Below are 57671 nucleotides of genomic sequence, written 5' to 3'. Positions count from 1 at the left end.
ATTGACTTAATGTTGTTTTCCCAGCACCTAGATCACCATTAAGCAATACAAGGTCGCCAGCTGATAAATACTTCGCTAACGTTGTAGCAAAAACCGCCATTCCATCTAAATCCTTTATCTTAATCATATTCCCCTCCCTTTTAGAGCAACTTCCCAAATTATTGGGATTAGTTGCTCTTATGCATGAGCTTTAGCTCAGGCGTTCCTTTTTTAATTGCCCAAATTATTGGGATGAGTTGCTCTTATGCAAGTGCGATTAGCACTTGTATACTTTTAACACTTCTCTTATACTCCATTATAAAAACTCAGTTCTTTCTATAGTAACTATTCGCAATTTTTATTTGAGTTAATCACAATATATTACTTCAATTTATCTGTTCTATATAAATAACTCTTATAGTTTAACAAATTTTTGCCTATTTTACTTCATAGTAAAACAAGTTCTTTCTTTTTTGTAATTGTGTGAATTTAGAGATAATTCCAAAAAGTCATTGACATGACCTCGCTGATGTAGTAAATTTAATTTATCGAATTTTTAGACAATTCAATTAAATAAAAACCATTCATTCGAGAGGAGTATAATAAAATGACCAAAAACCATATGCAATACAAACCAACAACTTCAAATAATTTAGTCATTTTATTATGCTATTAGGACTGGAACTTTAGTGAAGAATTTACTAAACGTTTAAGTCCTCTTTCTAGTTGAATGGGACTTGAAAACGTCCCAATAATTTATTGGGACGTTTTTTTTATTTTCAATTTTAAGGGGGAAATGGTATGAGAAGCGATATGATCAAAAAAGGTGATCAGCAGGCTCCAGCAAGAAGTCTTTTGCATGCTACAGGTGCATTAGAAAAACCAACAGATATGAATAAGCCTTTCGTGGCAATTTGTAATTCATATATTGACATTGTCCCAGGACATGTCCACTTAAGAGAATTAGCAGACATTGCCAAAGAAGCAATTCGTGAAGCAGGTGCTATTCCCTTTGAATTTGACACAATCGGTGTAGATGACGGTATCGCGATGGGGCATATAGGAATGAGATATTCCCTTCCCTCACGAGAAATCATTGCCGATTCTGCTGAAACCGTAATTAACGCGCATTGGTTTGACGGTGTATTCTATATTCCTAACTGTGACAAGATTACACCAGGTATGATCCTCGCATCAGTCAGAACCAATGTTCCAGCCATCTTTTGTTCTGGTGGTCCTATGAAAGCAGGATTATCTTCAGAAGGTAAAGCATTGACACTTTCTTCAATGTTTGAAGCAGTTGGTGCTTTTAAAGATGGTTCGATTTCAAAAGATGAATTTTTAGATATGGAACAAAATGCTTGTCCAACATGTGGTTCTTGTTCTGGTATGTTCACTGCGAATTCAATGAATTGTTTAATGGAAGTTTTAGGCTTATCCCTTCCATATAATGGAACAGCATTAGCAGTCAGTGATCAACGTAGAGAAATGATTAGAGAAGCCGCGTTCAAATTAGTAGATAATATTAAAAATGATATTAAACCAAGAGATATCGTAACAAGTGAAGCAATTGATGATGCTTTTGCGTTAGACATGGCAATGGGTGGTTCTACAAACACTGTGCTTCACACATTAGCAATTGCAAACGAAGCTGGCATCGATTATGACTTAACAAGAATTAACGAAATTGCTAAGAAAACACCTTACCTTTCAAAAATTGCACCTAGTTCTTCTTATTCAATGCATGATGTACATGAAGCAGGTGGTGTGCCAGCAATTATTAATGAACTGTTTAAAAGAGAAGGTACCTTACATCCAGATAGAATCACAGCGACAGGCAAGACCCTTCGTGAAAATAATGAAGGTAAAGAAATTTTAAATAGCGATGTAATTAGACATCTAGATAACCCTTACGACAAACAAGGAGGGCTTTCAATTCTATACGGTAATTTAGCTCCAAATGGTGCCGTCATTAAAGTAGGTGGTGTAGATCCTTCAATTAAAGTATTTAAAGGTAAAGCAATTTGTTTTGACTCGCATGATGAGGCAGTAGAAGCAATTGATAATCACGTTGTTCGAGAAGGCCATGTTGTCGTCATAAGATATGAAGGTCCTAAAGGTGGCCCAGGCATGCCTGAAATGTTAGCACCTACCTCTTCAATTGTAGGAAGAGGATTAGGTAAAGATGTCGCATTAATTACAGATGGCCGTTTCTCAGGTGCAACTCGAGGCATTGCTGTAGGACATATATCACCTGAAGCGGCTTCGGGTGGACCTATTGGACTAATTAAAGATGGTGATGAAATTACTATTGATTTAACTAACCGAACGTTGAATGTCGAAGTATCAAATGAAATTTTAAACGATAGAAAAGAAGATGTGAAACCATTTAAAGCAAAAGTGAAAACTGGTTATCTTGCACGTTACACCGCACTTGTTACAAGTGCTAATACTGGTGGCGTAATGCAAGTTCCCGAAAATCTCATTTAAGGAGTGAGCACAATGTCTAAACATACTGAAACACTTGAAATAGAAAAATCAGAAAATTTTGAATCTTTGGAAGCAGTAGAACCAATTGAACCTGAAGTTGAACTAGAACAAGAGACAATTGATGAAATGAGATCTGGTTCAGAATTATTAGTTGAATCATTGGCAAATGAGAGTGTTGATTTTATATTTGGTTATCCAGGAGGTGCTGTTCTCCCTCTTTATGACACACTATATGATGGAAGAATAAAGCACATCTTAGCCCGTCACGAACAAGGTGCAACGCACGCAGCTGAAGGTTATGCACGTGTATCTGGTAATACAGGCGTAGTAGTTGTTACAAGTGGTCCAGGAGCTACAAATGCGATTACCGGTATTGCTGATGCTTACAGCGACTCTTTACCTTTAGTAGTAATCACAGGCCAAGTCGCAACACCTGGTATCGGTAAGGATGCATTCCAAGAAGCAGACTTACTCTCCATGACAACACCTATTACTAAACACAACTATCAAGTCAAAAATGTACAGGATATTCCAAAAATTATTCATGAAGCTTTTCATATCGCTAATACTGGAAGAAAAGGTCCTGTGGTAATCGATTTTCCTAAAGATATGGGTGTCCTATCAACAAATGCCCAAGTTACTAATGAATTAGAGTTACCTGGTTACACAATACCTAATAAACCGAAAAAAGATGATATACAAAAATTGAGAGACTTTTTGAAAAGTGCAAAAAAACCATTAGTACTTTCAGGTGCAGGCATCAACCATGCCAAAGCAAACGATTTATTCACTGAATTTGTAAGTAGACACCAATTACCAGTAGTAAGTACATTACTTGGTCTCGGTGCAATTCCATACGAACACCCCCTATTTTTAGGTATGGGTGGTATGCACGGATCATACGCAAGTAATATGGCATTAACTGAATGTGATTTACTTATTAACTTCGGAAGTCGCTTTGACGACAGATTAGCTAGTAACCCTGATGAATTCGCACCAAATGCTAAAATCGTTCATGTTGATATCGATCCATCTGAAATCAACAAAATTATTAAAGTAGATTTGGGTATTGTTGCCGATTGTAAAGCGACATTAGAATTTCTACTCGATTTCGACAGTTATTCAATCCGACACGAAGATTGGTTAGAAACATGTAACGAAAATAAAACACAGCAACCATTTGCATACAGCGATGATGAAGATGGTGTATTTTCAAAACCACAACGCGCAATTGAATATATCGGAGAAATTACCAATGGTGATGCAATCGTAACTACAGACGTGGGACAACATCAAATGTGGGTTGCACAATACTACCCATTCAAAGATCATGGTCAACTTGTTACAAGTGGTGGTTTAGGCACAATGGGCTTTGGTATACCTGCAGCAATTGGTGCTAAATTAGCTAAACCAGACAAACCAGTCGTAGCATTTGTAGGCGATGGTGGTTTTCAAATGACAAACCAAGAAATGGGTATTTTAGAAGAATACGGCATAGATATTAAAATCGTAATCGTAAATAACGGTACACTGGGTATGGTGAAACAATGGCAAGATAAATTCTTTAATAAACGTTTTTCACATTCTGTGTTTAATGGACAGCCAGACTTTATTAAGCTATCTGAAGCATATAATGTAAAAGCCTATCTCATAGATGATCCAACACACTTAGAACAAAAATTGGATGAGGCTTTCCAACATGACGGACCAGCTTTAATTGACATTCGTATTTCACCAGTTGAAATTGTCTCTCCTATGGTACCAAGTGGTAAAGCAAACCATGAGATGGAGGGTCTATTATGAGAAGAACATTTAGAACAAAAGTGAGAGATAAAGCAGGTACATTGAATAGATTAACCAGTATTTTCGTACGAAGACAATTTAATATCGTTAACCTTTCCGCAACACCTACGCTAGAAGAAGGTATTTCTAACATTACTTTTGTAGCAGAAATACCTGATACAGACGTGTTACGCACACTACTTCAACAGCTTGAAAAGCAAATCAATATAATTGAGGTTGAAGATATAACAGATACAAATACCTACAATAGAGAGTTGGTACTTGTGAAATTACAAACACCAAACAATCACCAAGAATTACAAAATTTAATCAAACCTTATGATGCGCTAGTCTCTATATTAAAAAATGAAGAAACTTATACGTATCTTCAAGCCTCAGGTCCACAATATACGATGGATAATTTATTAGACGATCTATCATCATATAAAATCGAACAAGTCTCACGTACGGGTTCGGCAGGTATTATTTAGCTTAAGTTTTAATGTTTTAACAAAAATTCAAATCACATGGAGGATTATATTATGACAACAGTTTATTATGATGAAACAGTAAAGAAAGATGCATTACAAGGTAAAAAAGTAGCGGTTTTAGGTTATGGATCTCAAGGTCATGCTCATGCACAAAACTTAAAAGACAATGGCTATGACGTAATCATTGGTATCAGACCTGGACGTTCTTTTGATAAAGCAAAAGATGACGGCTTCGAAGTATATCCTGTAAATGAAGCAGCAAAACAAGCTGATGTCATTATGGTACTTCTACCAGATGAAGCTCAAGGTAAAATATATAAAGAAGAAATCGAACCAAATCTAGAAGCAAATAATGCATTAGTTTTTGCTCATGGTTTTAATATTCATTTTGATGTTATCAACCCACCAGAAAACGTTGACGTATTCTTAGTAGCTCCAAAAGGCCCAGGACATTTAGTTCGTCGTACTTTTGCTGAAGGTAGTGCAGTCCCTGCCCTATTCGCAGTAGAACAAGATGCAAGTGGAGAAGCTACAGACTTAGCTTTAAGCTATGCTAAAGGTATCGGTGCTACACGTGCTGGTGTATTAGAAACATCATTCAAAGAGGAAACCGAAACAGATTTATTTGGTGAACAAGCTGTCCTTTGTGGTGGTACAACTAAATTAATTCAAACTGGTTTCGAAACTTTAGTTGAAGCTGGATATCAACCAGAGATTGCCTATTTCGAAGTATTACATGAAATGAAACTTATCGTAGACCTATTATACGAAGGTGGTATGGAAAACATGCGTTATTCAATTTCAAATACAGCAGAATTTGGTGACTATGTATCTGGACCACGTATCATTACACCAGACGTTAAAGATAATATGAAAGCAGTACTAGAAGATATCCAACAAGGAAAATTCAGTGATCGTTTCATTAAAGATAATGAAAATAATTTTGAAGAGTTCCACAAACTACGCGAAGAACAACATGGACATCAAATCGAAGCGGTTGGTAAAGAGCTACGTGAAATGATGCCATTCATTAAATCTAAAAGCATTGAAAAATAATTAGATTCAACCTTTAAATTAATCGTAATTGGAGAATCACACTTAATTAGGGATATATGATTGCTTAAAAATGCAGCTACTTTTCTCATAAAAGTGTGTTTCTTCATTACTTACGGTTATATGAGTCTAAAATTCATTTATAGGAGATGTTGAAAATGAGTAGCCATATTCAAATTTTTGATACAACACTTAGAGACGGCGAACAAACACCTGGTGTAAACTTTTCATTCGATGAACGTTTGAAGATAGCAAACCAACTTGAAAAATGGGGCGTAGATATTATAGAAGCTGGCTTCCCTGCATCAAGTAATGGTAGTTTTAAATCAGTTGAAGCAATCTCAAAAGTATTAACAACAACTGCTGTATGTGGTCTAGCCCGTTGTGTGAAAAAAGATATTGATGCAGTATATGAAGCAACTAAAGAAGCAGCAAAACCAAGAATTCATGTCTTTATCGCAACAAGCCCGATTCATCGCGATTCCAAACTTATGATGTCTAAGGAAGAAGTTTTAGCATCTATAACAGAACATGTAAGCTATGCGAAAAAATATTTTGATTTAGTTCAATTCTCCCCAGAAGATGCAACAAGAACAGAACTACCATTTTTAATAGAATGTGTTCAAACAGCTGTTGATGCCGGAGCAAGTGTAATCAATGTACCTGACACTGTAGGTTTCAGTTACCCTTCTGAATATGGTCAAATTTTCAAAACACTACAAGAATCTATCAAAACAGACCATGAAGTAATTTATAGTGCGCACTGTCACGATGATCTTGGGCTTGCAGTTGCAAATAGTATGGCTGCAATTGAAAATGGAGCCAAACGAATAGAAGGTACCTTAAATGGTATTGGGGAACGTGCAGGTAATGCAGCACTTGAAGAAGTAGCACTTGGCCTTTACGTTCGACAAGATCATTACGGCAATCAATCTAGAATTAACCTTGAAGAAACAAAACAAACCTCAGATTTAATTGCTAGATTTGCAGGAATTCGAGTTCCTAGAAACAAAGCCATTGTCGGTCAAAACGCCTTTAGTCATGAATCAGGTATCCATCAAGATGGCATAATTAAAAACCCTGAAACATATGAAATTATGACACCTCAACTTGTTGGTGTTAAAACAACAGAATTACCTTTAGGTAAACTTTCAGGCAAACATGCTTTTGCTGAAAAATTAATTAATTTGGGTTACGATGTTGATCCAGAAGAACAAAAAGTATTATTTAAACAGTTTAAAACAATTGCAGATAAGAAAAAAGCAGTTACAGACCGTGATATTCATGCTTTAATTCAAGGTACAGAACACGAACAAAATGCGATATATCAAGTTGAAACTTTACAGCTACAATTTGTTTCAAATGGACTTCAAAGTGCTGTAGTCGTCATTAAAGATAAAGACGGTAATACGTATCAAGATTCAAGTATTGGCACTGGATCTATCGTTGCCGTGTACAATGCAATAGATCGTATTTTTGACCTCAACACTGAGTTAATAGAATACCGTATTGATTCTGTTACTGAAGGCACTGATGCACAAGCAGAAGTACATGTACAAATTAAAATTGATAATCAAATTGTCACAGGTGTCGGTATTGACCATGATATCTTGCTTGCGTCATGTAAATCATATGTAGAAGCACATGCTAAATATGCTGCTAATTCAGCTACGGAAGAAGGTATTCATTCATGAGTTATAAGATTGTAGCCCTACCAGGTGATGGTATTGGTCCTGAGATTATGAAAGGATCACTAGAAATATTAGCACAATTAAGCCAAGATTTTAATTTTAATTATGACTTAGAATCACATGATTTTGGTGGTGTTGCTATAGATCACCATGGTAAACCACTTCCTGAATCCACACTAAATGCATGTCAAAATGCTGATGCAATTTTATTAGGCGCTGTAGGTGGACCAAAATGGACTGATCCTAATAATAGACCAGAACAAGGTTTATTAGGCATACGTAAAGCGTTAGGCTTATTCGCTAATATACGCCCTACTACAGTAACAAATGGTACGAGCCATTTATCTCCGATTAAAGAAGAGCGTGTTGCAGGCACAGATTTCGTTTTAGTAAGAGAGCTCACTGGAGGTATCTATTTTGGTGAACCTAAAAAATTGGGTGATGACGATGCACTTGATTCTCTTACTTATACCAGATTAGAAATTGAACGCATTGCTAGAGTTGGATTTGATTTAGCTCAAAAAAGAAATAAAAAATTAACATCTGTTGATAAAGAAAATGTGCTTTCTTCTAGTAAATTATGGCGTAGAGTAATAAATGAAGTTTCACAAGATTATCCTGAAGTAGAAGTTAACCATTTGCTTGTAGATGCTTGTGCAATGCATTTAATTACTAACCCATCGCAATTTGATGTCATTGTTACGGAAAATTTATTTGGTGATATTTTAAGTGATGAAGCATCTGTAATACCGGGTTCACTAGGTTTATCACCTTCTGCAAGTTTTAGTGAACAAGGTCCACGACTTTACGAACCGATTCATGGTTCAGCGCCAGATATTGCAAACCAAGATATCGCAAACCCTTTCGGTATGCTTTTATCAGTTGTTATGTGTCTTAGAGAAAGCTTAAATGAACCACAAGCAGCTGAAAAATTAGAAACAGTAATTTATCAACTCATTAAAGAAGGTAAAACAACCCGTGATCTCAATGGAAATTATAATACGTCAGATATTATTAATTTCGTAAAAGAAAATCTATAAAAAGGAGGAGATGTCATATGGGTAAAACACTATTTGATAAAGTTTGGAATAAACATGTCTTGACTGGTAAAGAAGGTGACCCACAGTTATTATATATAGATTTGCATCTTATACACGAAGTCACATCTCCTCAAGCATTTGAAGGTCTGAGACTCCAAAACAGACAATTGCGTAGACCAGACTTAACATATGCAACACTTGATCACAACGTACCAACCGTAGATATCTTTAATATCAAAGATGAAATCGCAAACAAGCAAATTACTACATTGCAAAATAATGCTAAAGAATTCGGTGTTCATATATTTGATATGGGTTCTGATGAACAAGGTATTGTGCATATGGTAGGTCCTGAAACAGGTTTAACCCAGCCAGGTAAAACAATTGTTTGTGGTGATTCTCATACTGCTACACATGGTGCTTTCGGAGCAATTGCTTTTGGTATTGGTACAAGTGAAGTAGAGCATGTATTTGCTACACAATCGCTGTGGCAAACTAAACCTAAAAATCTAAAAATTGATGTAACAGGTAAATTGCCGACAGGTGTATATGCCAAAGATATTATCTTACATTTAATTAGTCAGTATGGCGTTGATTTTGGGACAGGTTATGCTCTAGAATTTTCTGGAGAAGCGATTCGTAGTTTGAGTATGGAAGCTAGAATGACAATTTGTAACATGGCAATTGAAGCTGGTGCTAAATATGGCATGATGGAGCCAGATGAAACAACATTTGAATATGTTAAAGGCCGTCCATACGCAACAAACTTCGATAATTCCGTTGATGAATGGCGCGAACTCTACACAGATGACGATGCCGAATTTGATAGAGTCATTGAAATGGATGTCTCAGATTTAGAACCTCAAGTGACTTGGGGAACTAGTCCTGAAATGGGAGTGAGTTTTAGCACACCTTTCCCAGAAATAGAAGATGTTAATGACGAACGTGCATATAATTATATGGGTTTAAAACCTGGTCAAAAAGCTGAGGATATCGATTTGGGTTATGTCTTCTTAGGTTCTTGTACAAATGCTCGTCTTTCAGATTTAGTTGAAGCGAGTCATATTGTTAAAGGAAATCAAGTCCACCCTAATATTACAGCAATCGTTGTTCCAGGTTCTCGGACAGTTAAGAAAGAAGCAGAAAAAATAGGACTAGATAAAATTTTTAAAGAAGCAGGTTTTGATTGGAGAGAGCCCGGTTGCTCAATGTGTTTAGGAATGAATCCAGACCAAGTACCTAATGGTGTTCATTGTGCTTCGACAAGTAATCGTAACTTTGAAGGTCGCCAAGGTAAAGGCGCAAGAACACACCTTGTTTCTCCTGCTATGGCAGCAGCCGCAGCAATTAATGGTAAATTTGTAGATGTTAGAAAGGTGGTTGTATAATATGGAAATCAAACCAATCACTACGTATACAGGTAAAGTCGTACCATTATTTCATGACAATATCGATACCGATCAAATTATACCTAAAGTCCATTTAAAACGTATTTCAAAATCAGGATTTGGACCATTTGCTTTCGATGAATGGCGTTATTTAGATGACGGATCTGATAATCCAGACTTCAATCCAAATAAACCAGAATATAAAGATGCATCGATTTTAATTACTGGAGATAATTTCGGATGTGGCTCAAGTCGTGAACATGCTGCTTGGGCGATTAAAGACTACGGTTTTGACATAATTATTGCTGGCAGTTACAGTGATATATTCTATATGAACTGTACTAAAAATGCGATGTTACCTATTGTATTAGATGAAGAAGCGAGAAAACATTTAGCACAATCAGAATCGATCACAGTAGATTTACCAAATCAAACTGTTTCTTCTCCAGAGAAAAAATTTACTTTTGATATCGATGAAACTTGGAAAAACAAACTCGTAAAAGGACTTGATGATGTTGCAGTAACATTGCAATATGAAGATGAGATTAAATCTTACGAAAGAGCAAAAAATTTTTAAAGATACTAAACTAACAAAGGTGTGAAACATATGACTGTAAAAACAACTGTTTCTTCAAAAGATATCGATGAAGCTTACTTACAAATTAAAGATACTGTTAAAGAGACTCCATTACAAAAGGATCATTATTTATCACTTAAATATGACTGTAATGTATATTTAAAAAGAGAAGACCTACAATGGGTCAGATCTTTTAAACTTAGAGGAGCTTACAACGCAATTGTAGCCTTAAATAAAGAAGACAGAGAAATGGGCATCACATGTGCAAGTGCAGGCAACCATGCACAAGGTGTGGCTTATACTGCTAATAAATTACACTTAGATGCAGTTATCTTTATGCCTGTCACTACCCCACTTCAAAAGATTAACCAAGTTAAATTCTTTGGTGGACAAAATGTCGAAGTCATTCTTACAGGTGATACTTTTGATGATTGTTTAAAAGAAGCGCTCGGCTATACAGAAGACAACAAAATGAATTTCATTGATCCGTTTAACAATATCTATACTATTGCAGGGCAAGGTACACTTGCTAAAGAAATCATTGATCAATCTCAAGAAGAAAATATACAATTTGATTATTTATTTGCCGCAATTGGAGGCGGAGGTTTAATTTCTGGTGTTGGTACGTATTTCAAAGAAAATTCACCTCAAACATCTATTGTTGGCGTAGAACCTGCTGGCGCAAGCAGTATGTATACATCAGTTGTTTTAGAAAATCAAATCGTAACATTACCTGACATTGATAAGTTTGTTGACGGTGCTTCAGTTGCAAGAGTTGGTCAGATAACATATGACATCTCTAAAAAAGTTGTTGATGATTATGTTCAAGTACATGAAGGTGCTGTATGTTCAACCATTTTGGATATGTACTCTAAACAGGCCATTATCGCAGAACCTGCTGGTGCATTAAGTATTACCGCTTTAGATAATTATCAAGCAGAAATCAAAGGTAAAACAGTTGTTTGTGTTGTGAGTGGTGGTAACAATGATATTAACCGCATGAAAGAAATTGAAGAGCGTTCATTACTTTTCGAAGAAATGAAACATTACTTCATTTTAAACTTTCCCCAACGTCCCGGCGCTTTAAGAGAATTTGTAAATGATGTACTTGGACCTAAAGACGATATTACTAAATTCGAGTACCTAAAAAAATCATCTCAAAACACCGGTACAGTTATCATAGGCATTCAATTAAATAATCATAAAGATTTGAATAACTTGAAAAAGAATGTAAATGAGTTCGATGCTTCAAATATTTACATTAATGAAAATAAAATGCTTTATTCACTTCTTATTTAAAAGCTTAGCGCAATAGCTAAGCTTTTTTTAATGAACTACTTCCCAATCTCATTGGGATCAGTAGTTCTTACACATGAGCTTCAACTTATGTGCTCATGGCTTAAACCAGATTTTTTGGAAGTTAAGCTCCTTTTGCGCATAAAAAAGAGACCCTTTCGGGTCCCTAATTGCCTGGCAACGTCCTACTCTTGCGGAACGTAAGTCCGACTACCATCGGCGCTAAGGAGCTTAACTACTGTGTTCGGCATGGGAACAGGTGTGACCTCCTTGCCATTGTCACCAGACAATGAACTGTATAAAAAATTATACATTCAAAACTAGATAGTAAGTAAAATTTGATAATACCAAACAAAACACTTTTAAATTTGATTAAGTCTTCGATCGATTAGTATTCGTCAGCTCCACATATCGCTATGCTTCCACCTCGAACCTATTAACCTCATCATCTTTGAGGGATCTTATAACCGAAGTTGGGAAATCTCATCTTGAGGGGGGCTTCATGCTTAGATGCTTTCAGCACTTATCCCGTCCATACATAGCTACCCAGCGATGCCGTTGGCACGACAACTGGTACACCAGAGGTATGTCCATCCCGGTCCTCTCGTACTAAGGACAGCTCCTCTCAAATTTCCTGCGCCCACGACGGATAGGGACCGAACTGTCTCACGACGTTCTGAACCCAGCTCGCGTACCGCTTTAATGGGCGAACAGCCCAACCCTTGGGACCGACTACAGCCCCAGGATGCGATGAGCCGACATCGAGGTGCCAAACCTCCCCGTCGATGTGAACTCTTGGGGGAGATAAGCCTGTTATCCCCGGGGTAGCTTTTATCCGTTGAGCGATGGCCCTTCCATGCGGAACCACCGGATCACTAAGTCCGTCTTTCGACCCTGCTCGACTTGTAAGTCTCGCAGTCAAGCTTCCTTATGCCTTTACACTCTATGAATGATTTCCAACCATTCTGAGGAAACCTTTGAGCGCCTCCGTTACTCTTTAGGAGGCGACCGCCCCAGTCAAACTGTCCATCTGACACTGTCTCCCACCATGATAAATGGTGCGGGTTAGAAATCCAACACAGCAAGGGTAGTATCCCACCAACGCCTCGACGTAAGCTGGCGCTCACGTTTCAAAGGCTCCTACCTATCCTGTACAAGTTGTACCGAATTTCAATATCAGACTACAGTAAAGCTCCACGGGGTCTTTCCGTCCTGTCGCGGGTAACCTGCATCTTCACAGGTACTATGATTTCACCGAGTCTCTCGTTGAGACAGTGCCCAAATCGTTACGCCTTTCGTGCGGGTCGGAACTTACCCGACAAGGAATTTCGCTACCTTAGGACCGTTATAGTTACGGCCGCCGTTTACTGGGGCTTCGATTCGTAGCTTCGCCGAAGCTAACCACTCCTCTTAACCTTCCAGCACCGGGCAGGCGTCAGCCCCTATACATCACCTTACGGTTTAGCAGAGACCTGTGTTTTTGATAAACAGTCGCTTGGGCCTATTCACTGCGGCTCTCCTGGGCGTTAACCCTAAAGAGCACCCCTTCTCCCGAAGTTACGGGGTCATTTTGCCGAGTTCCTTAACGAGAGTTCGCTCGCTCACCTTAGAATTCTCATCTTGACTACCTGTGTCGGTTTGCGGTACGGGCACCAAAATTCTAGCTAGAGGCTTTTCTTGGCAGTGTGAAATCAACGACTCGAGGAAACAATTTCCTCTCCCCATCACAACTTGACCTTAAGAGTGCCGGATTTGCCTAACACTCAGTCTCATTGCTTGGACGTACAATCCAATAGTACGCTTCGCCTATCCTACTGCGTCCCCCCATCGCTTAAAACGAAATTTGGTGGTACAGGAATATCAACCTGTTATCCATCGCCTACGCCTATCGGCCTCAGCTTAGGACCCGACTAACCCAGAGCGGACGAGCCTTCCTCTGGAAACCTTAGTCAATCGGTGGACGGGATTCTCACCCGTCTTTCGCTACTCACACCGGCATTCTCACTTCTAAGCGCTCCACATGTCCTTGCGATCATGCTTCAACGCCCTTAGAACGCTCTCCTACCACTGTCCTTACGGACAATCCACAGCTTCGGTAATATGTTTAGCCCCGGTACATTTTCGGCGCAGTGTCACTCGACTAGTGAGCTATTACGCACTCTTTAAATGATGGCTGCTTCTAAGCCAACATACTAGTTGTCTGGGCAACGCCACATCCTTTTCCACTTAACATATATTTTGGGACCTTAGCTGGTGGTCTGGGCTGTTTCCCTTTCGAACACGGACCTTATCACCCGCGTTCTAACTCCTAAGATAAAATTGATTGGCATTCGGAGTTTGTCTGAATTCGGTAACCCGATAAGGGCCCCTCGTCCAAACAGTGCTCTACCTCCAATAATCATTACTTAAGGCTAGCCCTAAAGCTATTTCGGAGAGAACCAGCTATCTCCAGGTTCGATTGGAATTTCTCCGCTACCCACAACTCATCCGCTCACTTTTCAACGTAAGTCGGTTCGGCCCTCCATTCAGTGTTACCTGAACTTCAGCCTGGTCATGGGTAGATCACCTGGTTTCGGGTCTACGACCAAATACTCAACGCCCTATTCAGACTCGCTTTCGCTACGGCTCCACATTAACTGCTTAACCTTGCATCAAATCGTAACTCGCCGGTTCATTCTACAAAAGGCACGCCATCACCCATTAACGGGCTCTGACTACTTGTAAGCACACGGTTTCAAGTTCTATTTCACTCCCCTTCCGGGGTACTTTTCACCTTTCCCTCACGGTACTGGTTCACTATCGGTCACTAGAGAGTATTTAGCCTTGGGAGATGGTCCTCCCGGATTCCGACGGAATTTCTCGTGTTCCGTCGTACTCAGGATCCACTCAAGAGTGAACAAACTTTCGACTACAGGATTATTACCTTCTTTGATTCATCTTTCCAGATGATTCGTCTAATTTGTTCTTTTGTAACTCCGTATAGAGTGTCCTACAACCCCAACAAGCAAGCTCGTTGGTTTGGGCTCTTCCCGTTTCGCTCGCCGCTACTCAGGGAATCGATTTTTCTTTCTCTTCCTGCGGGTACTAAGATGTTTCAGTTCCCCGCGTCTGCCTTCAGATATGCTATGTATTCACATATCGATAACACGACATAACTCGTGTTGGGTTTCCCCATTCGGAAATCTCTGGATCAAAGCTTACTTACAGCTCCCCAAAGCATATCGTCGTTAGTAACGTCCTTCGTAGGCTTCTAGTGCCAAGGCATCCACCGTGCGCCCTTAATAACTTAATCTTTTCGACCTTCAACACGATAAAATCGGTTGAAAACCTAAAATGTTATTAATCTGTGAGTGTTCTTTCGAACACTAGCGATTATTTCTATTTTTTTGAATTCAAGCTTTTTAAAACTCTAATTCACTCGGTTTTGCTTGGTAAAATCATAAATTTTACTTACATATCTAGTTTTCAATGTACAAAATAACGCAATGAATACTCGTAATGAGCATTCAAAACTGAATGCAATATGTCAATGTCATTCCTCTTCATCTTCTCAAGGAAGATGTTCCGAATATATCCTTAGAAAGGAGGTGATCCAGCCGCACCTTCCGATACGGCTACCTTGTTACGACTTCACCCCAATCATTTGTCCCACCTTCGACGGCTAGCTCCATAAATGGTTACTCCACCGGCTTCGGGTGTTACAAACTCTCGTGGTGTGACGGGCGGTGTGTACAAGACCCGGGAACGTATTCACCGTAGCATGCTGATCTACGATTACTAGCGATTCCAGCTTCATGTAGTCGAGTTGCAGACTACAATCCGAACTGAGAACAACTTTATGGGATTTGCATGACCTCGCGGTTTAGCTGCCCTTTGTATTGTCCATTGTAGCACGTGTGTAGCCCAAATCATAAGGGGCATGATGATTTGACGTCATCCCCACCTTCCTCCGGTTTGTCACCGGCAGTCAACCTAGAGTGCCCAACTAAATGCTGGCAACTAAGTTTAAGGGTTGCGCTCGTTGCGGGACTTAACCCAACATCTCACGACACGAGCTGACGACAACCATGCACCACCTGTCACTTTGTCCCCCGAAGGGGAAGGCTCTATCTCTAGAGTTTTCAAAGGATGTCAAGATTTGGTAAGGTTCTTCGCGTTGCTTCGAATTAAACCACATGCTCCACCGCTTGTGCGGGTCCCCGTCAATTCCTTTGAGTTTCAACCTTGCGGTCGTACTCCCCAGGCGGAGTGCTTAATGCGTTAGCTGCAGCACTAAGGGGCGGAAACCCCCTAACACTTAGCACTCATCGTTTACGGCGTGGACTACCAGGGTATCTAATCCTGTTTGATCCCCACGCTTTCGCACATCAGCGTCAGTTACAGACCAGAAAGTCGCCTTCGCCACTGGTGTTCCTCCATATCTCTGCGCATTTCACCGCTACACATGGAATTCCACTTTCCTCTTCTGTACTCAAGTTTCCCAGTTTCCAATGACCCTCCACGGTTGAGCCGTGGGCTTTCACATCAGACTTAAGAAACCGCCTACGCGCGCTTTACGCCCAATAATTCCGGATAACGCTTGCCACCTACGTATTACCGCGGCTGCTGGCACGTAGTTAGCCGTGGCTTTCTGATTAGGTACCGTCAAGATGTGCACAGTTACTTACACATTTGTTCTTCCCTAATAACAGAGTTTTACGATCCGAAAACCTTCATCACTCACGCGGCGTTGCTCCGTCAGACTTTCGTCCATTGCGGAAGATTCCCTACTGCTGCCTCCCGTAGGAGTCTGGACCGTGTCTCAGTTCCAGTGTGGCCGATCACCCTCTCAGGTCGGCTACGTATCGTTGCCTTGGTAAGCCGTTACCTTACCAACTAGCTAATACGGCGCGGGTCCATCTATAAGTGATAGCAAAACCATCTTTTACTTTAGAACCATGCGGTTCCAAATGTTATCCGGCATTAGCTCCGGTTTCCCGAAGTTATTCCAGTCTTATAGGTAGGTTACCCACGTGTTACTCACCCGTCCGCCGCTAACTTCAAAGGAGCAAGCTCCTTATCCGTTCGCTCGACTTGCATGTATTAGGCACGCCGCCAGCGTTCATCCTGAGCCAGGATCAAACTCTCCATAAATGAATTATGATGTTTGATTAGCTCATAAAATACTAATTTGTGTGTTATCTCTAACACGTTTGAACCAACAATTTAATGTTGTGTTCGGAATTAACGTTGACATATTGCAATTCAGTTTTCAATGTTCATTAATGTTTCTATTGGAGCGGGTGATGGGAATCGAACCCACAACATCAGCTTGGAAGGCTGAGGTTTTACCATTAAACTACACCCGCGTATTATTTATATGTAATATTTTTGGTGCGGCCAAGAGGATTTGAACCTCCACGGGATTTCTCCCACTAGGCCCTCAACCTAGCGCGTCTGCCGTTCCGCCACGGCCGCTCGCAAAACGGTTTGTTTATCAAGTTAACATTATATATTGTAATATATCTTTAATGTTTTGTCAACACGTTTTTAAAGTTAATTTAATAAAATTAATACTTGCTTAACTCAATTGCCTATTAATTTCGCAACGTTTATTATCTTATAATATAATCGACTCATCGTCAACAGAAAAAGCAAACAAAAATGAGTAAAATGATCTAGTTATAAGTTGGATTTAACTATTGATGTTAAAATACACATTAAAATCACCTAAATAGACCTTTATTACTTAAATTCTACCTATATTTTACTTCAAAATAAAAAGGCGAGCTAAAACTAATCGTTTTAGCTCGCCTTTTTATAACAACTACTATGATTGCACAATGTCATGTTGAACCAATTTACCTTTACAATGTCCACACATCATTTTTGTCGTGTTAACTTTTCGTATCCTCGGAAATTGAGCACCGCATGTATTACATTGATAAATATACTTTGCTCGGTCTTCATATTTTTCTACAGCTGAACAGAACCTTGGAGCACCTGTTAACTTACTCAACGCTTTAAAATCCTTATCCTTATGTTGATATCCCTTTCCTTGTATGTGCAAATGATAATGACATAATTCATGTTTAATAATATCTTGAACTGCTTTTTCACCAAATTTAGTATACTGCTTATCATTGATTTCAATATTATGAGTTTGTAATAAGTAGCGACCGCCTGTTGTTTTTAAGCGTTTATTAAAATAAGCTTTATGCTTAAATGAGCGTTTAAAGTGCGTTTCAGATATAGTTTCTGTCAATCTTTGAAGGGTTTCATTATCCATGTGGATCAATCATAGTTAATGATACCTTACCTTTTTTATCATCAATATCAAGTATCCAAACATCTACTATATCTCCAACGCTAACAATATCCATTGGATTCTTCACAAACTTCTTAGATAGTTTAGATACATGTACAAGTCCATCTTGTTTAACTCCGATGTCTACAAAAGCACCAAAATCTACAACATTTCTAACTGTACCACTTAACTTCATATTTTTTGCTAAGTCTTCGATTGATAAAACATCTGATTTTAGAATAGGTGTTTCAAATTCATCACGAGGATCTCTATTTGGAGCGATCAACGATTTTAAAATATCTTCTAATGTCGGTTGACCTATATTCAATTTCTCAGCCATTTCCGCAATGTTTAAGTGATTTAATGCTGATTTCAAATCTTCTGTGCCAAGATCTTCAGCTTTCATATTGATTTCATTTAATAATTGATACGTTGCTCTGTAGCTCTCAGGGTGAATCGAAGTATTATCTAATGGTTCGCTACCATCGACAATTCTTAAAAACCCAATACTTTGCTCAAATGTTTTAGCGCCTAAACGCTTAACTTTCGCAATATCTTTATTATGTTTGATTGCTCCGTTTTCTTCACGATAGTTGATTATGTTTTGTGCAATCGTTGGTGATAGACCAGAAACATATTGTAGTAGTGAGCGTGAAGCAGTATTAACATCCACACCTACTTGGTTTACTGCTGTTTCAACCACAAATGTTAACGCCGCTTCAAGTGCTTTCTGATTAACATCATGCTGATATTGACCTACACCTATTGATTTAGGGTCGATTTTAACAAGTTCACTCAATGGATCTTGCACTCTTCTACCAATTGAAACTGCACTACGTTCTTCAACTTGGAAATCTGGGAATTCTGTTCTAGCGACTTCTGATGCAGAATATACTGACGCGCCCGCTTCATTCACAATAATGAATTGCACCTTCAAATGATGTTCTTGAATCATAGATGCTACAAATTGTTCAGTTTCGCGACTAGCTGTCCCGTTACCTATTGCTATAAGTTCTACGTCATAATCTTTTACAAATTTAACGAATATTTTCTCAGCATCTGCTTTTTTATTAATTGGAGGGTGCGGATACATCACGCCTTTTGCAACAAATGTACCGAAAGGATTAATAACTGCAAGTTTGCAACCTGTTCTAAATGCTGGATCTACCCCAAGTATTTGTTTACCTTTCAATGGTGGTTGTAACAATAAATTCCTTAAATTTTCACTAAAGACATCAATAGCATGGTTTTCAGCTTTTTCTGTTAGATCTCCTCTTATTTCTCTTTCGATAGAAGGCATAATTAATCTTTTTAAGCTATCTTTAATGGCATCTTCAATTATATAATTACCCTCATGATTTGTAGTTATTTCATTTTTGCGAATGAAGTTTTCAATGCCTTGTGTATCCATTTCTAATTTTACTGATAATACTTTTTCTTTTTCTCCACGGTTCACAGCTAAGACTCTATGATTAGCAATTTTTTTCACTGGTTCGCTGTAATCATAATACATTGAAAATATTTCTTTTTCGTCTTCAGCATTCTTTTTCTTTTGTGTAATGATATTGCCATGTTGAAAAGTATCTTTAAGGATTTTAGTTCTATATTTAGGTGCATCCGAAACTAATTCTGCAATGATATCTTGTGCACCTTTTATAGCAGCTTCAATAGTTTCTATTTCTTCGTTTAAAAATTGTTGCGCTTTGTTTTCGATTGTTGTGTCTAAGTTAGATTGCTTTAGCCATTTTGCAAATGGTTCTAAGCCTTTTCTCTTTGCTTCCGTTGCTCTCGTTTTCTTTTTTTGTTTAAATGGTCTATATAAATCTTCAACACGTTGGAGTTTTGTTTGTTTTAAAATATCACTTTTTAAGTCTGTTGTTAATAAACCTTGTTCTTCTATATTATGTATAACTTCTTCTTTTCTTTTTTGAAGGTTAACCATATATTGATATTCATCATCTATTTGTTTAATTTCTACTTCATCTAATCCACCTGTTTGCTCTTTTCTATAGCGCGCTATAAAAGGTACTGTGTTTTTATCCTCTAGGAGTGATAACACTGAATTAATTTGTTTTGTTGTGAAATTGTATTTCTCTCTTATAGATTGTATTAGATTACTATCCATAGAATCCTCCGCTCATTTATTTCTTTTTTATTTTACTTCCTTTAATATTTTAACATATTTAATAGTAACCACTGTTCAAAACATCATGCTTTAATTAAAGTGATGCAACTAGTATAAAAATTAAAATAAGGCAGCTCCCTAATTTATAGGAATGCTGCCTTATATTTTATTCAATCATTGATTAGCGGCTTCTTGTAATTTCTTGATTGCTGTTCTTTGCAATCTTGAAACATGCATTTGGCTTAACCCAATTCTTTCTCCAGTTTCTTTTTGGCTTAAACCTTCAATAAATGTACATTGAATAATCTGTCTTTCTCTTTCATTTAATATTGGTAAAATTCTTTCTAATATCATACGTTTTTCAGTTAAATCATAATTGTCATCTTGTTGACCCATAATATCTAATAAAGTAACTGTAGAACCATCTTTGTCTGCTTCAATCGAATGGTCAACGCTTAACGCATTGTAACTTTGGCCCATTTCCATTGCTTCTAACACATCTTCTTCGTTTACTTCAAGACGATCCGCTATTTCTGCAATCGAAGGAGAACGTTCTAACTCATTCGTTAATTCATCAGTCACTTTTTTGATACGAGGTCCAATCTCTTTGATTCTTCTTGGTACATGGACACTCCATGTTTTATCACGTAAATAACGTTTAATCTCACCAATGACCGTTGGTACTAAAAAGGCTTCGAACTTTCTATCAAAGGATAAGTCAAATCGGTTTATTGCACCAATCAAACCAACCATACCAACCTGAACGAGGTCTTCGTGATGAGATTGACCTTTTGAATATTTATATGCCAATGATTCGATTAACTTTCTATAATGTCTTACGAGTTTATCTTGAGCATCTTTATTTTCGTCATTTTGATGCTGCGTTATCCATTGGTTAATTTGTTCAGGTGATACATCATTAACTGATTTCGACTCTTTCGCCATTATTTCGCACCTGCTCTTTTTTAATATACTTTATCATACTGATTGTTACGCCTGATTGTTTATCAACTGTAACTTCATCCATTAAAGATTCAATTAAAAACAGACCAAGACCGCCTTCTCTTAGGAAATCTATGTTTTCGTTTTCTTTATATGGCCCTAATTGTGCTTTTGTCTCTTCATAATCGAAACTTTCACCTTGATCTGAAATTACAATCTTGATTTTATCATCGAAAATTTCAAAGCATAGATTAATCATTCCCACATCTTCTGGGTCATCTTTATATGCATGTTTTACTGCATTCGTTACTGCTTCGCTCACTGCAATCTTCGCATCTTCAATGTCGTCATATGAAGCACCTGCACGTGAAAAAACGCCTGACAGTGTTAAACGTATCAAACTCACATACTCTGCAGATGCTGGCAAACGCATTTCTATATAATCTTGTTTAAGTTGCATGTTATTCGACCTCCGTTCCTTCATTAACATGCATCAAATCTTTTAATCCTGTTATATCAAATAGTCGACTTATTCGATCTGAAACACCTAATATATATAATTCTTTATCGTGTTGGTTTAACGCTTTTAATGTACCTACGAATACGCCTAATCCCGTTGAATCCATGTAACTTACATTTTCTAAATTTACATGTAAATCATGAGTTCCTTCTTGTCTCATCGGCACTAAAACTTCTTCTAATTCTGGAACAGTATATACGTCCAGTTCTCCGCCAACTTTAACCTCGTAATGAGTATCATGTGTTACCGTTTCGATATTAAGATTCATAACATTACACTCCTAATTATAGTCTCATAATAACTTTCATACCCTTAATTTAAATAACTTAATCTTAATTATGCTAAAACTAATTAACTCTTTTTATAATTAGAATTGTTAAATCATCTCTTTTGTCAGGATTTTGTATTTTCAAAATCGCTTCATATAGAAGTTGAACGATATCTTGTGGATGCATGTGCTTATACTTGTGAATCATCGTTAAAAGATGGTTTTTGTCTAAGAAATCTCCTGCTTCATTCCTAACTTCTGTAACCCCATCTGTAAATATAATAACTAAGTCATCTAAATATACAGGGATTTCTTGTTGTTTATATCTCGTTTGCTCACTGACACCTAACACTCTGCCTCTAACGCTGATTTCTTCAAATTCTTCAGTTTCTGCTCTATATACGTATCCTGGTTCGTGTCCAGCAGAGCTACAATATAACAAATGGTTTAACTCTTCATATAGTCCGTAAAACATTGTTACAAACATATTCTGATTGACGTTTTTTTCTACTACTCGATTGAGACGCTTTAAACCGTCACTCGGAAGTTGAGAATGACCATAAGAGTCCATACCAAATTTTATCATACTCATTGCAAGCGCAGCTGGTATACCTTTACCTATAACGTCTGCCACTGCAAAACTCATCGTGCCATCTTTATGATCTATTAAGTTAAAATAGTCACCACTTACTTTTTGCGCTGCTACTGATATAACACCGATTTGTATGCTATCAAATTGAGGAATATCCGTTTTAAGCATTGTTTGCTGTAAACGAGAGGCTAAATCAATCTCTTTATCATGATATTGTAGACGATTTACTAATTGTTGATAATCTCTATAGCTATACCCAAACCCTCTTACTACTTCTTTAAGCACATTAAAAGTTTCTAAAATTTGAGTTTCATTTAAATTTAAAACTCTGACATAATCTCTATGAATTTCAACTATATCTTCTGGTAATAAATCTCTTTTTATCACTTCATCGGTAAAGCTTTCACACTTTTTCTTTAGATCCGTAGCATCTAAAGTGTGTAAACTTTCGTCAATTAGCGCTTTATATTGATTTTTGAATTCTTCCATGTAGTAATTCCTCCTAAAAATACAAATATAAACCGCATACATCGGTTATAACAGATTTAAACGTACTATGTATGTAAGTAAAAATATCTTTTATAATGAACGAGCCTATCCTAACTTTGTACTTGCTTGTATTGGCTACTCGCTATATATGATAAACACGCTCCAAATACCTAAAAAAGCTTTAGGATAACCTAAAGCTTTTCAAATTAAAACATCCCACTCAAAGGTATTAAACCACAAAACTAAAATTCTTAATTTTCCAATCACAATTAAATTACTAATTAAGTGGTAATTACATGTTATAGGGAATCGATATATAATTCACTATTTTATTAACTGTTTCTTAAACCTTTGAAAATCATGATTTACTATTTCTAACATTATGTAATCCTAAGCTTATATCTATGGCAACATTAACTTCTTTCATTTTACTTTCAGAAAGGTATGTTAATTTTTCTTTCAGCCTATTTTTATCTAAAGTTCTAATCTGCTCAAGCAGTATTACAGAATCTTTATCAAGCTTATATTTACTTTTTTCTATTTCTACATGTGTAGGTATTTTAGCTTTATTTATCCTACCAGTAATTGCAGCTACAATTACGGTAGGACTATATTTATTTCCAGTATCATTCTGTATGATAACGACAGGTCTTATTCCCCCTTGTTCAGACCCTTGAACTGGTGATAAATCAGCTAAATAAACGTCTCCTCTTCTCATCATTCATTGTTATTCTTAGAGCTGAGGTAAACTTCATTGCAATCACAAGCTTCACATTCAAATGGAAATGCTTCTGCTGCAAGGGAGAGATTTAAATCGGCCATTTGTGAATAGCCTTCTTTTAATAGTTGTTCAATACTATGGTTTCTGCTTTGATTAAAACTTGCCATGAATAAAGACCTCCATGTTACTAAAATAGAATATATTGAGATTCGTTGTTAGACTTATAATAACAAATTTTACATTAAGTGACTATACTATTTTAGTAATTCATTGCGAATTTCTAAGTCTTGCGTCCCATGATAAATTCTAGGAAGCCTTCTATTTAGTCTACATAACACTTCATAATTAATGGTCTGTTGCTGTCGTCCCAGAGCTTCTGCTGATTGTCGACTATCACTATGGTGATCCATTAAAATGACTTTATCACCTGTATTAACTTCTTCAGGAATTTTAATTATTGTTTGATCCATGCACACTTTTCCAATTACTTCACATTGGTACCCATTCACATTCACACTAAATCCTGTCATCATTCTTGGATAACCATCTGCATATCCTACTGGAATGATTCCAATTTTTGTAGGTTCTTTTGCTGTATATATACTTCCATAACTCACAGATTCTCCAGTTTGCAATACTTTAGTTTGAACGACTTCACTAATCCATTGTGCACTTGGTTTTAAATGTATCTTCACTTTTGATTTAACGTACTCTGAAGGATAGTAGCCATATAATGATATGCCTATTCTAACCGTATTACAAAACTGACTGTCTTTCATTAATGCGCCTGCAGAATTCTGAGAATGTATATAATTGGGCTTTTCTACCTGCTCAACAATTCCTTCAAAATAGGCTTGCTGTTTATTCATCGAATCACCCGGTTCATCAGCACATGCGAAATGTGTAAACACGCCCTCAAAAACTAAATGGTCATGTGATTGAATCAAATCAATAACTTCTTTGTACTCATCCACATCTTTTATTCCTAACCTACCCATGCCAGTATCTAATTTAGCGTGAAGCCACAAATCTTTTTTATTATCGGTTGGAATTTCTTCGATAGCCTCAGTGAGCCATACTTTAGACGGCACCGTAATTGCTACTCGATGTTGTATTGCTTTGTTTATGTTATATGTTGGAATAACTCCAAGTACAAGTATTTTTGCATTAATTCCATGCATACGAAGTTCAATTGCTTCATCTAATGTTGCAACGGCGAAAAACTCAGCTCCATTTTCCATTAATTGACGTGCAATTTTAATGCTACCAAGTCCATAACCATTCGCCTTAACTACTGGCATAACTGTTTTGTTTGGATGTAATGTTTGAAACACTTGAAAATTCGAAACAATAGCATTTAAATCTACATTCAAGTACGTCGATCTATAATACTTATCAGACATTAAGCATGTACCTCCTATTTCATTAAATAACTTTCACTAATTTTTTATAATAAATCAATTTTATAACAATGATGATAGGATAACCAAATTAAACATACTGAATTTAGAAAATTTTTAATAAATTAAACTTCTAAAATGACTTGACTCATAGCATAATGTTCCGTATGTGTAATACTTACATGCACTTTAAAGCCTTCATAGGTAATACAGGGCTTACCATTTTCATCGTTAAAACAATCAATATCATTAAATGCTACTGTTTTTCCTAGCCCCGTACCTAGCGCTTTACTAAAAGCCTCTTTACAAGCAAATCTACCTGCAAGAAATTCCATTTTACGTTGTTCATTTTTGAAACAATTAAATTTTTGTTGTTCATTGATAGTTAATATACGTTCTAGCAATTTTTCTTGTCTGCTATAAAGTTTTTTTATTCTTGTTATCTCTATTAAATCTACACCTATACCGTGTATCATAAGTCTCCCCTCGCTCATATAAAGATAGTGATTTATTTTAAATCACTATCTTTATAATGTTCAATTTCTGAAGCTTCATTTTCTGTTACATCAATTGCTTTATTAACATTTTTTATTTTGTACTTTAATGTAGCCGCTATATCTTTGTCGATAAGTTTAATCTCAGTATTTCCGCCTGCTGTCGATAACGTTAAACTTGCTAATTTATATTTGCGCATTAAAATACCTTCGTGTGTATCGACATTTTGAATTCTGAATAATGGGATATTGATTACTGAAACAAACCATAAACCATTTCTTACAGTGATTTCATTTTCACCTAGTTTGTATCTAAAGATTTGGTACCGATACGCAGGAATTAAAATAGCACCTAGCAGCAATTGAATTACGATAATAATTATACCAATAATTAAAACCCACATCATCATATTGGAGTTAAGCCATTGCAACCACAGTGTATTAACTATATAAACAGCTGCTAAAATTAATACAAATATTACAGTTACAATATATGCCGAGAGACGCATGACTGTTTTTCCAGATTTATCCATATAATTATATTCATTCATGATGCTCACCTCTCAAATACCAATTTTGAAGTGTTTCAACTTCTTTATAATTATTAAATTTCAAACCGATTGCTTCACTACCCGCAGCTTTTGCAATGATAAAATTGAAATTACCTAAATCACTATTTATTAAAAATGGATTTCGTTTAATTTCCATACCTAGTATTTTATCATGCTTGAAATACGTATTTTTGAATCCAAACATAGTTACATTACGTACTACAAGTTCATCATTTCGTACTTTTAATCCAGATGATTTAATAACTATAAGGCTATGAATAATTAGTAGTAAAATCATAATCGTTGCGATAAGAAATGACCAAGGTAACCAGAAATAATTAACAATAGTTGCAAGCACTAGCAGTATGACTGTTTCTCGCCAAAAGTGCCTATGGAAACCTCTCCAAGGCATACCCTTTTCCGCATTTTCAAATGCCATACTAGGGATAAGTGATTTAATGATTTCGAATGCTTTTTTTCGTTTAATAAAAGGTAAAATCATAACATTTCCATCTAATGAAATATCCTCTTTATCATTACCATTCATATCGCTCGTAATCACAAAATGTATAGACGTAAAACCGAATAGTTTTCTTAAGAAAGATTGTCTTTCAACTACAGCTTGAACTCTATCAGTTGGCACCGTGATACTTTTAACATTAAATAAACCATATCGGATATTCAATTGATTATCATTTTGTGTCACTGTGTAGTTATAGTTTTTTATAATTACAATCAATGTACCCAATATATAACTTGCGATAATGATAGTCGCAACCATTATTAACACGATCACAAAAATCGCTTGAGAAATCCGAGCAAATTCACCAGTGAGCCATTCCCATGGTATCACTTCTGAAAAGGCACCAATTATCGGCGAAATGGCTGCAAACGCCACGCCTATAACTCCACTCGTTAATGCCATAAACAGTAATTCTTTAAAATTAAGCTTATATAAGCGCACAGGTTCTGATAGTTGTTTCGGATTATCTCCATTATCCTCTGGTTCAGATATGCTAGTTAAATCTGGTTCTTCATTTTGACTAGTTAATTCTCGTTGTTTTTCTTTAATCGTACGTTGTATTAACTCACTTTGTTTTTTAGAAACAGTGTCTAAATCAATACCATCACTCGGTGTTTTGATTTGTAATTTCACACCACCTACGATTTGATTTATAATGCCTTGTGATGTATCTAATGTTTGTATACGACGGATATTAAGTTCTTTTCTTTCTTTAGTAAAGATACCCGTTGCTAAAACAAAATGATCATTTTCAATCCAATATGTCGTGTTATAAACTTTTAATACTTGAGCTATAAATGAAAATAAAAAGAAAGTAAAAACGATAGCTGGAAATATGTACGAAGTTATATTTGTAAAATCAAAATCCTGAATATTAAATACTAGAAAAATAATAATCAAAAAGATATTTTGCTTAATAGCTTCAATAACACCAGTTAAATAAGAAATAGGATGTAACTTTTGAGGATTATACATCAAAATCAGCTCCTCTCAAGTAATTGAGTGTTAGTAATTCGAATGACTTCGCATCATCCGTAGACATCAGAGGAAAACTAACTTTATGACCAGCAGTAATTAATGTAGCTTTAGACAGTCCCATTTTCTTCAAAATCGGGTTATTCTGCCTTTCAATAAACTGTGTGCGTTCCAATTTCACTATTTTTTTAGATTTAAAGAAGAAATCATATTTTACTTCTATGTAATTTTCCTTAATTCTATAATATGTGTATTTAAATTTAATCCAGGGTCTAACCAATAAATACATAAAATCAAACACTATAAAAGCAACGATTAAATATACAATGAAATGCCACCAATTAAAGTGACTCCATAAAAATATTAAAATAACCGAAACGATCAAACTAACAATAAATTCCAGTCCTTCTATTATGTAGTAATACTTCATAGCTTGTTTAGGACTTCTGTTAAATAGTTGGTCGTTAGTCATATATACACTCCTTAATTAAGATTTCAATTTATTATAACATAGCTTTTATAGTCATTTCATTCCTCATTTGAAATTTATAAACATCTATTCTAATATAAAATATATTGCACTTAATATTTATTATTTATCATAGCTTTTCTTAAAAAACAAAAAAATCATCCCACATGAGTGGAATGATTAAACCTAAATTTCATATATGATAAATTATTTTTATTTTTTGTGGTCAGCGAATGTGCGACCTTTCATTGATTTCTTATTGCTATTGTTTCTATCAGAAGACTTTTCGTTCTTCTTATTATTGTTGTTGAATCCGCCTTTTGAACGACGATTTTTGTTATCAAATTTATTACCACGTTTATTGTTGCCTTGACCGCCACGTTTTGGTCCGCGGCCTTGACGACCACCTTTACCACGAGATAATGGTTTTTCAAATGTTAATTGAACATCAACTTCATCATTTGATTCAACCAATTCTTGTAATAATGAAGCAACTAAATCAACATCACTATATTCTTCAATTAATTCTGAAGCAATACGTTGTAATCTTGGTTCATTTTCTCTAGACATCCACTTTTCAACTTTACCTTTAATATCGTTTTCACGCGCTTTAAGCACTTCTTTACGATGAGGTGGTCTCATTGCAGTCATTTGTCTCTTGTTTGCTTGTTCAATCTGACGGATGTAATCCATTTCAATTGGGTTCACAAATGTGATTGCTACACCTTTTTTACCAGCACGACCAGTACGGCCGATTCTGTGTGTATAACTTTCAGTATCTTGAGGAATATCAAAGTTATAAACATGACTTACGTTTGAAATATCAAGTCCTCGTGCTGCAACATCTGTTGCAACTAAGATATCTAATTGATCATTTTTGAATTTTTTCAATACTTCCAAACGTTTCGCTTGAGTAATGTCACCATGTAAACCTTCAGCTTTGTAGCCTTTAGAGATTAACGCACTTGTTAATTCATCTACACGACGTTTAGTACGGCCGAATACAATAGCTAATTCTGGTTGGTGTACATCTAATAAATTCGTAAATGTATCGAATTTTTCCAATTCTTTTACGATTGTATAGTATTCTTCGATTTGTGGATTAGACATTTCATTATTCATTGTTTTAACAATTACTGGTGTTTTCATGAATTGTTGAACTAATGTTTGAATAGCTTTTGGCATTGTTGCTGAAAACAGCATTGTTTGGCGTTGTGAAGCTGGAATTTTATCCATGATAAATTTCATATCATCGATGAAGCCCATGTTCATCATTTCATCCGCTTCATCTAATATAAGCGTATGAACATCATTAGTTTTTAATGTACGACGGTTAAGGTGATCAATCACACGACCTGGCGTACCTACAACGATTTGCGGTCCTTTTTTAAGTGACTTGATTTGACGGTCGATCGGCATACCACCAAATACAGTAACAACTTGTACGTTTTGACCTTTAGCAAATTCTTTGATTGATTCAGCTACTTGCATAGCTAATTCTCTTGTTGGTGCAAGGATTAATGATTGTACGCCTTCTTTGTCTGCCACTTTTTCAACAAGTGGAATACCAAACGCACCAGTTTTACCTGTGCCTGTTTGAGCTTGACCAAGAACGTCTTTGCCTTCTAAGGCAAGAGGGATACTCTCTTTTTGTATAGGAGTGGCGTCATCGAACCCCATTGATGCTAGGGTTTCTGCCATCTTATCTGAGAGCCCTAATTCTTTAAATTTTTGCAATATAATTCTCCTTTATTTATCTGTATTTCTATACATATATGTTCACTTAAGTTTCTTCAACTTCTTAATAGTACCACCTCAAGTATATAATCGCAATAAACCAAATTTGATTAAATGCAATAACTTTGCTTGTTTTAAAATGTTTTAAAACACCAAAAATACCGAAATATATAGGTTGTAAGCGTTTAACTTTATTCTGTAAACTTACTTTATACTCTCTTAAAAAAATTTATTAATTTATTTATTCTGTTAATTGTCAGAATATTTTACTTGTAAGATATGGCTTATTCACTCCTTATTTAAATTAAATTCAAGAAATTTTTTAACTGAAATTACATTGGTACCGACATTAAGCTTAACTGTATGTTTCTTTAATGAAATTATGAAACGTCGTCATTTTTTCAATATGAGTATGTCTATTACATTTAAGTGTGATAACTTTATAAATACTTGTTGCCTTTTATAAGTTTTCCCGTTTTAGCAAAATAAAAACGAGCTGTTAGATTTCTAATCAAATTCTAACAACTCGTTATTTAGTTAATGTTTAAATTAAAGCTTCGACAACCTCTTCTAGTTTCATTCCTCTAGAACCTTTGACTAAAATTTTATCCTCAGATTGAACATAATCTTGTAAAGTTGTTATCAATGCTTGCTTATCTTCGTAATGTTCTGCTTGTGTTACATACGCTTTGCCCGTGTTACTAATAAATTTTGAAGCTGCCCCAAAAGTAAATAATGCATCAATATTTTTACCTTCTAAGTATCGACCTACATTTTCATGCATCATCTGACTATCTGGACCTAATTCTAAAACATCTCCAAGTACAATAATTTTTCTGCCTTTCATAATTGAAAGCGTATCAATTGCTGCTTTCATACTTGTAGGACTCGCGTTATATGCATCATTAATGACTAATTTATTGCCACTGGTATAATGTTGTTCCATTCTCATACCTGTAAGTTCTACTTTACGTAAGTTATTAAAAATTATGTCATGGCTCAAGCCTAACCTTTTACCAACAGCGATAGCAATTGTTGCATTCTTCATATTATGTTCACCTAAAATAGGTAAATCGAATCTTTCTCCCCCGTTAATATTAAATACGATACCTGCATTTTCAATATCTTCAATCTGACAAACAAGTGTGTTGTCTTTGTCTTTACCAATACTTACTATATCTGCATCTAGTATTTTCGTAACGTGAGATTCTAATAATGGCTCATCACCATCATAAATAAAGACGCCATTTGATCTTAAGCCTGTGATAATTTCAGCTTTTGCTTGGGCAATACCTTCTCTAGAACCTAAATCTTGCATATGTGATTCACCAATATTAGTAATTATTGCTATATTGGGTTCGGCTAAATTTGACAATAACTCAATTTCATTGAATCCAGACATTCCCATTTCTAAAATTGAAATCTCAGTATCTTGATCCAATTCTAATATTGTTAATGGTAATCCGATTTCATTATTGTAATTGCCTTGTGTTTTTTTAACTTTAAATTGTGGCTTTAAAACACTTTCAATCATGTCTTTGGTAGTCGTTTTACCATTTGAGCCTGTTACTGCAATGACTTGAGGCCCAACAAATTCTAAATAAGCTTTAGCTAATTGTTGTAACGCTTTAAGTGTATTCTCAACCCATATCACTGGACCGTCTATGTTTTTATCTAAAGTTACATCTTTTTGATAAAATACTGCACCTGCCCCATCTTTCAGTGCTTGTGCGACGTATTTATGTCCATCTACATTTTCACCTTTAAAAGGAATGAATAAATTTTGATTGTTAATTACACGTGAATCAATAGAAACACCTTTAATCGTATGATCTAAATATTCATTATCAATGTCACATGGAATCCATTCTTTGATTTGTTCTAAAGTTACTTCAATCATTATTCATTCGCCTCAGTCAATTTTGTATTTATTTTGCTTCTTATCTTCATGCTTTTCTTTCGCTAATTCAATTAATCTTTCAATTAATTCAGCATATGTTACGCCCATGTTTTCCCAAAGTCTTGGATACATACTAAAAGCAGTAAAGCCTGGCATCGCATTTGTTTCATTAATAAAAATTTGATTGTCTTCAGTGACAAAGAAATCAGCTCGTAGCAAACCAGAACAATCTGTCGCTTTAAATGCTTCGACTGCCATATTTCTTAATGTTGTTTGTACTTCTTCCTCTAGATCAGCAGGAATATCTAATTTTATTTTTCCATCTTTGTACTTAGCTTTGTAATCATAGAATGCTACTTCTTTAATCACTTCACCTGGCGCAGTTGTTTCAGGATAGTCATTACCAAGTACAGCTACTTCTATTTCTCTCGCATCAATACCTTGTTCAATTACTAATTTACGGTCAAATTGGAATGCTTCTTCAATACCAACTTTCAATTCTTCTTCATTATTACATTTACTAATACCAACACTAGAACCTAAGTTTGCTGGTTTTACAAATACTGGATATTCTAACTTGTCATGTACAAGTTTCAAAATGTTACTTTCATATTTATGATATTCACTTCTTAAAAAGCTCACATAAGGTAGTTGAGGTAATCCTCTATGCGCGAATAATTGTTTCATAACAAGTTTATCCATCGAACTTGAGGCAGCTAAAACACCGTTTCCTACATATGGTATATCTAATACTTCAAACAAACCTTGAATTGTACCATCTTCACCATTCGGTCCATGTAATACTGGGAAAACTGCACTATAGGCGTTCCCTGTGCTACCAATACTAAGTAGTTGAGAGATTTCACCTGCAGCAACATCTGTTAAACGTAAAGTGTCTATTTCATTTATAGTGTCTACGATATTTTCTTTCTTTTTCCAGTCACCTTCATTTGTTATGTAAATGATGTCTATTTGATATTGATCTTTATCTATTGCGTTTAAGACATTTTGTGCTGTTAATATTGAAACATCGTGTTCCGCACTTTTTCCTCCGTATACGATACATACATTTTCTTTAGCCATACTTTAGCCTCCATATACAATTCTTAAACTACATCATATCACGATTTAATATTTTTTTGCATTTGTTAAGTAGTATAAAAACTTTTTATTTTTCAATTTAGTATATGGCACTTTACAATGGATTAAAAGTAATAACTTTAACTCATCAATATATAGTTATCTTATTATAATTTTTCAATTTGGCACCCTACTTCTAGCAATATACATTAAAGTTCGGTAAAATCTATATATATTACAAAGTTAAAGAAAACTAAGCTTTTCAAAGGAGTAAGAAATGAGTACTTCACGTCAATTAAAAAACAACCATTGGATACGGCGAGTCGACTGGACTTTAGTAGGCTTCCTCGTATTGTTAGCAATTATTAGTGTAACAATAATCAACTCAGCTATGGGTGGCGGTCAATATAGCGCCAACTTTGGCATTAGGCAAGTTCTGTATTATGTCCTTGGCGGATTCATAGCATTTTTAATCATGTTAGTTTCACCTAAGAAACTAATGAAATATACATATTTACTGTACTTTCTTTTTTGTGCAGCCTTATTTATATTAATCATTATTCCAGAAACACCGTTCACACCTGTTATAAATGGTGCAAAGAGTTGGTATAAACTAGGTCCAATCAGCGTACAGCCTTCAGAATTTATGAAAATAGTATTGATATTGGCGCTTGCTAAACTAATCTCAAAGCATAATCAATTTACTTTCAATAAATCATTGGAGACAGATTTTAAATTACTGCTGAAAATTTTTGGTATTTCCATTATTCCTATGGGCCTTATCCTACTGCAAAATGACTTGGGCACAACGCTTGTTATTTGCGCCATTATTGTTGGTGTAATTATAGTGAGTGGTATCACATGGAAAATAATTGCACCATTATTTATTACAGTATTTCTCTTAGCATCAAGTATCATCTTATCTATTATTTTCAAGCCATCACTTATAGAGAATAGTTTGGGTATTAAAACTTACCAACTCGGACGCATTAGTTCATGGTTAGATCCTTATACTTATAGTAGTGGCGACGGCTATCATTTAACAGAATCACTTAAAGCCATTGGATCTGGTCAACTATTTGGTAAGGGATTCAATCAAGGTGAAGTATATATCCCTGAAAATCATACTGATTTTATTTTCTCCGTTATTGGAGAAGAGTTTGGATTCATTGGCTCAGTTATTTTAATTCTAGTGTTTTTAGGACTAATGTTTCACCTAGTTAGACTTGCAACTAAAATTGAATCACCATTCAGCAAATTATTTATTATTGGTTACACAGCACTAATTCTATTCCACGTGTTACAAAATATAGGTATGACAATACAATTATTACCTATCACTGGTATTCCATTACCATTTATAAGCTATGGTGGTAGTTCCTTATGGAGTTTAATGTGTGGTATTGGTGTATTATTATCTATTTCTTATCATCAACCAAAACAGTACTCACCTGACGTTCAAAAACAAGCTCAAAAATAAAATCATTTTAATTTTTACTTCTAAAAAATAACTGTTACAATCATCTCAATGATCGTAACAGTTATTTTTTTACCAATTATTTAATAAAACAGGTTTCTGTATAACAAAAAAACGACTAGAGCACACTACTCCAATCGCTTAATTAGGTAACTTTACTATTTCAATTCGTTAGCGGCTTTCACAGTTGTCGGCAAAGTCTGCATAACTTCTAATCTTGATTTGGTTTTCTTTATGTTTACCCCTAATGATGATAATAGTTTAACTACATTTTGAATCTTTTCGTTATCTTTACTCATATCATCACCCCTAAATTACTTGCTTCTACTATATCTTACCCTATTTAATTACTAAATACTACATTATATTCAAAATTTTTTTATTATAACCAAATATTTAGTCAATTTTATTGTATAATTACATCGTAAAAATAGTTTTCCTTTGTGAAATAAGTTTTCAAAAGTAACAAAAATCAGTTAAATTAAAATTGTAGTCTTTTTTTAATATTTCAATTTAATATAAAATTTCATATCCTAAATCATAAACTTCTTTTTCTAAATTATTTAAACTTGCAGGGGTTTCAAAATCAATGGAAATTTTGCTATTATTGCTTTCTATTTCTATGTTGACTTGGTGTACACCGTGTAATTGTTTAAGCTGCTGTTCAATATGTTTTTGTTGTATTTCATTTTCTATACCGGAAATATAAATTACTTTTGTTACCACTACGTTCACCTTGCCTAATCCTTCATTAATTTTTGAAATGTAACCAATAGTTCTTCCATAGCTTCTTCTTGTTGACCTTGCTCTACTTTTTCCATAATACAACTTTTCATATGATGGTCTAATAATTTAGTAGCAACACCATTTAAAGCCGATCGAGTGGCTCTAATTTGTGTGAGCACGTCATCACAATAAACATCTTCATCTACCATGCGGTTAATTGCTCTCACTTGGCCTTCTATACGATTTAATCTTGATTTTAAATTAGATTTAATTTGTTCTGAGTGATGCGCTTTTTGTATTTCCGCCATATATTACACGCCTCCTAATAATTTCAATTATATGATATACCCCTATGCGGTATTAGTCAAATGATAAAACCTTATATTCATGTTACAATAATTAAGACTTTTATAGTACTTTAATTAACTGCAATGCATTTTGGAGGTTTAATATGATAGATATATTTTCTTTAACGTTTAACCACACAAACGTTATTCTTAACATCATTTTTCTTGGCGCATTTATATTAAACCTTATCTTTGCCTTCACAATTATTTTTATGGAACGACGTTCGGCTGGTGCCGTGTGGGCGTGGCTGTTAGTGTTAGTCTTCATACCTATATTAGGCTTTATCATCTATCTATTGTTTGGACGACAAATTCAGCGAGACCGTATTTTCACCTTAGATGAAGAAGATAAAATAGGTATTGAAATGATTGTTAATGAACAATTAGAAGCCTTAAAGAACGATGAATTTTCAAAAGGTAATCATCAAATTGTTAAATTTAAAGATATGGTTCAAATGTTGTTATACAATAATGCTGCCTTTTTAACAACTGATAATGATATTGATATCTTTACAGATGGTAGAGAAAAGTTTGATGCACTTATTAAAGATATAAACGAGGCAAAGGATTATATCCATATCCAATACTATATCTTTAGAAATGATGACTTAGGTAAACGTATTTTAGTAGCGCTCGAGCAAAAACTTGAGCAAGGGTTAGAAGTGAAGATGCTTTATGATGACATGGGCTCACGTAGTTTGTCACTTAAAGATTTTAAATCATTTCGAAACAAAGGTGGTAAAGTTGAAGCCTTTTTCCCTTCTAAATTGCCATTAATCAATTTAAGAGTGAACAATCGAAATCACCGAAAATTAGTGATTATCGATGGACATATTGGTTACATTGGTGGTTTTAATGTTGGTGATGAATATTTAGGATTAAAGAAAAAATTTGGTTACTGGAGAGATACACATTTACGAATTGTTGGCGATGCTGTCAATGCACTTCAATTACGTTTTATGCTTGATTGGAACGTTCAATCAACACGCGATAATTTGAAATACGCTGAACGTTATTTTCCTGATGTGGATTCTGGAGGTACGATTGGTGTCCAAATCGCATCTAGCGGGCCAGACGAAGAATGGGAGCAAATCAAATATGGTTATTTGAAAATGATTACTTCTGCTAAACAATCTATTCATATTCAATCTCCTTACTTTATTCCTGACCAATCATTCTTAGACGCGATAAAAATCGCAGCATTAGGTGGCGTCGATGTGAATATCATGATCCCTAATAAACCTGACCATCCATTTGTATATTGGGCTACCTATAATAACGTAGCATCACTGTTAGATGCAGGTGCCAATATTTTCCATTACGATAATGGATTTTTACATTCAAAAATACTGCTTATAGATGACGAAGTTGCGAGTGTGGGTACTACAAATATGGATCACCGAAGCTTTACTTTAAATTTTGAAATTAATGCTTTTATTTATGACACATTCATAACGAAAGAACTTAAAGCCACTTTTGAGAAAGATTTAGCCTTATCCTATCGACTAACAAAAGAGGAGTATGAGAAGCGAAGTTTGTGGATTAAATTTAAAGAAGGTATTGCAAGACTTATATCACCTATTTTGTAATAATTTAACTCTGTCCAAAGTAATCGATGAACATCAATATTACTTTGGACTTTCTTTATTATAAAGTAAATGATTATACTAAATCACTAGCTTATATAACTTTATTTCTATGAAAAGAGGCGTTTAGATGAATCCGCAAGAAATAGTCAATTCAGCGCAGATATATATGGAGTCATTTCATAAAGAGGATGCAACTGGCCACGATGTCGCTCACGTATTGCGCGTCGTTAAAATGGCAAACTACATTGCGCAACAAGAGCAAGTTGGAAATTTATTAACCATTCAACTAGCTAGTTTATTACATGATACGGTTGACGCTAAACTTACCGACGCTAGTCAAGCAAAACATAGATTAACACAATTTTTGACACAACTTCAGCTGCCAATACAACAGCAAGAAGCTATTCTACATATTATTGAACATATGAGTTATAAAAATGGAGAAAATAATGATATTTCATTATCAATAGAAGGCCAAATTGTACGTGATGCTGATCGCCTCGATGCTATCGGGGCAATTGGAATCGCTCGTACTTTCCAATATGCTGGTCATTTTGGAGAACCCATGTGGATTGAAGGAGCATGCAACGATATTTTGTCTAACAAAGAAATCGATAATAAAAATGTTCCAGCATCAGCTATTAAACATTTTTATGAAAAACTGTTTAAACTTAAAGCTTTAATGCATACACCAACTGCTAAACGAATTGCACAACAGAGACACGAATATATGGAAATATTTGTAACTCAATTTTTTAATGAATGGTATTTCAAATAATACAAAAAAGTCATCGTAGTTTAAAACTACGATGACTTTTCATTACAAATTTATTTAAAATTTAAATAATTTATTTTTTCTTATTTTTCTTAGAAACAACTTGTGTGTTTTTACCTTTACTCGCTGTTTCAGCTTTGTTTTTCTCCATAGCTTCAATCATTGGTGCTACTTCTTTTTTAGCAAGTTTAGAATAATGCATATTCGCTACTTGTGTTTGTACAATCAAGAATGCGGCACTGACTGACCAGTATAGACCTAATGCTGATGCAGAACTTAATGAAATCCACACAATCATAATTGGCGAAATAATCATCATCATATAACCCATTTGACGCTGTTCGTTTGGCATACTCTTACTTGAAACATAAGCTTGTAAGAAGTATAAAACACCTGCTATAATCGTAATCCAAATATCTGGTTGAGCTAAGTTAAACCATAAGAAATCAGGGTGTTCAGTGAAACCACCACTTGAAGGATATTTCAATACGAAGAAAAGACCCATGATGATTGGCATTTGAAGCAAGATTGGTAAACAACCTAACATGCTCTTCATCGGATTCATATCATATTTCTTGTAAACTTCCATCATTTCTTGGTTAGCTGCCATTTTTTCTTCTTGCGTACGTGAACGCTTAACTTTTTCTTGAATTGCATCAATATCCGGTTTAGCAACTTTCATTTTTTCACGCATCATGTGACTGTTTTTATAATTCGATAACATGAATGGTAATAATATGATACGCATCGCCAATACAATGACAATAATTGCTAGTCCATAGTCGTTATTAAAACTAGTTCCTAACCAATGTATAAGACTGTCCATTGGATTTACGAACGTATTATAGAAAAACCCATCTCTATTTTCAGGTTTAGAATAGTCACAACCTGCTAAAAAGACCATTACACCTAATAATAAAGGGAGTAGCGCTTTCTTCTTCATTTTTCCACCTCTAATGATTTATTCACATAGAATTTATTTTATCATACTCATAGGGAAGTAGAAAACAAAAAAAGAAATTTTTATACATTATTCAACAGTTTTTAAAAATTGTCTTACTGATTCACTTATATTTTGACTTTTAGCAATAGCCGAAATAATTGATATACCATCTGCCCCAGCATGAATTATAGATGGTGTATTATCTAAATTGATGCCACCAATCGCAACAATCGGAAAATCATTAACGTAATGTCTTAATTGTGTAATCATTTCTGGACCAACTGGCAAACTTGCATCATCTTTAGATGTCGTAGCAAACATTGGACCAACGCCTATATAATCGACATATTTCAAATCAGAATTTAAGTATTCATCTACATCACCTACACTCAGACCAATGATTTTATTTTCAAATTGTTGTGCAAATTCATTTACTTCTAAATCATTTTGCCCTACATGAATACCATCTGCATCAATATCTTTAGCTAAACTGACATCATCATTTACTATAAAAGGTACATCGTATTGATGGCACAACGAAAGTAATTGTTTTGCCATCCTCACTTTATCATCACCTACTAATGCAGTTTCCCCTTTCTCTCTATACTGAAATAGTGTTATACCTGCTTCTAAAGCTTCAGTTACAACATCAATAATCGATTCACCTTCTGCAACATCTTGCGTGCCACAAATAAAATAAAGTTTTAGCTTACTTTTATCAAACATTATTGCACCTCTTGACTGCGTATTAAATTCAAATAATCATCATATGTGATTTGATATAAAGCATTTATTAATTCAACCATAAATGTGCCAGGCCCTCGATTATCCGAAATTTTTTCAGCTTGTTCAGCAGCAATATTATATATAGTAACTGCTTCTACCAATTGATTTAATTGTGGCTGCTGCTTGGATTCTAAAAAGCTCGCTATCACAGCGCCTAATAAACAACCTGCACCTGTGATTTTTGCAAGCATAGGCGAACCATTAGCAAGTTTCAGAATTTTATCTTCATGCATTACAATATCTTCTTTACCTGTGATAACAATCGCTGTCCCAAATTGTGTATGAGCTTTTTTAGCAATAGTCACAGCATCCAGATTTATATCACTATCTGTACCTTTCATCTGTGTATCATTATCAATTAGTGTTAAAATTTCTGAGGCGTTACCTTTGATAGCTGCTACCCTAACCTCACTTAAAAATGTCTCACAGAAATCTTTGCGATATTGTGATGCACCTACAGCAACAGGATCAAAGACGATTGGTGTTCCAATTTGATTAGCTACCTTCGCAATTTTTAAAATGTCTGACTCTCTATCTTTAGTCAGCGTGCCAATATTAATCAGTAAAGCATTCGCGTGAGTTAACATATCTGACGCTTCCTCTGGTGCTTCACTCATTGCTGGACTTGCTCCTAAACTTAATAAGCCATTTGCTGTAAAATTTTTAACAACATCGTTTGTATAACAAATAACTAACGGGTTACTATTTCTGAGTGCTTCTAAATTATTCATCATCTAATCCTACCTCTTTCATATATGCAAAATGATTAACTGGTCCTCTACCTTGACCAATTTCAGGTGTGTGTTTAATGCTTAAAGAAATGAACTGTTTTGCTTTTTTCACTGCTTCATATATTGTTTTACCTTTTGCTAATTCTGCAGTAATCACTGCCGAAAAAGTACACCCTGTACCATGCGTATGTTTTGTATCAAATCGAGGTTCTTCAAAAGTATATACATTTTCATTAGTGAATAAATAATCTTTAGCGAAGTCTAAATCCTCTGAATGTCCACCTTTGATAACAACACCTTTACTACCAATTTCATTAATGAAAATGTCGCCTGCTTTATAAATTGATGATTCGTCTTGTATCGTTAATTCTGTTATTTCCTCTGCTTCGGGCAAGTTTGGTGTTGCCACAGCAGCATAAGGCAATAAAATATTTTGCAAGTCAGCTTTAGCATCCTCATCCATCAACGAGTCACCACTTTTAGCTAACATTACAGGATCTATCACATAAGGAATCTCTGGATATTGCTTTAAATAATATTGTATTAATTCCATCATTTCTTTTGAAGCTATCATACCTGTTTTCAACGCATGAGGTAACTCATCATCAAAGATACTTTCTAATTGCTCGGATAACCAACTTGTTTCTATGTTATGAATATGTTGAACGCCTTTTGTGTTTTGCGCTACGATACTCGTTATCGCAGCCATACCGTATACGCCACAAGCATGAAACGATTTTAAATCTGCCATGACACCTGCGCCACCCGTTGGGTCAGTGCCTGCTATAGTTAAAGCAATTTTAGGTTTATTCATTATTAACCCCTCCATAAGGCCATTCTTCTTCAGTGAATGACATATTAAAAAATTTGCGTTCATGGACTGTACTCTGTAAGAAACAATCTTTGATGTCAGCTTTCTCTTGTTTCGTGCAATTTTGTGTCAATTTATCCATTAAATTATCAAAAATATGCACAAGTTGATCCATTTCGGTACTATAAAATTCAAACCATTTTGACAAAATAGAATTGGTATTCAAAGTTTGGTCTTGTAACGCTTGTTGTGCAATAACTTGATATACGTATGGACAAGGCGCCATGGCAGCAATTGTGTATGCTGCATTTTCTTTAGCAAAAGCATTAAAATACATGTGCTTAATATAATGATCGCCGCTCGGTGGCCAAACTTTCTCTTGTACTATTTCATTGTAAGGTTCATTTACATATTCAGCCAATATTTCGTGTGCCGCTACTTCTCCATCAACAATAAATTGTATCTGTTCAACTAAAAATTTTACATCTTCCATTTGCTCCATTTTAGGTATGAGTAATGCGTAAATATTAGCAAACTCTTTTAAATAAGATGCATCTGCTCTTAAATAAAATTTAGTAGCATCCTTAGATAAATGACCTTGTAACATTTCTTGTATAAATGGGTCATTATAAATGTCATCAATAATTGGCTTGGCATCTATTTTTAATTCTTTTGAAAATAACACGTTAAGTCCTCCTAAATATAAAAAAACTACATTCCAAGTAAGAATGTAGTTAATTAATAGAAAGGCTAAGCAATTCAATTATAAATTAAACTACTTTCCTACGTTGGCATTAACCAAATCAGGTCGTAAGGGTCTGAACAGAATCATCTCAGCCATAAAGGCTCCCCTAGTAGATTTTCATATATTATTATTTCTTTAAACATAACAAATGTAGTGTGACATTGCAAAAGAACGTACTTCAATGAAACGTCTATGTTGTAAATTTTATAGCGATGACACAGTAACTACAAGCTGTAGTTGTATTAGTGGAAATCGTGGACAAAAAATGCCAACAAAGTCGGTGACTTTGTTGGCATACGTTTATAGTATTTATAGTTATTACTGACTAAATTATGCAGTAACCCATTGTGAAGCGCCAACTTCATTGTAAAGTTTAACTGCTGCAGCATCTTGTACTGATTCAGGTGCTTCTGTTGGAGATACACCTTGGTAAGCTGCTGGAGCTACTGAATCCCAAGTGCTTTGTAAGAATTGATATTTACCTGCTGCACCTGATGATGGGTTAACAGCTTTAAGATCGCCGCCTGATTCACGTTGAGCGATTGCTTGTAAATGAGAGTTAACATTTACTGATGAACCACTTGAAGCTTCACTTGAGCTTGATTCTTTTGAAGTAGACTCTTGTTGTGGTTGTTGAGTTGTTTCAGTTTTTGGTGCTTCTTGTTGAGCTGGTTCTGCAGCTTGTTCAGCTGGTGCTGATTGTTGTGCTGGCTCAGCTGATTGTTCTGCTGGTGCTTCTTGTTGTGCAGGTGCTTCAGTTGATCCTCCGCCAAAGCTCCAGCTAAAGTTTGTACCATCTGATTCAAAGCTATAGTCTGTACCATTATAATTGAAATCTATGTCATAAGCGCCTTCTTGTACAGGTGCTTCATTTAATTGTTCTGAGTTTGATTGAGCTAATTGAGCTAATTCTGCTTTGTCTACGCCTTGTTCTGAAGCGTCAGCTGAATTTGCTGCTCCTGTTACGCCTAATCCTAGTGCTAAAGTTGATGCGATTACTGTTTTTTTCATTGTTAAAAAGTCCTCCTATAAGGTGATTAATTTATTTTATGATTAATTTGCAAGTACAACTATATCATTCAAAAGTTCTTTGTAGGTTACAGTGAAATAAAAAAACAAACCTTTTTTTTACAACCTAATTACATCACCAATACTCATTTTTATGTATATTTAAGCATATAAGTACTACCATGATAACCTTTTGAACTATAATTGACTTTATACCCTTGTAATATTTTCGTAATTAAACTGATTATTCTGTATTATGTAAATGCTATAAATCGCATTTTCAAGAAGTTTTGTGAATTGAATTTTACAGTACTTTTACGTTCACTTATTTTTTAGATGTATATATGGATAGATATAATATGTAAAGCTATTCCTCTAGATTGGGCATTATTAAGAGGAATAGCCTGAAAGAAGTATAATTGATAGTAGGATTTAATGTATATTAATTGGAATAGTTTAATGTGGGATAAATTTTAAGTGGGAGTTTTATACAATTTCGTATATATCATTTTCTTGAATATTAATTTCGTTGAATGATTCATGATCTTGCTCTAATGGGAATGGCTCAAAAAGTTCATCCGTTTCATTTTTAGTTCGTGGAGACATGAATTTAATTGTTTCGATATAAAGTTCTGATACAAAATGCATCTGTCCTTCTTTTTCAAATTTACGTGATTGCATTTGTCCAGTAATACCTACAAGTGATCCTTGATTGATATACTTTTCAATATTGTCAGCAATTTTACCAAATGCTTTACAATACAAATAATCACAGACTGTATTTTGATCTTTATCTTTATAATTTCTATTTACTGCTACACAAAAGGTAGCTAACTTCTTCCCCTCCTTTTCATAAATTTTGGGATCTTTTGTTAATCGTCCTACAATGACGATGTTATTTATCATAGGTCACCTCCTTTGTGTTTTAATCATAATTAAATTTATAAATTGAGTCAAAACTCATATTTTCATAAACCAAAAAGTAAATTACTACTAATTTCTACAAATTTCACCTTTCTCTTTTGAAATTACGTTATAATGATTATATAAATGCAATTATAGTAGATTTTAAATTAATCAATTGGATGTGAAGACGATGAAAACATTTAAAGCCGTTCGATTTCAAATCGTATCAGAAAATGGCGGAGTTACTGAATATGAATTAGAAGATGGAGTCATTATAAATAAAGAAAATAGTGGTACTGGCTGGTTGCTTGAAATCGTCATTTCAGACTTCCATTATGAAACCATGAAACAATATATGAATAATGAAGATCTCTTGGATATTCGTGTTGTCATTACACGTCCAGCTAATGACCCTGCGTTATTTGACGCAACAATTAAAAATATCAGCCAATTAGATGGCACTATTTCTGTAGTATTTGAATGTCACATCTATACTTTGAGACAAGTTTATGCAGAAAGCTTATTAGAACAGTTGATTGATGAAGGCTTAACTGGTGAAGAATTGAAAAAATCATTTAATCGAATGATGCAATCTAAACCAAGACTTAAAGATGAAAAATTCGAAAAGTAAAGTAAATATTAAACACAAAAATGCCTTAAGGATTTAGTGGAATTCACAAATCCTTAAGGCATTTTTATTTATGCTTTATCTTGTATTGCAAATGTTAATTCACAACTACATGCAAGTTGACCATCAACAGTTGCTTTCGCAGTCCCTTTTCCAATTGGTCCACGCATCTTCGTAATTTCAACTTCTAATTGTAAAGTATCACCTGGTGTGACTTGTTTCTTAAATCGACATTTATCGATTCCTGCAAATAATGCAAGTTTGCCTTTATTTGCATCACTATTTAAAATAGCTACCGCACCTGTTTGTGCTAAGGCTTCGGTAATTAATACGCCTGGCATAACTGCAAATTCAGGAAAATGCCCTTGGAAAAACGGCTCATTTCCAGAAACTTGTTTAATAGCTACACATCGTTCGCCTTCTTCGTATTCAATCACGCGATCAATTAATAAAAATGGTTGTCTGTGTGGAATAATATCTTTAATCTGATTATAATCGAAAATTGTCTCCATTATTTGCTTCCTCCAAATCTTCTTTCGTTGCGAGTTTTATATTAATACATTGAAGTATTATTTTTGTGTACGTTTGATATCGGCACCTAAAGATTTTAATTTACCATGTAAATCAACATAACCTCTATCTAAGTGTATTAACTCAGTAACTTGGGTTGTTCCATCAGCTACAAGTCCTGCTAAAATAAGGGCGGCTGCTGCACGTAAATCTGTTGCTTTTACTTGAGCACCTTGAAGTTCACTTTTACCTTCAATTTTTGCGCTTCTGCCTTCAACTTGTATTTTAGCATTCATGCGTTTGAATTCTCCAACATGCATAAATCTATTTTCAAAAACTGTTTCAGTCACTACTTTATGACCGTCTGCTGTAAGTAACAATGCCATCATTTGCGATTGCATATCAGTTGGAAAACCTGGGTGAGGTAGTGTTTTAATATCTACAGGATTTAATGGGCCGTCTGCTGTAACACGTATCGTGTCACCTTGATAATCTAAGTTTACGCCCATTTCTTCTAATTTATAAACTAAACTTGTCATGTGTTCTTTGATAGCTCCGTTTACAATTATATCACCACGTGTAATTGCTCCTGCAATAAGTAGCGTTCCTGCTTCAATTCTGTCAGGGATAATTGAATGTTCTACACCATGTAATGCTTCAACCCCGTGAATAGTTATCGTATCCGTACCTGCGCCTACTACATTACCGCCCATTTCATTGATATAGTTTGCTAAATCAACAATCTCTGGTTCACGTGCCACGTTTTCTAACACTGTTTTACCTTCAGCTAATGATGCAGCCATAATGATATTCTGAGTCGCTCCTACACTTGGAAAATCTAAGTGAATTGATGTACCTTTCAATCCATTTTCAGTGCTGGCATAAATAAAACCACCATCCATATGGATATCGGCACCCAACTCTTCAAAGCCTTTGATATGTTGTTCGATAGGTCTTGAACCAATTGCACAACCACCTGGCAATGCAACTTTTGCATGACCTAGACGAGCTAATAATGGACCCATTACAAGTATACTTGCTCTCATTTTGCTCACATACTCATATGGTGCCTCTTCATTTAATTCCTTTGTGGCATCAACAGTGACAGATTCTTCTTCTTTATTGTATGAAACATCTGCATTTAATGTTGAAATTACATTATTAATCGTCTCCACATCACTAAGTGCTGGTACATTCATAAGTTTACTAACACCTTTTGATGCTAATAGTGAAGCAGTTAATACTGGTAATACAGCATTTTTTGCACCTGATACTTTCACTTCACCAGTTAATCTATTTCCACCATTAATCTCTATCATATCCATCTTAAATCCTCCACTTAACTACTTTTATATTTCATTAAAATTCATCTTTTTTATGTACTCTTAAATTATTATATCTGTAAACCAAACAAATATACAGATATTTGAATTATTGTGCTAAATATTTTATTTGAGTTGAAAATTGTAGTAAATCTACAATAAAATTACTTACTGCTGTACCTAATAATATTGCTAAAAATATCATACATATCTGGACTTGAACTGGATACCCTTTTTTAAAAAATTGATCTAACCTTATTGAGTTAAGTGCCCAATAAGCAACACAAATACAAAGCACATGTAAGATAAGATGTACAACTGAGAACTGTCCTAAATACTCCATAAGCCATGCTCCTCACTTCATACTATTCAACTATTTTACACGAAATTGGCTCTAAAAGATACTTAAGAACAACGGTAAATCCCCTAATATAACTAAATGTTATATTTTGCTATTCCCTAATAGCATAAAAGATATTCATATTAAATATAAAGATAAAAATATTTTATGTATATCTCGTAATAAAATTTTCTATATAGGAATTAAAATCGTTTATTTATAGGACATCCTTCAATAAAATAATGATTTGCGAGGATATTAATGCGTTTTATAATCAAAAAAATGAAGTTCCTTCTATTAGGAACTTCAAATTTCAAATAATATTTATTGTAAGTTAGCGACACGAATACGGTTGTTAGCACGTTCTAACGCACGCTTAGCTCTACTAATATCACTATTATCTTCTTCATTATTTATATGAGATTCTGCTCTAGATTTAGCTAACTCTGCTCTAGCTACATCTATTTCGTTAGCAGGTTCTGCAGTTTGTACAATAACCGATAATTTATCTTGTCTAACCTCAACAAAACCTTCACTCACTGCAATATATTCTGAACCATTATCAAAGTTAATTTTGACATAGCCAATTTCAAGTGCTGCAACTGTTGGAATATGTCCATACATGACACCGATCTCACCTGCAGTAGTTTGGAACACTGCAAGATTAACATCTTCTCGGTTGTTAACAGAACCATTAGGAGTGACAATATTTAGGCTTAATGTGTTCATTATCCATACCTCCTAATTTTTAAACTTCAACACCCATGTCTTTAGCTTTAGCAATTACTTCTTCCATACTACCAACAAGACGGAATGCATCTTCAGGGATATGGTCGTAATCACCATCTAAAATTGCTTTGAAACCTTCTACAGTTTTTTGAACTGGAACGTAAGAACCTTTTTGACCAGTGAATTGTTCTGCTACGTGGAAGTTTTGTGATAAGAAGAACTGAATACGACGTGCGCGTTCTACAGTTAGTTTATCTTCTTCCGATAATTCATCCATACCTAAAATAGCAATGATGTCTTGTAACTCTCTATATTTTTGTAAAGTAGATTGTACATCACGTGCTATTTCATAATGTTCTTGTCCAACAATCGTTGGGTCAAGTGCTCTTGAAGTAGATGCTAACGGATCAACCGCAGGATAAATACCCATTTCAGTTAATTTACGTTCTAAGTTTGTAGTTGCATCTAAGTGAGCAAATACTGCTGCTGGCGCAGGGTCAGTATAGTCATCGGCAGGTACGAATACCGCTTGGATTGAAGTAACCGAACCTTTGTTTGTTGATGTAATACGTTCTTGTAATTGTCCCATTTCCGTACCTAATGTTGGTTGATACCCAACAGCTGAAGGCATACGACCTAACAATGCTGATACTTCTGAACCAGCTTGTGTAAATCTGAAAATGTTATCAACGAATAGTAATACATCTTGTCCTTGTTCGTCACGGAAATATTCTGCCATTGTTAAACCAGATAATGCTACGCGCATACGTGCACCAGGCGGTTCGTTCATTTGACCGAATACCATTGCAGTTTTCTTAATAACACCACTTTCACTCATCTCGAAGTATAAGTCATTACCTTCACGTGTACGTTCACCAACACCGGCAAATACAGAGATACCACCATGTTCTTGAGCAATGTTATTAATTAATTCTTGAATTAATACAGTTTTACCAACACCGGCTCCACCGAATAAACCGATTTTACCACCTTTGATATATGGTGCTAATAAATCGATAACTTTAATTCCTGTTTCTAAAATTTCAACTTTAGTAGATAATTCATCGAATGCAGGTGCTTCTCTATGAATTGGATCACGTCGAACTGAATTTTCGATTTTTTCATCTAAATCAATTGTATCGCCAAGTACATTGAATACTCGACCTAGTGTAATATCTCCAACTGGTACGCTGATACTTTCACCACTATCTCGAACTTCTGTACCACGTTTAACACCATCAGTTGAATCCATTGCAATCGTACGTACTACATTATCGCCAAGTTGTAATGCAACTTCTAATGTAAGCGTGACAGTACCTTCATCTCTTTCAACGTCGACTGTTAAAGCATTGTTAATTTCTGGAACTTCATTGTGCTCAAAGCGAACATCAATTACTGGACCCATAATTTGTGTTACACGGCCTAATCCCATGCTTTTTTGCCTCCTTTAATAATTATTCAAGCGCAACTGATCCACCAACAATTTCAGTAATTTGTTGAGTGATTTCTGCTTGTCTAGCTCTGTTATATTCAATTGATAAATCATCAATAATCTCTGTCGCATTATCAGATGCATTTTTCATAGCAGTCATACGAGTCGCATGCTCACTTGCTTTCGCATCTAAAATCGTTCCATATATTAAACTCTCTACATATTGAGGTAGAATAACGCTTAAGATTGCTTCTTTGTCTGGCTCAAATTCATATGAAGACATTTGACCATGTCCTAAACTTGAATCTTCTGGAGACAATGGAAGTACAGTTTTCATGGAAGGTGTATTTTCTAATACACTGACGAAATGACTATAGTAGATTTTAACCTCATCTACTGCTTCATCGCTATATAAATCTACCGCTTTTTTAGCGATAGCTTGTATTTCTTTAAATGAAGGTTGATCAGGTACTTCAACAAGTGAATCATGAACTTCATAACCTTTATTTTTAAGGAAATCCACACCAGTTTGTCCTAAGACTAAAATTGAATATTCATCTTTACTAGCATGCTTATTCTCAATATCGTTAACTAAATGCTTCAATACATTTGCATTATACGCGCCTGCCAATCCTTGATCACTTGTAATGACAATATAGCCACTTTTCTTCACTTCACGTTGTTGTAACATTGGGTGACTTGAATTTTTATCTGCACCAGCAACCGCAGTAATTGCATCTTGCATTTTTTCCATATAAGGTCTGAATTGATTTGTATTTCTTTCAGCACGACGCAATTTTGAACTTGAAACCATGTTCATTGCTTTCGTAATTTGTTTCATTTTTTTAGTTGATTTTATACGTGTATCAATCTCTTTAAGAGATCCCATTATCTCACCACCTTTTATTTACTATAACTACTATGCTTCTGTTTTACTGAAACTTTTTTTAAATTCAGTAATAGCTGATTCAAATGCATCTTCGTTAGGTAAAGCACCAGAAGTTTTGATTTCGTCTAATAATTCAGAGGCATTTGATTTCGCCCATTGATTTAATTCTGATTCAAAACGAGTGATGTCTTCAACTGGAATATCATCTAAATAACCTTTAGTTAGAGCATAAATAATTAATACTTGATTCTCTACAGGTAGTGGTTGGTTTTTATCTTGTTTTAAAATTTCTACAGTACGTTTACCACGTTCTAATTTTTGTGCAGTAAATTCATCTAAATCAGAACCAAATTGAGCAAATGATTCTAATTCACGGAACGATGCTAAGTCTAAACGTAAAGTACCGGCAACTTTTTTCATTGCTTTAATCTGTGCAGAACCACCAACACGTGATACTGACTGACCAGCATTGATTGCAGGTCTTACACCAGAGAAGAATAAATCTGATTGTAAGAAAATTTGTCCATCAGTGATTGAAATAACGTTTGTTGGTACATATGCTGCGATATCGCCAGCTTGTGTTTCGATAATTGGTAATGCAGTAATTGAACCGCCACCTAATTCATCGTTTAATTTTGCTGCTCTTTCTAACAATCTACTATGTAAGTAGAACACGTCACCAGGGTAAGCTTCACGGCCTGGAGGTCTACGTAATAGTAATGATAATTCACGATAAGCCGCAGCTTGTTTTGTTAAATCATCATAAACTATTAATACATCCTTACCATCGAACATAAATTCTTCAGCCATAGCTACACCAGAATACGGTGCAATATAAAGCATCGGTGCCGGATCAGCTGCAGAAGCAGAAACAATAATTGTATAATCCAATGCACCTTCCTGGCGTAATTTTTCAACGTTCGTACGTACAGTTGAATCTTTTTGACCGATTGCAACATAAATACAAATCGTATCTTGATCTTTTTGGTTTAAAATCGTATCAATTGCAACTGTCGTTTTACCAGTTTGACGGTCACCTATTATTAATTCACGTTGTCCACGGCCAATTGGTACTAATGCGTCAATCGCTTTAATACCCGTTTGTAATGGTTCATCAACTGATTTACGATCCATTACACCAGTTGCTTTTTTCTCAACTGGACGTGTCTTTGTTGTGTTAGCAGGACCTTGTCCATCTATTGGTTGTCCTAATGGGTTAACAACACGGCCAAGTAATTCTTCACCAACAGGAACTTCCATAATACGTCCAGTACGTTTTACTTCGTCCCCTTCTTTTATGTCATCGTAAGGGCCTAAAATTACGACACCTACATTTGACTCTTCTAAGTTTTGTGCTAAACCTAGAACGCCGCTATTAAATTCTACTAGCTCACCAGCCATAACATCATTTAATCCGTGGATTAATGCTATACCATCACCTATTTGTAGTACTGTACCTACATCAGTAACAGCCATTTCTGACTCATAATTTTCTATTTGTGAGCGAAGTAATGCACTGATTTCTTCAGCTTTAATGGCCATCTATGTCACTCCTTAAATTTTTATTTCACTCTAATAAATTGTTTCTCTAATTGTGCAAGGTCATTTTTAATGCTTGCGTCCATGACTTTCGTTCCAACTTTAACTCGAACCCCGCCGATAAGCTCTGGATTGATTTTATTTGTAATCATGATTTTAGAGTAATTTGTACGTGATTTAATTATCGTATCAATGCGTTCTAAATCTTCATCTGACAATTCATACACTGATTCAACTACAGCATATTCTTGATTGTGATGTTGATTAAATAAAGCTTCAAATTCTATATAGATTTCATGAATGTAAGAAAGATGACGGTTACTTGCAAGAATCGTTAACATGTTTTGCAAGTATTGATTGGCATGACCAAACACTACTTTTGCAAAACTACGACGCTGTTGTACATCTTTTTGTGGATCTGCATCCAATGCTTGTAATTTTTTTGTTTCAGGTTGTACTGCTGTGTTGATTGTTGAAAATTCTTCGTACATCATTTCAAGATTGTTTGTGTCTTTAGCAGTATCAAATAAAGCCTTGGCATATTTTTTTGCTATGATAGCCATTATTTATCGCCTGCCTCTTTAATGTACTTTTCAACTAATTCTTTTTGATCTTTTCCTGATATTTCTTTTTGCAGTACTTTCGATGCAATCAATACTGAAAGCTCAGAAACTTGATTATTAATATCAGCAATTGCACGTTCTTTTTCACTGTTGATTTCATTCTGTGCTGTTTCAATCATGCCATTTGCTCTAATGTTTGCTTCATGAATAATTTCTTCATGCTGTTTGCGAGCTTGGACTTTAGAATCTTCTAAAATCTTTTGAACCTCATCTTGTGTTTCTTTTAGCGTTTGTTTGTTTTGTTCTTCTAACTTCTGTGCATTTAATTTAGCTTGTTCAGCATCATCTATATCTTTATTAATATCATGTTCACGTTGATCCATTACACCTTTTAATGGACCCCAAGCGAATTTTTTCAATAAAGCTACTAATATAAGAAAAGTTACAAGGGTAACAAGAATTGTTCCCCACTGAACACCACTAGTGTCAGCCGCACCAAGTACGAACATATTTGTCGTAGCAGTCACTTACATAGACACTCCTTTCATTCATTATAATTATAAGTCATATTGATAAAAACGAACGGCGAAAGCCTACAAGACTTCGCCATAAAACTGGTTTAATTATAGTGACATGAAAGCGATAACTACACCGATGATTGGCAATGCTTCAACTAAGCCAACACCAATGAACATAATACCCATTAATTGACCACGTGCTTCTGGTTGACGTGCTACACCTTCTACTGTTCTTGAAACGATAAGACCATTACCAATACCTGCACCTAGTGCTGATAAGCCGATTGCGATTGCTGCTGCGATTAAATTCATTTATAAATCCTCCTAATTTTTTCTTTTCTTAATTTTAAATTAATGACTGTCCTGAACTTTATGGGACATGTATACCATTGAAAGCATTACAAAAATATAAGCCTGAATCGTACCAATAAATATTGAGAACCCTTGCCAAACAATTAAACCTGGGATACCAATCAACCATCCCCATGCTGGGAAACCGATAACTAAACCTGCTAGTAATCCAAGTAGTAACTCACCTGCAAAGATATTACCGTATAGTCGTAAACCTAATGTCAATGTTGAAGTAAATTCTTCAAAGATATTAATAGGTAATAAGAATATAGGTTTAGTATAGTTCTGGAAGTATCCTTTTGGGCCCTTGATTTTAACACCGTAATAGTGTGTTAAAAGGATAACTAAAGTTGACAATGTCAAAGTAACAGTTGCATCAGCTGTTGGTGATTTCCACCACAGTGTATGACCTGAAATTAATTGAAAAGGTAATCCAATCATATTACTGACAAATATGAAGAATATTAATGTAACAGCAAGGAAATGGAATTGACCACCTTTAGACCATGCCATGTTACTTTCAATAACTCCTCTTACAAAGTCAAAAACCCACTCTATAAAGTTTTGCTTACCAGATGGACGTTTCTTGAGGTTGCGTGTACAAATAATAGCTATGACAAAAACAATAAGCGCTGTAATAACCAACATCATAATTGATGATAGATTAAACACGATGTCTAGACCGAACACATTCCAACTGACTAGAGGGTCTTTATGATCCATGCTTTCTCACCTCTTTCATATTAAGATTTTATTCCTTGTGCAAAAACGGTTTCAAAACCATTAACACATAAGAAATCATTAAACCAACAACCACACCAATTATATTTATATAGTCCTTATAAAAATACCAAGTACAACATGCAAGAATCACAATCAAATATCTCCAAACGTTGCCCGTTGAAATATGTATATTATCTTTTTGTTTAGCTTTCGCTAAGTAAAACTCGAAAGTAAAAGTATTAATAAGTGATCCAATCATGCCTATGATAAGTCCTAAAATAAATGGCGAACTTGTGAAAATAAACACAAATAACAGTACAACTATACCATATAAATAAAATTGTATATACTGTTGAAAAATGATGTTGAAACGTTTCATTACTGTGCCTCACTTCATTTTTTCATTCAATGATGAAAACCATTTCAATCATACAGTTTTAATAATAATATAGGGCGGTAAAGGTGTCAATTCTATTCAAAATGTAGTTTAATTTTTTGCACACTTGTCACAAAAATGACACATTTACCACTATTAATATTTAAAAAAACTAGGTTTTTTGGGAATTAGATGAAAATAATACTTTATATTTTCACAAATTCTATTTGATGCATTTCCATCGCCATAAGGATTGCGCGCTTCACTCATTGCTTTGTACAATTGCTCGTCTTCCAATAATGCTTGCGTAGCATCAAAAATCATTTGTGCATTTGTACCAACAATTTTCAGTGTGCCCGCTTCTACACCTTCTGGTCTTTCAGTTGCTTCTCTTAAAACTAATACCGGTTTACCTAGAGATGGCGCTTCTTCTTGAACTCCACCTGAATCCGTTAATATCAAATAAGACTGATGCGCAAAATTATGAAAGTCTATTACTTCTAATGGTTCGATCAATTCAATTCGATCATGATTAGATAAGTATAAATCTGCAATACTTCTTACTTTTGGATTTTTATGTACAGGGTAAACGACTACTACATCTTCATATTTATCGACAATATCTCTTACTGCTTTAAAAATATGTTCCATAGGCTCTCCAATATTTTCACGCCTATGAGCAGTTAGTAAAATAATGCGTTTGTCTTTATGTCTGTCGATAATATCAGATTGATAATGTTCATGTATGGTAGTCTTCATAGCATCAATTGCAGTATTTCCAGTAACCACTACAGTATCTGACGGTTTATTTTCCGCAATAAGATTTTCTGCAGCATTATTAGTAGGGGCAAAGTTCAAATCTGCCATTACCCCTACCATTTGCCTATTCATTTCTTCAGGAAATGGAGCATATTTATCCCAAGTTCTTAAGCCTGCTTCCACGTGGCCTATAGGGATTTGATTATATAATGCTGCCAAACTTCCAGCGAAAGTTGACATGGTATCACCATGCACAAGTATCATATCTGGTTGTTCTTCCTTAATAACGTCCTCTAGTCTAGTCAATATACGAGAAGTAATTTCAGATAATGATTGGCCTTGCTTCATAATATCCAAATCGTAATCTGGTGTAATATGAAAGCTTTCCAGTACAGAATCTAACATTTCTCTATGCTGCGCAGTAACTACTACTATCGGTTCCAACTCAGCATCATCTCGCAATGCTAATACAAGCGGCGCCATTTTCACTGCCTCAGGACGTGTCCCGAACACAGTCATTATCTTCTTCATTCTACTCCACTCCTGGGTAAAACTATTTTGTTCCGAATAAACGGTCTCCAGCATCACCTAAACCAGGTGTAATATATGCATGGTCATCTAATTTTTCATCTAATGCAGCTATGAAAATATCTACATCCTCATGTGCTTCTTGTAATTTTTCTACACCTTCAGGCGCAGCAACTAAGCACATAAAACGAATGTTTTTCGCGCCACGTTTTTTAAGAGAATTGATTGCTTCAATTGCTGAAGCACCTGTAGCTAACATTGGGTCTACGACTACAATTTCTCTTTCTTCGATATCTTGTGGTAATTTCACAAAGTACTCAACTGCATCAAGTGTTTCAGGATCTCTATATAGACCCACATGACCTATTCTCGCTGCTGGTACTAAGTTTAAAATACCTTGTGTCATACCTAAGCCAGCTCTTAAAATTGGTACAAATGCTAATTTTTTACCCGTTAATCTTTTAGCTACCATTTTAGTTACTGGTGTGTCTATCTCTACTTCTTGTAATTCTAAATCTCTTGTCACTTCGTATGCCATTAACATACCAACTTCATCTACTAATTCTCTAAATTCTTTAGTCCCTGTATGTACGTCTCGAATGTAACTTAATTTGTGTTGAATAAGTGGGTGATCAAAAACATGTACTTTGCCCATAATTTACTTCCTCCAATTTTAATTGTATAAAGGATGTTTTGTAGTTAATGCTTTAACTCTTTCTTTTCCTTCGTCTAAAGCTTTTTTATCTTCTGGATTTCTTAAAACTAAACTGATAATTTTTGCAACTTCTTCAAAAGCAGCTTCGTCAAATCCACGCGTTGTTGCAGCAGGTGTACCTAAACGAACACCACTTGTTACAAATGGTTTTTCTTGATCGAACGGAATTGTATTTTTGTTACAAGTAATACCTACAGCATCTAATGTTTCTTCAGCTACTTTACCTGTGATACCTACTGAACCTTTAACATCTAATGATACTAAATGATTATCTGTACCGCCTGAAACGACTCTATAGCCTTCTTTAGTTAATGTATCTGCTAATGTTTTAGCATTATTAACTACTTGTTGTTGATATGTTTTGAAGTCGTCTTGTAATGCTTCACCAAAAGCAACTGCTTTCCCAGCAATAACGTGTTCTAACGGTCCGCCTTGAATACCAGGGAATATTTTTTTATCAATTTGCTTTTTGTACTCTTCTTTACATAAAATCATTCCACCACGAGGGCCGCGTAATGTCTTATGTGTTGTAGTAGTTACAAAATCTGCATATTCAACAGGGTTTTGATGTAAACCAACTGCAACTAAACCTGCAATATGCGCCATATCTACCATCAATTTTGCCCCTACTTCATCTGCAATCTCTTTGAATCGTTTGAAATCAATAGCTCGAGAATAAGCAGATGCACCTGCGACAATTAATTTAGGTTTATTTTCTTTAGCTACTCTTAACACTTCATCATAATCAATTTGTTCATTTTCTTTGTCTACGCCATACTCAACAAAGTTATAAAATTGTCCACTAAAGTTAACAGGCGAACCATGTGTTAAATGACCACCATGGCTTAAATTCATACCTAATACAGTATCACCATGTTCTAATGCTACCAGATAAACTGCCATATTTGCTTGTGACCCAGAGTGTGGCTGTACGTTAACGTGTTCAGCACCAAAAAGTTGTTTGGCACGTTCGATAGCTAATGTTTCAGACACATCCACGTATTCACATCCACCATAGTATCTTCTGTTCGGATAGCCCTCAGCATATTTGTTCGTTAATACTGAACCTTGCGCTTCCATAACTGCTTCCGAAACAAAGTTCTCTGAAGCAATCAGCTCGATATTGTTATTTTGACGGTTAAATTCATTTTGAATCACTTCGTATATTTCTTTATCTTGCTCTTGAATAAATGACATAGGTAAATCCCCCTCGTTCTGTATTAGTTATATTTTGCTCTTTCGCCACCAATTTTCTTAGGTCTTGAAGAAGCGATTGTAACAACTGCCTCACCAATCTGTTTAACACTTGTACGTTCTGGAATGGCTACATGCGCAATATGCATGCCAATTAATGTTTGACCAATATCAATACCTTTTGGCACTATTATTCGTTCAACAACCATTGGATCTTGCATATGTTGGTAAGCATAAGTTGCTAAGCTACCACCTGCATGAACATCTGGTATTACAGACACTTCTTCCATCGTAAGGGGGTTGAACTTAGACCTTTCAATTGTTATTGCTCTGTTAATATGTTCACAGCCTTGAAATACAAAAGAAACATTTGTATCATTCTCAATTTGCTTTAATGCTTCAAATATTTCTTGTGCTACATCCATAGAACCTACACTACCTATACGCTCACCAATTACTTCGGATGTAGAACAACCAATCACACATAATTCATTTGCTTTAAAGAAAGATTTAGTCTTTAATTCATTTAACAATAACTTTAGATCTTCCATTCTCCCACCCCTTTTAAAATAATGATTTAAAAAAAGTATTTAAACACCTCAATGCTATGAGACATACAAGATTAGACGATAGCAATTTTGCTATACGTATTTTATTATAACGTATTTAGCTACTCACTCATACTAATTTAACAAAATTATTACTTTAATATTTTATTTTTTAAAGTATCTATCAACAAATTTAATTCATTATATATTTTATTATAATCATATAACGATCCACCATATGGATCAGTGATTTCTCCTTCTCGTTGAACATATTCAGTGATAGTAAAAATTTTCTCTGTCTCTC

The 57671-nt window shown here is 35.1% G+C and carries 57 protein-coding genes, 2 tRNA genes, 3 rRNA genes and 1 riboswitch (2 of these 63 only partly in view); of the genes, 13 read left to right on the top strand and 49 right to left on the bottom strand.

Annotation, left to right across the window (positions count from 1 at the left end; genetic code table 11):
• On the bottom strand, positions 1-127 hold the start of the coding sequence (gene tsaE, locus MHB47_RS04565; RefSeq protein WP_002507126.1) for a tRNA (adenosine(37)-N6)-threonylcarbamoyltransferase complex ATPase subunit type 1 TsaE. 335 nt of this gene lie to the left of the window's left edge; only the first 127 of its 462 coding nucleotides appear in the window; it begins with the start codon at positions 125-127; its stop codon lies beyond the left edge, outside the window.
• A 653-nt stretch (positions 128-780) separates the two neighbouring features.
• Between tsaE and ilvD the strand changes: the two genes are divergently transcribed.
• The 9 genes from ilvD (at position 781) to ilvA (ending at position 11790) form a co-directional block, all read left to right on the top strand.
• Positions 781-2469 carry a dihydroxy-acid dehydratase gene (gene ilvD, locus MHB47_RS04560; protein ID WP_340755383.1) on the top strand — a complete coding sequence of 563 codons (1689 nt, stop codon included), beginning with the start codon at positions 781-783 and terminating at the stop codon, positions 2467-2469.
• Positions 2470-2481: 12 nt separating this feature from the next.
• A complete protein-coding gene (gene ilvB / locus MHB47_RS04555; RefSeq protein ID WP_069818996.1) occupies positions 2482-4272 on the top strand; it encodes a biosynthetic-type acetolactate synthase large subunit in 1791 nt (596 codons plus the stop codon).
• Positions 4269-4742 carry an acetolactate synthase small subunit gene (gene ilvN / locus MHB47_RS04550; RefSeq protein WP_002507123.1) on the top strand — a complete coding sequence of 158 codons (474 nt, stop codon included), beginning with the start codon at positions 4269-4271 and terminating at the stop codon, positions 4740-4742. The genes ilvB and ilvN overlap by 4 nt, the downstream gene beginning before the upstream one ends.
• Before the next feature lie 36 nt (positions 4743-4778).
• Positions 4779-5798, top strand: a complete 1020-nt coding sequence (ilvC, locus tag MHB47_RS04545; protein WP_071561883.1) for a ketol-acid reductoisomerase — start codon at positions 4779-4781, stop codon at positions 5796-5798.
• Between the two features lie 155 nt (positions 5799-5953).
• A complete protein-coding gene (locus MHB47_RS04540; protein WP_340755381.1) occupies positions 5954-7489 on the top strand; it encodes a 2-isopropylmalate synthase in 1536 nt (511 codons plus the stop codon).
• Complete coding sequence (gene leuB, locus MHB47_RS04535) at positions 7486-8526, top strand: 3-isopropylmalate dehydrogenase (protein WP_340755379.1); 1041 nt, start codon at positions 7486-7488, stop codon at positions 8524-8526. Before MHB47_RS04540 ends, leuB begins: the two co-directional genes overlap by 4 nt.
• A gap of 17 nt (positions 8527-8543) precedes the next feature.
• Entirely contained in the window at positions 8544-9914 is a 1371-nt protein-coding gene (gene leuC / locus MHB47_RS04530) for a 3-isopropylmalate dehydratase large subunit (RefSeq protein WP_002507119.1), read from the top strand.
• Position 9915: 1 nt separating this feature from the next.
• Positions 9916-10491, top strand: coding sequence for a 3-isopropylmalate dehydratase small subunit (leuD, locus tag MHB47_RS04525; protein WP_340755376.1), 576 nt, complete (start codon positions 9916-9918; stop codon positions 10489-10491).
• Positions 10492-10521: 30 nt separating this feature from the next.
• Positions 10522-11790 carry a threonine ammonia-lyase IlvA gene (gene ilvA, locus MHB47_RS04520; RefSeq protein ID WP_021339953.1) on the top strand — a complete coding sequence of 423 codons (1269 nt, stop codon included), beginning with the start codon at positions 10522-10524 and terminating at the stop codon, positions 11788-11790.
• Between the two features lie 169 nt (positions 11791-11959).
• Here the strand turns inward: ilvA and rrf are convergent.
• From rrf to MHB47_RS04415, 21 genes are all read right to left on the bottom strand, one after another.
• A 5S ribosomal RNA gene (gene rrf / locus MHB47_RS04515) occupies positions 11960-12074 on the bottom strand.
• Between the two features lie 81 nt (positions 12075-12155).
• Positions 12156-15079 (bottom strand): 23S ribosomal RNA (locus tag MHB47_RS04510).
• 288 nt (positions 15080-15367) lie between these two features.
• A 16S ribosomal RNA gene (locus MHB47_RS04505) occupies positions 15368-16920 on the bottom strand.
• Together the 16S, 23S and 5S rRNA genes with 2 tRNA genes alongside form the textbook arrangement of a ribosomal RNA operon.
• A 141-nt stretch (positions 16921-17061) precedes the next feature.
• Positions 17062-17135 (bottom strand) — tRNA-Gly (locus MHB47_RS04500).
• A gap of 23 nt (positions 17136-17158) precedes the next feature.
• Positions 17159-17244: transfer RNA gene (locus MHB47_RS04495), tRNA-Leu, on the bottom strand.
• A gap of 352 nt (positions 17245-17596) precedes the next feature.
• Positions 17597-18055 (bottom strand): SprT family protein, encoded by a 459-nt coding sequence (locus tag MHB47_RS04490; protein ID WP_340755374.1) that lies wholly within the window; start codon positions 18053-18055, stop codon positions 17597-17599.
• Entirely contained in the window at positions 18048-20198 is a 2151-nt protein-coding gene (locus MHB47_RS04485) for a Tex family protein (RefSeq protein WP_340755372.1), read from the bottom strand. Before MHB47_RS04485 ends, MHB47_RS04490 begins: the two co-directional genes overlap by 8 nt.
• Positions 20199-20372: 174 nt before the next feature.
• A complete protein-coding gene (gene sigB / locus MHB47_RS04480; protein ID WP_002507114.1) occupies positions 20373-21143 on the bottom strand; it encodes an RNA polymerase sigma factor SigB in 771 nt (256 codons plus the stop codon).
• Positions 21118-21600 carry an anti-sigma B factor RsbW gene (gene rsbW, locus MHB47_RS04475; protein ID WP_002507113.1) on the bottom strand — a complete coding sequence of 161 codons (483 nt, stop codon included), beginning with the start codon at positions 21598-21600 and terminating at the stop codon, positions 21118-21120. The genes sigB and rsbW overlap by 26 nt, the downstream gene beginning before the upstream one ends.
• A 1-nt stretch (position 21601) precedes the next feature.
• Entirely contained in the window at positions 21602-21928 is a 327-nt protein-coding gene (locus MHB47_RS04470) for an anti-sigma factor antagonist (RefSeq protein WP_002511417.1), read from the bottom strand.
• A gap of 79 nt (positions 21929-22007) precedes the next feature.
• Positions 22008-23009 (bottom strand): PP2C family protein-serine/threonine phosphatase, encoded by a 1002-nt coding sequence (locus MHB47_RS04465; RefSeq protein WP_318420582.1) that lies wholly within the window; start codon positions 23007-23009, stop codon positions 22008-22010.
• Between the two features lie 358 nt (positions 23010-23367).
• Positions 23368-23730 (bottom strand): type II toxin-antitoxin system PemK/MazF family toxin, encoded by a 363-nt coding sequence (locus MHB47_RS04460; RefSeq protein ID WP_002511418.1) that lies wholly within the window; start codon positions 23728-23730, stop codon positions 23368-23370.
• Positions 23727-23897, bottom strand: coding sequence for a type II toxin-antitoxin system antitoxin MazE (gene mazE / locus MHB47_RS04455; RefSeq protein ID WP_002507108.1), 171 nt, complete (start codon positions 23895-23897; stop codon positions 23727-23729). Before mazE ends, MHB47_RS04460 begins: the two co-directional genes overlap by 4 nt.
• Positions 23898-23984: 87 nt before the next feature.
• The gene (alr, locus tag MHB47_RS04450; protein WP_340755369.1) at positions 23985-25133 is read right to left on the bottom strand and encodes an alanine racemase; all 1149 of its coding nucleotides are present in this window, start codon (positions 25131-25133) and stop codon (positions 23985-23987) included.
• Between the two features lie 122 nt (positions 25134-25255).
• Positions 25256-25606 carry a holo-ACP synthase gene (acpS, locus tag MHB47_RS04445; protein WP_107515450.1) on the bottom strand — a complete coding sequence of 117 codons (351 nt, stop codon included), beginning with the start codon at positions 25604-25606 and terminating at the stop codon, positions 25256-25258.
• Between the two features lie 32 nt (positions 25607-25638).
• The gene (locus MHB47_RS04440; RefSeq protein ID WP_340755366.1) at positions 25639-26175 is read right to left on the bottom strand and encodes a PH domain-containing protein; all 537 of its coding nucleotides are present in this window, start codon (positions 26173-26175) and stop codon (positions 25639-25641) included.
• The gene (locus MHB47_RS04435; protein ID WP_340755364.1) at positions 26168-27673 is read right to left on the bottom strand and encodes a PH domain-containing protein; all 1506 of its coding nucleotides are present in this window, start codon (positions 27671-27673) and stop codon (positions 26168-26170) included. The genes MHB47_RS04440 and MHB47_RS04435 overlap by 8 nt, the downstream gene beginning before the upstream one ends.
• Positions 27666-28145 (bottom strand): PH domain-containing protein, encoded by a 480-nt coding sequence (locus MHB47_RS04430; protein ID WP_340755362.1) that lies wholly within the window; start codon positions 28143-28145, stop codon positions 27666-27668. The genes MHB47_RS04435 and MHB47_RS04430 overlap by 8 nt, the downstream gene beginning before the upstream one ends.
• Positions 28146-28355: 210 nt before the next feature.
• The gene (gene cshA / locus MHB47_RS04425; RefSeq protein WP_340755360.1) at positions 28356-29879 is read right to left on the bottom strand and encodes a degradosome RNA helicase CshA; all 1524 of its coding nucleotides are present in this window, start codon (positions 29877-29879) and stop codon (positions 28356-28358) included.
• A 544-nt stretch (positions 29880-30423) separates the two neighbouring features.
• On the bottom strand, positions 30424-31779 hold the full coding sequence (locus MHB47_RS04420; RefSeq protein ID WP_340755358.1) for a UDP-N-acetylmuramoyl-tripeptide--D-alanyl-D-alanine ligase: 1356 nt from the start codon (positions 31777-31779) through the stop codon (positions 30424-30426).
• Between the two features lie 12 nt (positions 31780-31791).
• Positions 31792-32862 carry a D-alanine--D-alanine ligase gene (locus MHB47_RS04415; protein WP_340755356.1) on the bottom strand — a complete coding sequence of 357 codons (1071 nt, stop codon included), beginning with the start codon at positions 32860-32862 and terminating at the stop codon, positions 31792-31794.
• A 274-nt stretch (positions 32863-33136) separates the two neighbouring features.
• On the opposite strand from MHB47_RS04415, the gene rodA reads away from it, so the two are divergent.
• Entirely contained in the window at positions 33137-34339 is a 1203-nt protein-coding gene (gene rodA / locus MHB47_RS04410) for a rod shape-determining protein RodA (protein WP_002507099.1), read from the top strand.
• Between the two features lie 155 nt (positions 34340-34494).
• Here rodA and MHB47_RS04405 read toward each other — a convergent pair whose 3' ends face one another.
• From MHB47_RS04405 to csoR, 3 genes are all read right to left on the bottom strand, one after another.
• A complete protein-coding gene (locus MHB47_RS04405) occupies positions 34495-34635 on the bottom strand; it encodes an Lmo0850 family protein (protein ID WP_002507098.1) in 141 nt (46 codons plus the stop codon).
• Between the two features lie 214 nt (positions 34636-34849).
• Positions 34850-35062: a putative copper chaperone CsoZ gene (gene csoZ / locus MHB47_RS04400; protein ID WP_340755354.1), complete on the bottom strand. Its 213-nt coding sequence runs from the start codon at positions 35060-35062 to the stop codon at positions 34850-34852.
• 14 nt (positions 35063-35076) lie between these two features.
• Positions 35077-35370, bottom strand: coding sequence for a copper-sensing transcriptional repressor CsoR (gene csoR, locus MHB47_RS04395; RefSeq protein ID WP_002507096.1), 294 nt, complete (start codon positions 35368-35370; stop codon positions 35077-35079).
• A gap of 143 nt (positions 35371-35513) precedes the next feature.
• Here csoR and cls point away from each other — a divergent pair, with 143 nt between their 5' ends.
• The gene (gene cls / locus MHB47_RS04390) at positions 35514-36998 is read left to right on the top strand and encodes a cardiolipin synthase (RefSeq protein ID WP_340755352.1); all 1485 of its coding nucleotides are present in this window, start codon (positions 35514-35516) and stop codon (positions 36996-36998) included.
• Between the two features lie 127 nt (positions 36999-37125).
• Positions 37126-37776 (top strand): HD domain-containing protein, encoded by a 651-nt coding sequence (locus tag MHB47_RS04385; protein ID WP_340755350.1) that lies wholly within the window; start codon positions 37126-37128, stop codon positions 37774-37776.
• A 70-nt stretch (positions 37777-37846) separates the two neighbouring features.
• Here the strand turns inward: MHB47_RS04385 and yidC are convergent, their stop codons facing one another.
• The 7 genes from yidC to MHB47_RS04350 form a co-directional block, all read right to left on the bottom strand.
• Positions 37847-38716: a membrane protein insertase YidC gene (gene yidC, locus MHB47_RS04380; RefSeq protein WP_002507093.1), complete on the bottom strand. Its 870-nt coding sequence runs from the start codon at positions 38714-38716 to the stop codon at positions 37847-37849.
• Between the two features lie 87 nt (positions 38717-38803).
• Positions 38804-39442 (bottom strand): thiamine phosphate synthase, encoded by a 639-nt coding sequence (thiE, locus tag MHB47_RS04375; RefSeq protein ID WP_340755348.1) that lies wholly within the window; start codon positions 39440-39442, stop codon positions 38804-38806.
• A complete protein-coding gene (thiM, locus tag MHB47_RS04370) occupies positions 39442-40233 on the bottom strand; it encodes a hydroxyethylthiazole kinase (RefSeq protein WP_340757274.1) in 792 nt (263 codons plus the stop codon). Before thiM ends, thiE begins: the two co-directional genes overlap by 1 nt.
• A complete protein-coding gene (thiD, locus tag MHB47_RS04365; protein WP_340755346.1) occupies positions 40226-41047 on the bottom strand; it encodes a bifunctional hydroxymethylpyrimidine kinase/phosphomethylpyrimidine kinase in 822 nt (273 codons plus the stop codon). Before thiD ends, thiM begins: the two co-directional genes overlap by 8 nt.
• The gene (tenA, locus tag MHB47_RS04360; protein WP_340755344.1) at positions 41040-41729 is read right to left on the bottom strand and encodes a thiaminase II; all 690 of its coding nucleotides are present in this window, start codon (positions 41727-41729) and stop codon (positions 41040-41042) included. The genes thiD and tenA overlap by 8 nt, the downstream gene beginning before the upstream one ends.
• Before the next feature lie 78 nt (positions 41730-41807).
• A riboswitch (TPP riboswitch) is annotated at positions 41808-41907 on the bottom strand.
• A gap of 212 nt (positions 41908-42119) precedes the next feature.
• Positions 42120-42800 carry a transglycosylase family protein gene (locus MHB47_RS04355; RefSeq protein WP_340755342.1) on the bottom strand — a complete coding sequence of 227 codons (681 nt, stop codon included), beginning with the start codon at positions 42798-42800 and terminating at the stop codon, positions 42120-42122.
• A 483-nt stretch (positions 42801-43283) separates the two neighbouring features.
• Complete coding sequence (locus MHB47_RS04350; RefSeq protein ID WP_002507087.1) at positions 43284-43703, bottom strand: single-stranded DNA-binding protein; 420 nt, start codon at positions 43701-43703, stop codon at positions 43284-43286.
• 190 nt (positions 43704-43893) lie between these two features.
• Here MHB47_RS04350 and MHB47_RS04345 point away from each other — a divergent pair, with 190 nt between their 5' ends.
• Positions 43894-44334, top strand: coding sequence for a YwpF-like family protein (locus MHB47_RS04345; RefSeq protein ID WP_318420564.1), 441 nt, complete (start codon positions 43894-43896; stop codon positions 44332-44334).
• A 68-nt stretch (positions 44335-44402) separates the two neighbouring features.
• Here the strand turns inward: MHB47_RS04345 and fabZ are convergent, their stop codons facing one another.
• The 17 genes from fabZ to MHB47_RS04260 all read right to left on the bottom strand — a co-directional run.
• Positions 44403-44843, bottom strand: coding sequence for a 3-hydroxyacyl-ACP dehydratase FabZ (fabZ, locus tag MHB47_RS04340; RefSeq protein WP_002507085.1), 441 nt, complete (start codon positions 44841-44843; stop codon positions 44403-44405).
• Positions 44844-44900: 57 nt separating this feature from the next.
• Positions 44901-46166, bottom strand: a complete 1266-nt coding sequence (gene murA, locus MHB47_RS04335) for a UDP-N-acetylglucosamine 1-carboxyvinyltransferase (RefSeq protein WP_046466131.1) — start codon at positions 46164-46166, stop codon at positions 44901-44903.
• 106 nt (positions 46167-46272) lie between these two features.
• Positions 46273-46506 (bottom strand): DUF1146 family protein, encoded by a 234-nt coding sequence (locus tag MHB47_RS04330; RefSeq protein WP_002507083.1) that lies wholly within the window; start codon positions 46504-46506, stop codon positions 46273-46275.
• A gap of 321 nt (positions 46507-46827) precedes the next feature.
• Complete coding sequence (locus tag MHB47_RS04325) at positions 46828-47232, bottom strand: F0F1 ATP synthase subunit epsilon (RefSeq protein WP_002507082.1); 405 nt, start codon at positions 47230-47232, stop codon at positions 46828-46830.
• Between the two features lie 19 nt (positions 47233-47251).
• Positions 47252-48664 carry a F0F1 ATP synthase subunit beta gene (gene atpD, locus MHB47_RS04320; RefSeq protein ID WP_340755336.1) on the bottom strand — a complete coding sequence of 471 codons (1413 nt, stop codon included), beginning with the start codon at positions 48662-48664 and terminating at the stop codon, positions 47252-47254.
• A gap of 22 nt (positions 48665-48686) precedes the next feature.
• Positions 48687-49553, bottom strand: coding sequence for an ATP synthase F1 subunit gamma (gene atpG / locus MHB47_RS04315; protein WP_340755334.1), 867 nt, complete (start codon positions 49551-49553; stop codon positions 48687-48689).
• 30 nt (positions 49554-49583) lie between these two features.
• The gene (gene atpA / locus MHB47_RS04310) at positions 49584-51095 is read right to left on the bottom strand and encodes a F0F1 ATP synthase subunit alpha (protein ID WP_002507079.1); all 1512 of its coding nucleotides are present in this window, start codon (positions 51093-51095) and stop codon (positions 49584-49586) included.
• 20 nt (positions 51096-51115) lie between these two features.
• Positions 51116-51655: a F0F1 ATP synthase subunit delta gene (locus MHB47_RS04305; protein WP_002507078.1), complete on the bottom strand. Its 540-nt coding sequence runs from the start codon at positions 51653-51655 to the stop codon at positions 51116-51118.
• Positions 51655-52182 (bottom strand): F0F1 ATP synthase subunit B, encoded by a 528-nt coding sequence (locus tag MHB47_RS04300; protein WP_021339776.1) that lies wholly within the window; start codon positions 52180-52182, stop codon positions 51655-51657. The genes MHB47_RS04305 and MHB47_RS04300 overlap by 1 nt, the downstream gene beginning before the upstream one ends.
• A gap of 96 nt (positions 52183-52278) precedes the next feature.
• Positions 52279-52485 carry a F0F1 ATP synthase subunit C gene (gene atpE / locus MHB47_RS04295; protein ID WP_002507076.1) on the bottom strand — a complete coding sequence of 69 codons (207 nt, stop codon included), beginning with the start codon at positions 52483-52485 and terminating at the stop codon, positions 52279-52281.
• Between the two features lie 39 nt (positions 52486-52524).
• Positions 52525-53247, bottom strand: coding sequence for a F0F1 ATP synthase subunit A (atpB, locus tag MHB47_RS04290; RefSeq protein ID WP_002507075.1), 723 nt, complete (start codon positions 53245-53247; stop codon positions 52525-52527).
• Positions 53248-53275: 28 nt separating this feature from the next.
• On the bottom strand, positions 53276-53626 hold the full coding sequence (locus MHB47_RS04285; RefSeq protein ID WP_002507074.1) for an ATP synthase subunit I: 351 nt from the start codon (positions 53624-53626) through the stop codon (positions 53276-53278).
• Between the two features lie 153 nt (positions 53627-53779).
• Positions 53780-54913, bottom strand: a complete 1134-nt coding sequence (gene wecB, locus MHB47_RS04280; protein WP_340755332.1) for a non-hydrolyzing UDP-N-acetylglucosamine 2-epimerase — start codon at positions 54911-54913, stop codon at positions 53780-53782.
• Positions 54914-54935: 22 nt separating this feature from the next.
• Positions 54936-55565, bottom strand: a complete 630-nt coding sequence (gene upp, locus MHB47_RS04275; RefSeq protein ID WP_340755330.1) for a uracil phosphoribosyltransferase — start codon at positions 55563-55565, stop codon at positions 54936-54938.
• An 18-nt stretch (positions 55566-55583) separates the two neighbouring features.
• On the bottom strand, positions 55584-56822 hold the full coding sequence (gene glyA / locus MHB47_RS04270) for a serine hydroxymethyltransferase (RefSeq protein WP_056935798.1): 1239 nt from the start codon (positions 56820-56822) through the stop codon (positions 55584-55586).
• Between the two features lie 23 nt (positions 56823-56845).
• Positions 56846-57370, bottom strand: coding sequence for a TIGR01440 family protein (locus MHB47_RS04265; RefSeq protein ID WP_002507070.1), 525 nt, complete (start codon positions 57368-57370; stop codon positions 56846-56848).
• A gap of 149 nt (positions 57371-57519) precedes the next feature.
• Positions 57520-57671, bottom strand: the 3' portion of a protein-coding gene (locus tag MHB47_RS04260; protein ID WP_021339781.1) for a low molecular weight protein arginine phosphatase. It continues 271 nt past the right edge of the window; only the last 152 of its 423 coding nucleotides appear in the window; its start codon lies off the right edge, out of view; it ends in the stop codon at positions 57520-57522.

Source organism: Staphylococcus sp. FSL K6-3157 (assembly GCF_038005145.1).
Lineage (GTDB): Bacteria > Bacillota > Bacilli > Staphylococcales > Staphylococcaceae > Staphylococcus > Staphylococcus equorum.
Note: the sequence above shows the minus strand (reverse complement) of the source record. Positions and strands in the feature narration are given on the sequence as shown.

What these genes read in the sequence shown, in the direction of transcription:
- wecB (WP_340755332.1), bottom strand. Translation starts at nt 54,913, where the DNA reads ATGAAGAAGATAATGACTGTGTTCGGGACACGTCCTGAGGCAGTGAAA.
- MHB47_RS04460 (WP_002511418.1), bottom strand. Translation starts at nt 23,730, where the DNA reads ATGATGAGAAGAGGAGACGTTTATTTAGCTGATTTATCACCAGTTCAA.
- MHB47_RS04470 (WP_002511417.1), bottom strand. Translation starts at nt 21,928, where the DNA reads ATGAATCTTAATATCGAAACGGTAACACATGATACTCATTACGAGGTT.
- MHB47_RS04405 (WP_002507098.1), bottom strand. Translation starts at nt 34,635, where the DNA reads ATGAGTAAAGATAACGAAAAGATTCAAAATGTAGTTAAACTATTATCA.
- MHB47_RS04305 (WP_002507078.1), bottom strand. Translation starts at nt 51,655, where the DNA reads ATGGCTATCATAGCAAAAAAATATGCCAAGGCTTTATTTGATACTGCT.
- MHB47_RS04490 (WP_340755374.1), bottom strand. Translation starts at nt 18,055, where the DNA reads ATGGATAATGAAACCCTTCAAAGATTGACAGAAACTATATCTGAAACG.
- thiE (WP_340755348.1), bottom strand. Translation starts at nt 39,442, where the DNA reads ATGTTTGATAAAAGTAAGCTAAAACTTTATTTTATTTGTGGCACGCAA.
- MHB47_RS04285 (WP_002507074.1), bottom strand. Translation starts at nt 53,626, where the DNA reads ATGAAACGTTTCAACATCATTTTTCAACAGTATATACAATTTTATTTA.
- alr (WP_340755369.1), bottom strand. Translation starts at nt 25,133, where the DNA reads ATGTCTGATAAGTATTATAGATCGACGTACTTGAATGTAGATTTAAAT.
- ilvN (WP_002507123.1), top strand. Translation starts at nt 4,269, where the DNA reads ATGAGAAGAACATTTAGAACAAAAGTGAGAGATAAAGCAGGTACATTG.
- rodA (WP_002507099.1), top strand. Translation starts at nt 33,137, where the DNA reads ATGAGTACTTCACGTCAATTAAAAAACAACCATTGGATACGGCGAGTC.
- MHB47_RS04265 (WP_002507070.1), bottom strand. Translation starts at nt 57,370, where the DNA reads ATGGAAGATCTAAAGTTATTGTTAAATGAATTAAAGACTAAATCTTTC.
- MHB47_RS04485 (WP_340755372.1), bottom strand. Translation starts at nt 20,198, where the DNA reads ATGGATAGTAATCTAATACAATCTATAAGAGAGAAATACAATTTCACA.
- atpB (WP_002507075.1), bottom strand. Translation starts at nt 53,247, where the DNA reads ATGGATCATAAAGACCCTCTAGTCAGTTGGAATGTGTTCGGTCTAGAC.
- ilvA (WP_021339953.1), top strand. Translation starts at nt 10,522, where the DNA reads ATGACTGTAAAAACAACTGTTTCTTCAAAAGATATCGATGAAGCTTAC.
- MHB47_RS04330 (WP_002507083.1), bottom strand. Translation starts at nt 46,506, where the DNA reads ATGGAGTATTTAGGACAGTTCTCAGTTGTACATCTTATCTTACATGTG.
- leuB (WP_340755379.1), top strand. Translation starts at nt 7,486, where the DNA reads ATGAGTTATAAGATTGTAGCCCTACCAGGTGATGGTATTGGTCCTGAG.
- thiD (WP_340755346.1), bottom strand. Translation starts at nt 41,047, where the DNA reads ATGAATAAACCTAAAATTGCTTTAACTATAGCAGGCACTGACCCAACG.
- murA (WP_046466131.1), bottom strand. Translation starts at nt 46,166, where the DNA reads ATGGATATGATAGAGATTAATGGTGGAAATAGATTAACTGGTGAAGTG.
- MHB47_RS04355 (WP_340755342.1), bottom strand. Translation starts at nt 42,800, where the DNA reads ATGAAAAAAACAGTAATCGCATCAACTTTAGCACTAGGATTAGGCGTA.
- thiM (WP_340757274.1), bottom strand. Translation starts at nt 40,233, where the DNA reads ATGAATAATTTAGAAGCACTCAGAAATAGTAACCCGTTAGTTATTTGT.
- MHB47_RS04385 (WP_340755350.1), top strand. Translation starts at nt 37,126, where the DNA reads ATGAATCCGCAAGAAATAGTCAATTCAGCGCAGATATATATGGAGTCA.
- MHB47_RS04420 (WP_340755358.1), bottom strand. Translation starts at nt 31,779, where the DNA reads ATGATTGAAGTAACTTTAGAACAAATCAAAGAATGGATTCCATGTGAC.
- MHB47_RS04345 (WP_318420564.1), top strand. Translation starts at nt 43,894, where the DNA reads ATGAAAACATTTAAAGCCGTTCGATTTCAAATCGTATCAGAAAATGGC.
- acpS (WP_107515450.1), bottom strand. Translation starts at nt 25,606, where the DNA reads ATGATACACGGTATAGGTGTAGATTTAATAGAGATAACAAGAATAAAA.
- MHB47_RS04440 (WP_340755366.1), bottom strand. Translation starts at nt 26,175, where the DNA reads ATGAATGAATATAATTATATGGATAAATCTGGAAAAACAGTCATGCGT.
- leuC (WP_002507119.1), top strand. Translation starts at nt 8,544, where the DNA reads ATGGGTAAAACACTATTTGATAAAGTTTGGAATAAACATGTCTTGACT.
- mazE (WP_002507108.1), bottom strand. Translation starts at nt 23,897, where the DNA reads ATGGCAAGTTTTAATCAAAGCAGAAACCATAGTATTGAACAACTATTA.
- atpE (WP_002507076.1), bottom strand. Translation starts at nt 52,485, where the DNA reads ATGAATTTAATCGCAGCAGCAATCGCAATCGGCTTATCAGCACTAGGT.
- atpG (WP_340755334.1), bottom strand. Translation starts at nt 49,553, where the DNA reads ATGGGATCTCTTAAAGAGATTGATACACGTATAAAATCAACTAAAAAA.
- ilvC (WP_071561883.1), top strand. Translation starts at nt 4,779, where the DNA reads ATGGAGGATTATATTATGACAACAGTTTATTATGATGAAACAGTAAAG.
- MHB47_RS04540 (WP_340755381.1), top strand. Translation starts at nt 5,954, where the DNA reads ATGAGTAGCCATATTCAAATTTTTGATACAACACTTAGAGACGGCGAA.
- cls (WP_340755352.1), top strand. Translation starts at nt 35,514, where the DNA reads ATGATAGATATATTTTCTTTAACGTTTAACCACACAAACGTTATTCTT.
- sigB (WP_002507114.1), bottom strand. Translation starts at nt 21,143, where the DNA reads ATGGCGAAAGAGTCGAAATCAGTTAATGATGTATCACCTGAACAAATT.
- MHB47_RS04435 (WP_340755364.1), bottom strand. Translation starts at nt 27,673, where the DNA reads ATGTATAATCCTCAAAAGTTACATCCTATTTCTTATTTAACTGGTGTT.
- upp (WP_340755330.1), bottom strand. Translation starts at nt 55,565, where the DNA reads ATGGGCAAAGTACATGTTTTTGATCACCCACTTATTCAACACAAATTA.
- fabZ (WP_002507085.1), bottom strand. Translation starts at nt 44,843, where the DNA reads ATGGAGACAATTTTCGATTATAATCAGATTAAAGATATTATTCCACAC.
- atpD (WP_340755336.1), bottom strand. Translation starts at nt 48,664, where the DNA reads ATGGGATTAGGCCGTGTAACACAAATTATGGGTCCAGTAATTGATGTT.
- yidC (WP_002507093.1), bottom strand. Translation starts at nt 38,716, where the DNA reads ATGAAGAAGAAAGCGCTACTCCCTTTATTATTAGGTGTAATGGTCTTT.
- atpA (WP_002507079.1), bottom strand. Translation starts at nt 51,095, where the DNA reads ATGGCCATTAAAGCTGAAGAAATCAGTGCATTACTTCGCTCACAAATA.
- MHB47_RS04415 (WP_340755356.1), bottom strand. Translation starts at nt 32,862, where the DNA reads ATGGCTAAAGAAAATGTATGTATCGTATACGGAGGAAAAAGTGCGGAA.
- MHB47_RS04430 (WP_340755362.1), bottom strand. Translation starts at nt 28,145, where the DNA reads ATGACTAACGACCAACTATTTAACAGAAGTCCTAAACAAGCTATGAAG.
- MHB47_RS04465 (WP_318420582.1), bottom strand. Translation starts at nt 23,009, where the DNA reads ATGGAAGAATTCAAAAATCAATATAAAGCGCTAATTGACGAAAGTTTA.
- MHB47_RS04325 (WP_002507082.1), bottom strand. Translation starts at nt 47,232, where the DNA reads ATGAACACATTAAGCCTAAATATTGTCACTCCTAATGGTTCTGTTAAC.
- ilvD (WP_340755383.1), top strand. Translation starts at nt 781, where the DNA reads ATGAGAAGCGATATGATCAAAAAAGGTGATCAGCAGGCTCCAGCAAGA.
- MHB47_RS04350 (WP_002507087.1), bottom strand. Translation starts at nt 43,703, where the DNA reads ATGATAAATAACATCGTCATTGTAGGACGATTAACAAAAGATCCCAAA.
- csoR (WP_002507096.1), bottom strand. Translation starts at nt 35,370, where the DNA reads ATGGCGGAAATACAAAAAGCGCATCACTCAGAACAAATTAAATCTAAT.
- leuD (WP_340755376.1), top strand. Translation starts at nt 9,916, where the DNA reads ATGGAAATCAAACCAATCACTACGTATACAGGTAAAGTCGTACCATTA.
- ilvB (WP_069818996.1), top strand. Translation starts at nt 2,482, where the DNA reads ATGTCTAAACATACTGAAACACTTGAAATAGAAAAATCAGAAAATTTT.
- glyA (WP_056935798.1), bottom strand. Translation starts at nt 56,822, where the DNA reads ATGTCATTTATTCAAGAGCAAGATAAAGAAATATACGAAGTGATTCAA.
- rsbW (WP_002507113.1), bottom strand. Translation starts at nt 21,600, where the DNA reads ATGCAACTTAAACAAGATTATATAGAAATGCGTTTGCCAGCATCTGCA.